Annotated in this window: 58 protein-coding genes and 1 tRNA gene (1 of these 59 running past the window's edge); 29 read left to right on the forward strand and 30 right to left on the reverse strand. The window is 33.6% G+C overall.

The features are described 5' to 3' along the window. Nucleotides 1-124 precede the first annotated feature (124 nt). From ACSSV5_RS06615 to ACSSV5_RS06640, 6 genes are all read right to left on the reverse strand, one after another. Nucleotides 125-388 carry a GIY-YIG nuclease family protein gene (locus ACSSV5_RS06615; RefSeq protein WP_454245260.1) on the reverse strand — a complete coding sequence of 88 codons (264 nt, stop codon included), beginning with the start codon at nucleotides 386-388 and terminating at the stop codon, nucleotides 125-127. 61 nt (nucleotides 389-449) lie between these two features. Beyond that, nucleotides 450-534 (reverse strand) — tRNA-Ser (locus ACSSV5_RS06620). 78 nt (nucleotides 535-612) lie between these two features. Continuing rightward, the gene (locus ACSSV5_RS06625) at nucleotides 613-1,131 is read right to left on the reverse strand and encodes a DUF4252 domain-containing protein (RefSeq protein ID WP_454245261.1); all 519 of its coding nucleotides are present in this window, start codon (nucleotides 1,129-1,131) and stop codon (nucleotides 613-615) included. A 10-nt stretch (nucleotides 1,132-1,141) separates the two neighbouring features. After that, complete coding sequence (locus ACSSV5_RS06630; protein WP_454245262.1) at nucleotides 1,142-1,654, reverse strand: DUF4252 domain-containing protein; 513 nt, start codon at nucleotides 1,652-1,654, stop codon at nucleotides 1,142-1,144. Nucleotides 1,655-1,670: 16 nt separating this feature from the next. Continuing rightward, nucleotides 1,671-2,120 carry a hypothetical protein gene (locus ACSSV5_RS06635; RefSeq protein WP_211066601.1) on the reverse strand — a complete coding sequence of 150 codons (450 nt, stop codon included), beginning with the start codon at nucleotides 2,118-2,120 and terminating at the stop codon, nucleotides 1,671-1,673. After that, a complete protein-coding gene (locus tag ACSSV5_RS06640; protein ID WP_454245263.1) occupies nucleotides 2,104-2,616 on the reverse strand; it encodes an RNA polymerase sigma factor in 513 nt (170 codons plus the stop codon). Before ACSSV5_RS06640 ends, ACSSV5_RS06635 begins: the two co-directional genes overlap by 17 nt. A gap of 325 nt (nucleotides 2,617-2,941) precedes the next feature. Between ACSSV5_RS06640 and ACSSV5_RS06645 the strand changes: the two genes are divergently transcribed. From ACSSV5_RS06645 to ACSSV5_RS06670, 6 genes are read left to right on the forward strand one after another with little or no spacing between them, the layout of a single operon-like run. After that, nucleotides 2,942-3,709, forward strand: a complete 768-nt coding sequence (locus tag ACSSV5_RS06645; protein ID WP_454245264.1) for a ParA family protein — start codon at nucleotides 2,942-2,944, stop codon at nucleotides 3,707-3,709. 5 nt (nucleotides 3,710-3,714) lie between these two features. After that, on the forward strand, nucleotides 3,715-4,605 hold the full coding sequence (locus ACSSV5_RS06650; RefSeq protein ID WP_454245265.1) for a ParB/RepB/Spo0J family partition protein: 891 nt from the start codon (nucleotides 3,715-3,717) through the stop codon (nucleotides 4,603-4,605). An 8-nt stretch (nucleotides 4,606-4,613) separates the two neighbouring features. Continuing rightward, nucleotides 4,614-5,198, forward strand: coding sequence for a DUF5683 domain-containing protein (locus ACSSV5_RS06655; RefSeq protein WP_454245266.1), 585 nt, complete (start codon nucleotides 4,614-4,616; stop codon nucleotides 5,196-5,198). Next, nucleotides 5,198-5,908 (forward strand): 4-hydroxy-tetrahydrodipicolinate reductase, encoded by a 711-nt coding sequence (gene dapB / locus ACSSV5_RS06660; RefSeq protein WP_454245267.1) that lies wholly within the window; start codon nucleotides 5,198-5,200, stop codon nucleotides 5,906-5,908. Before ACSSV5_RS06655 ends, dapB begins: the two co-directional genes overlap by 1 nt. A 19-nt stretch (nucleotides 5,909-5,927) precedes the next feature. Further along, a complete protein-coding gene (gene lepB, locus ACSSV5_RS06665; RefSeq protein WP_454245268.1) occupies nucleotides 5,928-7,496 on the forward strand; it encodes a signal peptidase I in 1,569 nt (522 codons plus the stop codon). Beyond that, the gene (locus ACSSV5_RS06670) at nucleotides 7,497-8,111 is read left to right on the forward strand and encodes a WbqC family protein (protein ID WP_454245269.1); all 615 of its coding nucleotides are present in this window, start codon (nucleotides 7,497-7,499) and stop codon (nucleotides 8,109-8,111) included. It begins immediately after the preceding gene. A gap of 102 nt (nucleotides 8,112-8,213) precedes the next feature. On the opposite strand, the gene ACSSV5_RS06675 is transcribed toward ACSSV5_RS06670, so the two are convergent. The 3 genes from ACSSV5_RS06675 to ACSSV5_RS06685 form a co-directional block, all read right to left on the reverse strand. Then, the gene (locus ACSSV5_RS06675; protein WP_454245270.1) at nucleotides 8,214-8,393 is read right to left on the reverse strand and encodes a hypothetical protein; all 180 of its coding nucleotides are present in this window, start codon (nucleotides 8,391-8,393) and stop codon (nucleotides 8,214-8,216) included. Nucleotides 8,394-8,590: 197 nt separating this feature from the next. Beyond that, the gene (locus ACSSV5_RS06680; protein WP_454245271.1) at nucleotides 8,591-12,124 is read right to left on the reverse strand and encodes a methylmalonyl-CoA mutase family protein; all 3,534 of its coding nucleotides are present in this window, start codon (nucleotides 12,122-12,124) and stop codon (nucleotides 8,591-8,593) included. A 198-nt stretch (nucleotides 12,125-12,322) separates the two neighbouring features. Next, on the reverse strand, nucleotides 12,323-13,969 hold the full coding sequence (locus tag ACSSV5_RS06685) for an ArnT family glycosyltransferase (RefSeq protein ID WP_454245272.1): 1,647 nt from the start codon (nucleotides 13,967-13,969) through the stop codon (nucleotides 12,323-12,325). A gap of 640 nt (nucleotides 13,970-14,609) precedes the next feature. On the opposite strand from ACSSV5_RS06685, the gene ACSSV5_RS06690 reads away from it, so the two are divergent. The 5 genes from ACSSV5_RS06690 (at nucleotide 14,610) to ACSSV5_RS06710 (ending at nucleotide 20,150) form a co-directional block, all read left to right on the forward strand. Continuing rightward, nucleotides 14,610-14,807, forward strand: coding sequence for a hypothetical protein (locus tag ACSSV5_RS06690; RefSeq protein WP_211066610.1), 198 nt, complete (start codon nucleotides 14,610-14,612; stop codon nucleotides 14,805-14,807). A gap of 124 nt (nucleotides 14,808-14,931) precedes the next feature. Continuing rightward, nucleotides 14,932-15,468, forward strand: a complete 537-nt coding sequence (locus tag ACSSV5_RS06695) for an NADPH-dependent FMN reductase (protein ID WP_211066611.1) — start codon at nucleotides 14,932-14,934, stop codon at nucleotides 15,466-15,468. 3 nt (nucleotides 15,469-15,471) lie between these two features. Continuing rightward, nucleotides 15,472-16,770, forward strand: coding sequence for an anthranilate synthase component I family protein (locus tag ACSSV5_RS06700; RefSeq protein ID WP_454245273.1), 1,299 nt, complete (start codon nucleotides 15,472-15,474; stop codon nucleotides 16,768-16,770). Nucleotides 16,771-16,851: 81 nt separating this feature from the next. Then, a complete protein-coding gene (tilS, locus tag ACSSV5_RS06705) occupies nucleotides 16,852-18,168 on the forward strand; it encodes a tRNA lysidine(34) synthetase TilS (protein WP_454245274.1) in 1,317 nt (438 codons plus the stop codon). Next, complete coding sequence (locus ACSSV5_RS06710; protein ID WP_454245275.1) at nucleotides 18,141-20,150, forward strand: cytochrome c biogenesis protein CcdA; 2,010 nt, start codon at nucleotides 18,141-18,143, stop codon at nucleotides 20,148-20,150. Before tilS ends, ACSSV5_RS06710 begins: the two co-directional genes overlap by 28 nt. A gap of 222 nt (nucleotides 20,151-20,372) precedes the next feature. On the opposite strand, the gene ACSSV5_RS06715 is transcribed toward ACSSV5_RS06710, so the two are convergent. The 19 genes from ACSSV5_RS06715 to ACSSV5_RS06805 all read right to left on the reverse strand — a co-directional run bounded on the left by ACSSV5_RS06715 (nucleotide 20,373) and on the right by ACSSV5_RS06805 (nucleotide 40,535). Beyond that, the gene (locus ACSSV5_RS06715) at nucleotides 20,373-21,302 is read right to left on the reverse strand and encodes a hypothetical protein (RefSeq protein ID WP_211066615.1); all 930 of its coding nucleotides are present in this window, start codon (nucleotides 21,300-21,302) and stop codon (nucleotides 20,373-20,375) included. A gap of 104 nt (nucleotides 21,303-21,406) precedes the next feature. Next, nucleotides 21,407-22,225, reverse strand: coding sequence for a hypothetical protein (locus ACSSV5_RS06720; RefSeq protein ID WP_211066616.1), 819 nt, complete (start codon nucleotides 22,223-22,225; stop codon nucleotides 21,407-21,409). Between the two features lie 125 nt (nucleotides 22,226-22,350). Then, the gene (locus tag ACSSV5_RS06725; protein WP_454245276.1) at nucleotides 22,351-23,976 is read right to left on the reverse strand and encodes an ELWxxDGT repeat protein; all 1,626 of its coding nucleotides are present in this window, start codon (nucleotides 23,974-23,976) and stop codon (nucleotides 22,351-22,353) included. An 11-nt stretch (nucleotides 23,977-23,987) separates the two neighbouring features. After that, complete coding sequence (locus tag ACSSV5_RS06730; RefSeq protein ID WP_454245277.1) at nucleotides 23,988-24,479, reverse strand: DUF3592 domain-containing protein; 492 nt, start codon at nucleotides 24,477-24,479, stop codon at nucleotides 23,988-23,990. A gap of 26 nt (nucleotides 24,480-24,505) precedes the next feature. Then, on the reverse strand, nucleotides 24,506-27,565 hold the full coding sequence (locus tag ACSSV5_RS06735) for a hypothetical protein (protein ID WP_454245278.1): 3,060 nt from the start codon (nucleotides 27,563-27,565) through the stop codon (nucleotides 24,506-24,508). Nucleotides 27,566-27,576: 11 nt separating this feature from the next. Continuing rightward, nucleotides 27,577-28,119 (reverse strand): hypothetical protein, encoded by a 543-nt coding sequence (locus ACSSV5_RS06740; RefSeq protein WP_454245279.1) that lies wholly within the window; start codon nucleotides 28,117-28,119, stop codon nucleotides 27,577-27,579. A gap of 97 nt (nucleotides 28,120-28,216) precedes the next feature. Beyond that, a complete protein-coding gene (locus tag ACSSV5_RS06745) occupies nucleotides 28,217-28,804 on the reverse strand; it encodes a hypothetical protein (RefSeq protein ID WP_454245280.1) in 588 nt (195 codons plus the stop codon). Nucleotides 28,805-28,815: 11 nt separating this feature from the next. Then, nucleotides 28,816-29,181 (reverse strand): DUF4870 domain-containing protein, encoded by a 366-nt coding sequence (locus ACSSV5_RS06750; protein ID WP_211066623.1) that lies wholly within the window; start codon nucleotides 29,179-29,181, stop codon nucleotides 28,816-28,818. A gap of 27 nt (nucleotides 29,182-29,208) precedes the next feature. Next, the gene (locus ACSSV5_RS06755; RefSeq protein ID WP_454245281.1) at nucleotides 29,209-29,811 is read right to left on the reverse strand and encodes a hypothetical protein; all 603 of its coding nucleotides are present in this window, start codon (nucleotides 29,809-29,811) and stop codon (nucleotides 29,209-29,211) included. A gap of 6 nt (nucleotides 29,812-29,817) precedes the next feature. Further along, nucleotides 29,818-30,342, reverse strand: a complete 525-nt coding sequence (locus tag ACSSV5_RS06760) for a hypothetical protein (RefSeq protein WP_454245282.1) — start codon at nucleotides 30,340-30,342, stop codon at nucleotides 29,818-29,820. Between the two features lie 75 nt (nucleotides 30,343-30,417). Next, nucleotides 30,418-31,155 carry a hypothetical protein gene (locus ACSSV5_RS06765; RefSeq protein ID WP_454245283.1) on the reverse strand — a complete coding sequence of 246 codons (738 nt, stop codon included), beginning with the start codon at nucleotides 31,153-31,155 and terminating at the stop codon, nucleotides 30,418-30,420. Next, the gene (locus tag ACSSV5_RS06770; RefSeq protein WP_454245284.1) at nucleotides 31,156-31,731 is read right to left on the reverse strand and encodes a hypothetical protein; all 576 of its coding nucleotides are present in this window, start codon (nucleotides 31,729-31,731) and stop codon (nucleotides 31,156-31,158) included. It lies immediately after the preceding gene. A gap of 42 nt (nucleotides 31,732-31,773) precedes the next feature. Beyond that, nucleotides 31,774-32,454, reverse strand: a complete 681-nt coding sequence (locus ACSSV5_RS06775; RefSeq protein WP_454245285.1) for a YkgJ family cysteine cluster protein — start codon at nucleotides 32,452-32,454, stop codon at nucleotides 31,774-31,776. A 10-nt stretch (nucleotides 32,455-32,464) separates the two neighbouring features. Further along, on the reverse strand, nucleotides 32,465-32,824 hold the full coding sequence (locus tag ACSSV5_RS06780) for a twin-arginine translocation signal domain-containing protein (protein ID WP_454245286.1): 360 nt from the start codon (nucleotides 32,822-32,824) through the stop codon (nucleotides 32,465-32,467). 18 nt (nucleotides 32,825-32,842) lie between these two features. Then, the gene (locus ACSSV5_RS06785; protein WP_454245287.1) at nucleotides 32,843-33,337 is read right to left on the reverse strand and encodes a hypothetical protein; all 495 of its coding nucleotides are present in this window, start codon (nucleotides 33,335-33,337) and stop codon (nucleotides 32,843-32,845) included. A gap of 84 nt (nucleotides 33,338-33,421) precedes the next feature. After that, nucleotides 33,422-34,237: a DUF4412 domain-containing protein gene (locus tag ACSSV5_RS06790; RefSeq protein ID WP_454245288.1), complete on the reverse strand. Its 816-nt coding sequence runs from the start codon at nucleotides 34,235-34,237 to the stop codon at nucleotides 33,422-33,424. Between the two features lie 147 nt (nucleotides 34,238-34,384). After that, nucleotides 34,385-38,266 (reverse strand): hybrid sensor histidine kinase/response regulator transcription factor, encoded by a 3,882-nt coding sequence (locus tag ACSSV5_RS06795; RefSeq protein ID WP_454245289.1) that lies wholly within the window; start codon nucleotides 38,264-38,266, stop codon nucleotides 34,385-34,387. Between the two features lie 965 nt (nucleotides 38,267-39,231). Further along, the gene (locus tag ACSSV5_RS06800; protein ID WP_454245290.1) at nucleotides 39,232-39,831 is read right to left on the reverse strand and encodes a trimeric intracellular cation channel family protein; all 600 of its coding nucleotides are present in this window, start codon (nucleotides 39,829-39,831) and stop codon (nucleotides 39,232-39,234) included. Then, complete coding sequence (locus ACSSV5_RS06805; protein ID WP_454245291.1) at nucleotides 39,831-40,535, reverse strand: RDD family protein; 705 nt, start codon at nucleotides 40,533-40,535, stop codon at nucleotides 39,831-39,833. The genes ACSSV5_RS06800 and ACSSV5_RS06805 overlap by 1 nt, the downstream gene beginning before the upstream one ends. 37 nt (nucleotides 40,536-40,572) lie before the next feature. Here ACSSV5_RS06805 and ACSSV5_RS06810 point away from each other — a divergent pair, with 37 nt between their 5' ends. The 6 genes from ACSSV5_RS06810 (at nucleotide 40,573) to ACSSV5_RS06835 (ending at nucleotide 46,744) form a co-directional block, all read left to right on the forward strand. Further along, nucleotides 40,573-41,541: a stage II sporulation protein M gene (locus ACSSV5_RS06810; protein WP_211066637.1), complete on the forward strand. Its 969-nt coding sequence runs from the start codon at nucleotides 40,573-40,575 to the stop codon at nucleotides 41,539-41,541. After that, complete coding sequence (locus ACSSV5_RS06815) at nucleotides 41,528-42,424, forward strand: hypothetical protein (RefSeq protein ID WP_211066638.1); 897 nt, start codon at nucleotides 41,528-41,530, stop codon at nucleotides 42,422-42,424. Before ACSSV5_RS06810 ends, ACSSV5_RS06815 begins: the two co-directional genes overlap by 14 nt. Before the next feature lie 5 nt (nucleotides 42,425-42,429). Then, nucleotides 42,430-43,173, forward strand: a complete 744-nt coding sequence (locus tag ACSSV5_RS06820) for a hypothetical protein (RefSeq protein WP_454245292.1) — start codon at nucleotides 42,430-42,432, stop codon at nucleotides 43,171-43,173. Further along, on the forward strand, nucleotides 43,160-44,353 hold the full coding sequence (locus tag ACSSV5_RS06825; RefSeq protein WP_211066640.1) for a DUF4350 domain-containing protein: 1,194 nt from the start codon (nucleotides 43,160-43,162) through the stop codon (nucleotides 44,351-44,353). The genes ACSSV5_RS06820 and ACSSV5_RS06825 overlap by 14 nt, the downstream gene beginning before the upstream one ends. A 133-nt stretch (nucleotides 44,354-44,486) precedes the next feature. Continuing rightward, nucleotides 44,487-45,413: an AAA family ATPase gene (locus ACSSV5_RS06830; protein WP_454245332.1), complete on the forward strand. Its 927-nt coding sequence runs from the start codon at nucleotides 44,487-44,489 to the stop codon at nucleotides 45,411-45,413. Further along, nucleotides 45,413-46,744 (forward strand): DUF58 domain-containing protein, encoded by a 1,332-nt coding sequence (locus ACSSV5_RS06835; protein WP_454245293.1) that lies wholly within the window; start codon nucleotides 45,413-45,415, stop codon nucleotides 46,742-46,744. Before ACSSV5_RS06830 ends, ACSSV5_RS06835 begins: the two co-directional genes overlap by 1 nt. 109 nt (nucleotides 46,745-46,853) lie before the next feature. On the opposite strand, the gene ACSSV5_RS06840 is transcribed toward ACSSV5_RS06835, so the two are convergent. Continuing rightward, nucleotides 46,854-47,099, reverse strand: coding sequence for a hypothetical protein (locus tag ACSSV5_RS06840; protein ID WP_211066643.1), 246 nt, complete (start codon nucleotides 47,097-47,099; stop codon nucleotides 46,854-46,856). 115 nt (nucleotides 47,100-47,214) lie between these two features. Beyond that, nucleotides 47,215-47,349: a hypothetical protein gene (locus ACSSV5_RS06845; protein ID WP_256437252.1), complete on the reverse strand. Its 135-nt coding sequence runs from the start codon at nucleotides 47,347-47,349 to the stop codon at nucleotides 47,215-47,217. A 298-nt stretch (nucleotides 47,350-47,647) separates the two neighbouring features. Between ACSSV5_RS06845 and ACSSV5_RS06850 the strand changes: the two genes are divergently transcribed. The 12 genes from ACSSV5_RS06850 to lpdA form a co-directional block, all read left to right on the forward strand. Beyond that, the gene (locus ACSSV5_RS06850; protein WP_454245294.1) at nucleotides 47,648-47,974 is read left to right on the forward strand and encodes a nucleotide pyrophosphohydrolase; all 327 of its coding nucleotides are present in this window, start codon (nucleotides 47,648-47,650) and stop codon (nucleotides 47,972-47,974) included. Next, complete coding sequence (locus tag ACSSV5_RS06855; RefSeq protein WP_454245295.1) at nucleotides 47,975-48,238, forward strand: hypothetical protein; 264 nt, start codon at nucleotides 47,975-47,977, stop codon at nucleotides 48,236-48,238. 4 nt (nucleotides 48,239-48,242) lie between these two features. After that, nucleotides 48,243-49,445: a 3-phosphoshikimate 1-carboxyvinyltransferase gene (locus tag ACSSV5_RS06860; protein WP_454245296.1), complete on the forward strand. Its 1,203-nt coding sequence runs from the start codon at nucleotides 48,243-48,245 to the stop codon at nucleotides 49,443-49,445. A 64-nt stretch (nucleotides 49,446-49,509) separates the two neighbouring features. Further along, nucleotides 49,510-49,866, forward strand: a complete 357-nt coding sequence (locus tag ACSSV5_RS06865) for a hypothetical protein (protein WP_454245297.1) — start codon at nucleotides 49,510-49,512, stop codon at nucleotides 49,864-49,866. 100 nt (nucleotides 49,867-49,966) lie between these two features. Then, on the forward strand, nucleotides 49,967-51,145 hold the full coding sequence (locus ACSSV5_RS06870; RefSeq protein ID WP_454245298.1) for an AIR synthase related protein: 1,179 nt from the start codon (nucleotides 49,967-49,969) through the stop codon (nucleotides 51,143-51,145). A gap of 110 nt (nucleotides 51,146-51,255) precedes the next feature. Next, nucleotides 51,256-52,203 carry a DUF3078 domain-containing protein gene (locus tag ACSSV5_RS06875; protein ID WP_247653650.1) on the forward strand — a complete coding sequence of 316 codons (948 nt, stop codon included), beginning with the start codon at nucleotides 51,256-51,258 and terminating at the stop codon, nucleotides 52,201-52,203. Nucleotides 52,204-52,267: 64 nt separating this feature from the next. Beyond that, on the forward strand, nucleotides 52,268-53,344 hold the full coding sequence (prfA, locus tag ACSSV5_RS06880) for a peptide chain release factor 1 (protein ID WP_454245299.1): 1,077 nt from the start codon (nucleotides 52,268-52,270) through the stop codon (nucleotides 53,342-53,344). A gap of 8 nt (nucleotides 53,345-53,352) precedes the next feature. Further along, the gene (gene pyrF, locus ACSSV5_RS06885; RefSeq protein ID WP_454245300.1) at nucleotides 53,353-54,165 is read left to right on the forward strand and encodes an orotidine-5'-phosphate decarboxylase; all 813 of its coding nucleotides are present in this window, start codon (nucleotides 53,353-53,355) and stop codon (nucleotides 54,163-54,165) included. A 28-nt stretch (nucleotides 54,166-54,193) separates the two neighbouring features. After that, on the forward strand, nucleotides 54,194-54,397 hold the full coding sequence (locus ACSSV5_RS06890) for a GDCCVxC domain-containing (seleno)protein (protein WP_211066652.1): 204 nt from the start codon (nucleotides 54,194-54,196) through the stop codon (nucleotides 54,395-54,397). 86 nt (nucleotides 54,398-54,483) lie between these two features. Continuing rightward, nucleotides 54,484-55,542 (forward strand): flavin-containing monooxygenase, encoded by a 1,059-nt coding sequence (locus tag ACSSV5_RS06895; RefSeq protein WP_454245301.1) that lies wholly within the window; start codon nucleotides 54,484-54,486, stop codon nucleotides 55,540-55,542. Between the two features lie 232 nt (nucleotides 55,543-55,774). Beyond that, nucleotides 55,775-56,884 (forward strand): alkene reductase, encoded by a 1,110-nt coding sequence (locus tag ACSSV5_RS06900; RefSeq protein WP_454245302.1) that lies wholly within the window; start codon nucleotides 55,775-55,777, stop codon nucleotides 56,882-56,884. A 92-nt stretch (nucleotides 56,885-56,976) separates the two neighbouring features. Beyond that, a protein-coding gene (gene lpdA, locus ACSSV5_RS06905; RefSeq protein ID WP_454245303.1) for a dihydrolipoyl dehydrogenase crosses the window boundary here: on the forward strand, nucleotides 56,977-57,671 show its 5' end (the start). It continues 712 nt past the right edge of the window; 695 of the gene's 1,407 nt are visible here — the first part of the coding sequence; its start codon is at nucleotides 56,977-56,979; its stop codon lies off the right edge, out of view.

Consider the following 57,671-nt stretch of genomic DNA (forward strand, 5'->3'; position numbering starts at 1 on the left):
TGTAAACATAACATTTCATCACTTAAATTTTTCAAAATAAAACCCTGACGAAGCATAGCTTGTCAGGGTTTATTTTATTGCGGAGAAAGAGGGATGCTGACGCTACGGTCAGCATACTGACAAGCTATGCTTCGTCAGTGTTCGAGTATTTTTGTATAAATTTAGATTTACGTTCTCTTGATAAGTTTTTTAATTTTTTCTCAAGCTTAAATGCTTCTGCCTTATTAGGTTTTTCTGTAAACCAAACAAGCTTCCAAGGTTTATATTTTTTGGTAAAGTTTTCTAAACCCAAATTATGTCTTCTCAATCGGGCTTTAACATCATTGGTTGCACCAACATAATACATGTCGTGATTTTCTGAATGTAAAATGTAAACATAACATTTCATCACTTAAATTTTTCAAAATAAAACCCTGACGAAGCATAGCTTGTCAGGGTTTATTTTATTGCGGAGAAAGAGGGATTCGAACCCCCGGTACCTTGCGGTACAACGGTTTTCAAGACCGCCGCATTCGACCACTCTGCCATTTCTCCATCTTTTTGCAAAGCGAGTGCAAAGATAATAAGCTTTCTATTTCTACAAAATAAAAATGAAAGAATTATCTAAGTATTTTAAATGTCAATCATTTGGGCTAAATCGTCAAAATTCATTTTATCTGAAAGCTGCATCATTTTATAAAAATTTGACGGGTTTAAGTCATCGCCAAGCAATCTTAAAACGATAAAACCTTTGCTATTATCGTTAGCATAAATAACTATCTCTTGAACTTTGTCTTCTAAATCGTCTGCATACATCTTCATCTGTCGACCTTTGTCATTAACTGACATCAATTGTTGACTACTAAACTCTTTTGATAAAATTGTTGTGAGCTGTGTGCGTTTTTCTACATAATAGTCTTCTTTCGTGTTGTCTTTTTTAAAGGCGAGAAGATTAACCTTTCTGACATCTTTGAAGAGTGATTGCTGTTCTTCAGACAGGTCTTCAAAATTGTCTATGAATGTTTTGAGCGAAAAGTCTAAACTGATAAAGTTTTCGTCGTCTTTATGGTCAACCATATAGGTTTGCAGAGAATTGGTTTGACAAGATATCAAAACCAAGAGACTGAGGCATAATGTGATTATAGTTTTCATAATTGAGATTTTATTTTTTGTTTAAAGAATCAGCACCAGGCACTTTTAGGTCTTTGGCTAATTTTGAAACTTGACGCAAATCAATTAAACCATTGATGATAATAACGACAGTTTCACCATTGTCATCAATTCCATTGACGTGCATAAATAATTGTTTGACTTCGTCATCAGTATTACCAGGTTTAAAGTGAAAAGTTACATGTTTCCCGTCTTCATTGACACGCATCAATTCTTCAAGATTATTATTCTTAATATATGACTTTGCATCACCGTTAAGTTCATTACTCATTTTTGAGTCGTTAGTCTTTAAAACTTTGATATTTTCAAGATTATTGATAAGCTTGACATACTCTTGGGTCTCTTTATCTTTACTGTCTAAATCAAGTCTGCTCATTAATTTAAACATATTTTTATTGATAATCACTGAGCTTACACTCGGGTTATTTTCGAATCGTTCAAAGTCTTGTGCTTGGACAAAACTTGCAAATAAAACAGCTGATATGGTAATTAAAATTGTTTTCATCGTTTTTGTATTTAAATTAAGGTTTAAGTTTATCAATGTATTTTGTTTTGATTTCTTCTAAAGTTGAAAGATTTTGAATGTCTTTGGTGTTGGAATTGATATGACTTCCTATCAGTTCAAAAACTTTTATGGTTTCTTGCAAGGCCAATTCTGGGTCGTCATAAGTGCCTAAATCTTTAGTGCTATTTCGGTGATTATAAAACCAAGCTCCAGCAAGACAGACTAACAATATAGCGACGTATTTGTAAAATGGTTTAAAAGACTTTTTCGCTTTTGGTTTAAAAGATTGTTGAGGTTTTGCTGTCTTGCTGTTTTCAAAATAGCTAAACATATTTTGATAGACCTGCCATTCAGGTTTAACCTTGTTGTTTATAAAATATTGAGCAAGTAGTTGTTCTTCTTCAATATGTGTTTTGCCTTCAAGGTATTTGTCTATCAATTGGCTGATGTCATGCTCTGTTTTCATTTTTTTGTTGTTTTGAAAGTCGTTCTACTAAATTTTTTCTCGCTCTCGACAAAGTAACACGCACTGCCGTTGGTTTCATATCCATTATTTCGCAAATTTTATCATAATCGTATCCTTCTATTTGACGCAAATGCAAAACCATACTTTGTGCTTTGGGCAAGGTTTTCATCATAGCTTCTACTCTATTCCAATCTTGTTTAGCTTCTAATTGTTGATGCGGATCTGCCGAGCTATTTTCATAATTGGTATGCACCAATCTCAAGTTATTATTAGCTTTGAGTTTTAACTGGTCTAAACAATGATTTTTGGTAATAGTCATTGCATAGGCTTCTATATTTTTAATATTTTCAAGTCCGTTTTTTTGGTTCCACAATTTAATCATCACTTCTTGCGTAGCGTCTTCTGCTGCATCAGATGAAGTTAACAAGCGTTTAGACAACCTGAAAATCTTTTGTTGTATTGGAATGACTAAACGATTAAATTCTGAAACTTTCATATTTATTGGTTACACTTTCTCGACGAGTTGATATTAATTTTGTTACAATAATTATTAAAAATATGGTATTTTTTTAATTAATTGATAAGCCTAAACAGATTTGCTCTCAAATTAGGTATTATCAAAAAAATACAGCTGATAACCCAACTCGAAGCTCATTAATATTATAACAATACTTTTAGAAATTGAGTTAAAATTGTAAATTTAGCGTAACAATTTGTAAAAGTTTAGACCTATTGTGGTGTTGAAAAATATGAAAATAAGTTATCGCAAAGGATTTTTATGTGATATAATAAATTGTATTTTTACGCATTATTTTTAGCACATGGGAAAAATTATAGCTATAGCTAATCAGAAAGGCGGTGTTGGTAAAACAACTACAGCAGTAAACTTGGCTGCAGCACTTGGCGTTTTAGAAAAGAAAGTCTTGTTGATTGATGCCGATCCACAAGCCAATGCGACTTCTGGTTTGGGCATTAATGTTGACGAGGTTGAAAACAGCAGTTATCAACTTCTAGAACACACGCAGGAAGCTAAAAACTTAGTCGTTTCTACAGATTCGCCAAACTTAGATTTGATTCCAGCACATATTGATTTAGTCGCCATTGAAATAGAATTGGTAGATCAAGATAATCGTGAGCAAATGCTAAAAATGGCAATTGATGATTTGCGTTCTCTCTATGATTACATTATTATAGATTGTGCACCATCGTTAGGCTTGCTGACTTTGAACGCGTTGACGGCTTCTGATTCCGTGCTAATTCCGATACAATGCGAATATTTTGCTCTTGAAGGTTTGGGTAAATTGTTGAATACCATAAAAAGTGTTCAAAAATTGCACAATCCTAATTTAGATATTGAAGGCTTATTGCTTACCATGTATGATGCACGTTTAAGATTGTCTAACCAAGTGATTGATGAAGTAAAAAAGCATTTTGCTGATATGGTGTTTGACACTATCATACAACGTAATGTGCGGTTGAGCGAAGCCCCGAGTTACGGTGAAAGCATTATAAAATATGACGCTGCAAGTCGTGGTGCTAATAACTACTTGAGCCTTGCCGAAGAATTATTAAAACAAAATCAAACTTAAATTTTATGGCCAAAGCCAAAAAAAAACAAGCTTTAGGACGTGGACTTTCAGCCTTACTGAATGATCCAGAACAGGATATTAAATCTGTTGAAGATGAAAATGCTGATAAAGTTGTTGGCAGTATAGTTGAATTAGAACTTGCTCATATTGAAGTAAATCCGTTTCAGCCACGTAGTAGTTTCAATGAAGAACATTTAGAAGAATTAGCTTCTTCTATTCGTGAACTTGGTGTGATACAACCCATTACCGCCAGGAAAATAGACCGCAACCAATACCAGTTGGTGTCTGGTGAGCGTCGTTTTAGAGCATCTAAACTTGCTGGACTTCAAACTATTCCGGCTTATATCAGAATTGCCAACGATCAAGAAGCTCTGGAAATGGCCTTGGTTGAAAATATACAACGCCAAGATTTAGACCCGATTGAAATTGCTTTGTCTTACCAAAGATTGATTGATGAAATCGATTTAACTCAAGAGCAAATGAGTTCACGTGTAGGAAAAAAACGCTCAACTATTACCAATTATCTAAGATTGCTCAAACTTGACCCTATAATTCAAACCGGAATGCGTGATGGATTTGTCACTATGGGTCATGGCAGAGCTTTAGTGAATATTGATGATTCCAAAACACAAATCAAAATTTATCAAAAAATATTGAAAGACAAACTTTCAGTGAGAGCAACCGAAGATTTGGTAAGACAACACAATCAAAAAGGCGAAACAACACAAAAAACAGACGTCCAACCAAAATCTTTTAGTGTTGAAAAAAAACATATTTCAAAATTTTTTGGAACTAAAGTTGACATAAAAGTGAACCAAAAAGGCAATGGCAGAATCATTATTCCGTTTGCATCTGAAGAAGATTTGAATCGTATTCACGAGTTATTGAATAAATAATTTAAACCTTGAAAAACACAATTTTCATAGCTATCGTCATTTGCTTTGTAGGAAATATTTTTGCTCAAAATGATAGTATTCCTGTCAACGAAGAGCTACAATTTGACAAAGCCGTTGATAGCAAAAGTTTTGAAGCCGATCCATTTGATGCTAATGCTCCAGCAAAAGCCGCATTTTATTCTGCGGTATTGCCTGGTTTAGGTCAAGCTTATAACAAAAGCTATTGGAAAATTCCTTTAGTTTACCTCGCAATTGGAACGCCTATGTATTTTTATTTTGATAATAATTCAAAATACAACCGTTACCGCGATGCCTATAAAAGTCGATTGGCTGGTTTTGAAAACGACGAGTATATTGGAATTTTAAGCGATGATGATTTAGTAGAAGCCCAGAAATTATTCAGAGAAAACAGAGATTTATCATTATTATTAACCATCGCAGCTTACATTCTCAATATTATTGATGCTAATGTAGAAGCCCATTTAAACCAATTTAATATCTCTGATGATTTATCTTTGCGACCACATCAAGTTCAAAACTTTTCAACGGGTCAACAGGCCTTTGGTTTATCGTTAAATTTAAAATTAAACTGATGAAAATAGCACTTTTAGGATACGGAAAAATGGGACAAAGCATTGCTGAAATAGCCAAAGAGCAAAATCATAACATCGTTTATAAAACCAATAATAAACCTGATTTCGAACAAGTCAAAAAAGCCGATGTAGCCATTGAATTTAGCATTCCTGAAGCTGCTTTTTACAATATTTCAGAATGTATCAAACACCAAATTCCTGTGATTTCTGGCACTACAGGTTGGTTAGACAAGTTTGATACCGCTAAAAAATTAGCTGAACAACATCAGTCTAAATTTTTATATGCATCTAATTTTAGTATTGGTGTAAATTTGTTTTTTAAACTCAATACCATGTTAGCTGAAATTATGAAAACCCAACAAGATTACAAGGTAGATATTTCTGAAATTCATCACCTTGAAAAAAAAGATGCTCCAAGTGGTACGGCTATCAGTTTAGCTAAACAAATCATAGAGCATTCTGATTATAAAACATGGTCGCATCCACCTAAATCAAATAACAACTTAGATATTCCTATCGAAGCTTATAGAGAAAAAGGAATTTTTGGTACGCACATAATCAGTTACAAATCTAAAATTGACGATATTGAAATCAAACACACCGCACACAGCAGAAAAGGATTTGCTCTCGGAGCCGTTTTAGCCGCAGAATGGCTTGTGAATCACAATAAATACGGTTGCTTTGATATGAGCGACGTTCTTAATATTTAAAAATCTTACATTAAATCCTATGAATTTATTTGACATTTTAATTCTAATCTTGATAATTCAAGTCATCCATTTTTTAGGGACTTGGAAGTTGTATAAACGTGCAGGTCGCTCAGCTTGGCAAGCCATAATTCCTGTTTATAATGCTTATATTTTAATGAAAATTATCAATAGACCGTGGTGGTGGATATTTTTATTATTCATCCCCATTGTTCAACTATTGATGTTTCCTGTGATTTGGATTGAAACCGCAAAAAGTTTTGGTTATAATGACACAAAAGATGGGATTTTGGCAGTCGTAACTTTAGGATTGTACATCTACTATATCAATTACTTTACCACTAGCGAATATGAAGGAAATCGAGAGCTAAAAGCCAAAACCAAAGCTGGTGAAACCCTCGGTTCTATTGTTTTTGCCGTGGTTGCAGCAACGATAGTTCACACGTATTTTATACAACCTTTTACCATTCCGACGTCTTCACTTGAAAAATCCTTACTTGTTGGCGATTTTTTGTTTGTAAGTAAGTTTCATTACGGTGCAAGAACACCTGGAACAGCCTTGGCTTTTCCGATGGTTCACGACACTATTCCTGGGCTTAAAATCAAATCTTATGCCAATAAACCACAGCTGCCGATGTTTCGTTTGCCTGGATTTGAAAATGTAAGTCGCAATGATATTGTCGTTTTTAATTGGCCCATAGATACCGTACCGTATTTTGGATATTCTGGACCAAAAAACTATTTAAAACCCATCGATAAAAAATCAAATTACGTTAAGCGAGCTGTTGGTGTTGCTGGTGATTCTTTAGAAATTAAAAATGGAAAAGTTTACACCAACGGGCAACCGCTTCAACTTCCTGAACGAGCTGATCTTCAGTATTCCTATATCATCAAAGGTGATAATTTTAACCTAAATACTTTACAAAACCGTTATGATATTACAGACGGTTTTGGATTTATCAATAGAGAGCAAGGCATTTTTAAAGCCATTGCTATTCCCAACTCAAAAATTGAACGCTTTAAAAAATTACCAAATGTGCAATCGGCAGTTAAAGACATTTGGAGTAAAACAGATACAAAACCTTCAAAAAAAGTATTTCCAAATCAAGCTAAACGCGATTGGAATCGTGATAATTTTGGCCCAATTTATATTCCTGAAGCTGGTCAAACAGTTGATATCGATACCAATAGCGTGGACTTTTACAAACGTATCATAGAAGTTTATGAAGGTCGTGAAATGGGTGAAACACAAAATATAAGCATCAAAGGCAACCAAGTTTTACTCAATGAAGAACCGATAACAAGCTATACATTTAAACAAAACTATTATTGGATGATGGGTGATAATCGCCATAACAGTGAAGACAGCCGATTTTGGGGTTATGTTCCTGAAAACCATATTGTAGGAAAACCTGTTTTTATTTGGTTGAGTTTAGACCCAAACAAATCGGGCTTAAGCAAAATTCGTTGGGACAGAATGTTTACCACAGTTTCAGGTGAAGGCAAACGCGTGTCTTATTTACCTTATTTTCTTATCGGTTTGGTTTTAATTATAGGATTTAGTTATTTTAGAAAAAAACGAAAATCTTAAATGTCACATGCCATTTTTTGTTTACCGTATTTTGGACCTATAAGTTTTTATAAATCACTTGTAGAGTATAAAGAAATTTATATTGAAGCAGCTGAAAATTATCAAAAACAGTCTTACAGAAATCGCCAAAATATTTATGGTGCTAACGGTAAATTAATGTTGAATATTCCTGTAAAACACAGCGGTTCAAAACAACGTTTAAAATACCGAGAAAGTCAGATTGAAAATGATTTTTATTGGCAAGATTTGCATTTTAAATCCTTAGAAACTGCTTATCGTACATCGCCGTATTTTGAATTTTTTGAAGATGATATCGAGCCACTTTTTAAAGAAAAATTCAATTCTTTGTTTGACTTTAATTTGAAATGTTTTAAAACTACTTTAGATTTATTAGACTTAGATATCAAGATTGAAATGACATCTGAATATTTAGAAAAGTATAACGACATTGATGATCAAAGAGAACTTATCAAGGCCAAGTCAAAAACAGATTATAACATCAAACCATATCATCAAGTCTTTGAAGATAAATATGGTTTTATCTCTAATCTTAGCATTTTAGATTTGCTTTTTAACTTGGGTCCTGAGAGTGTGAATTATCTAAAAAATTTATAGTTGTATTTCAGTCATCACCAAATAATGATCTTAATAATCGACTTTATAATTTTTAAAATTTAAAGAGTTTAAACTTTCGCTGATTAAAAAACCAAAAAAATCTTATAGGTTAATGCCATTATTTTTATAAAATTGTAAATCGTCTGCATGACAAACTCTATGGTAATCATCTTGATAATTTTCAATATCAACTTTTAGCTTTTCTAAATACTGAGTTGATAAATCAAATTTATGATAATCAGAAGAATTCTTATAATTTTTTAGAATTGGTTCAAATATCATTAGTTAATTAACGTGAGTTCGATTAATTTAAGGCTATAAATCAGATGATTACATCTTTTTGTTAGCAAATTTTGTCATTTCGAACGAAGAATGAGGAGAAATCTCATCCTACTGAGATGTCTCGTCGCTCATGCTTCGCTCTATCGACATGACAAATGATTAAATATCTGTATTTTATATAAATTTAAGGAGGCTTATCACATATTCCGCCTATATTGTCCACCAACTTCAAACAAAGCATCGGTTATTTGTCCTAAAGAACAGTATTTAGTAACTTCCATCAAACTGTCAAACATATTGTCATTTTTGATAGCGGTCTTCTTCAAATTGTCCAACAAATCTTCTGCCCTATCTTGATAGGTTTTATGCAGATTTTTCAAGTTGTTAATTTGATATTCTTTTTCATCTTCCGTTGCACGAATGACTTCTCTTGGCTTAACCGTTGGCGAACCTTTGCTACTCAAGAACGTATTGACGCCAATGATAGGAAATTTACCGTTATGCTTAAGCGTTTCATAATACAAACTTTCTTCTTGAATTTTACTGCGTTGATACATCGTTTCCATGGCACCTAAAACGCCACCGCGTTCAGTCAATCTATCAAATTCAAGCAATACGGCTTCTTCTACCAAGTCTGTTAATTCTTCAATGATAAACGAACCTTGAATCGGGTTTTCATTTTTGGCTAAACCTAATTCTTTATTGATAATCAATTGAATCGCCATCGCACGTCTTACTGACTCTTCGGTTGGTGTGGTTATAGCTTCATCATAGGCATTGGTGTGCAATGAATTGCAATTATCATAAATGGCATAAAGAGCTTGAAGTGTGGTTCTGATATCATTAAAATCTATTTCCTGAGCGTGCAGTGAACGACCAGAAGTTTGGATGTGGTATTTCAACATCTGTGCTCGTGGATTGGCTTTGTATTTTTCTTTCATCGCTTTAGCCCATATTCTACGTGCAACACGACCTATAACTGCGTATTCTGGATCAATACCATTGGAAAAAAAGAACGATAAATTCGGTCCAAATTTATTGATATCCATTCCACGACTCAAGTAATATTCCACATAGGTAAATCCGTTAGACAAGGTTAAAGCCAATTGAGTAATCGGATTGGCACCAGCTTCAGCTATGTGATAACCCGAAATTGAAACCGAATAGAAATTTCTAACTTTATTTCTGATAAACGATTCTTGCACATCACCCATTAAACGCAAAGCAAATTCGGTTGAAAAAATACAAGTGTTTTGAGCTTGGTCTTCTTTAAGTATATCAGCTTGAACCGTTCCGCGAACCACAGAAATAGTGTCTTGTTTTATCTTTTCATACACATCTTTCGGCAATACCATATCGCCAGTAACGCCAAGTAGCATCAAACCTAAACCGTCGTTGCCTTCTGGCAAAAGCCCATTTTGCTTCTTATCAAAGGGAAGAAACGCTTTACCATTTTTGCAAATATATCTTGGAATCGAAGTCTTCTTATCCTTGTAAATTGTCTCGATTTTGGCTTCAACTTCTTTTTCTAAACCATTCTCTTTGATATATTTTTCACACTGTTGGTCAATAGCTGCATTCATAAAAAAGCCAAGTAGCATTGGTGCTGGACCGTTAATCGTCATACTTACTGAAGTCATCGGGTCAGCCAAATCAAATCCTGAATAGAGTTTTTTGGCATCGTCTAAACAACAAATCGACACGCCAGCATTGCCTATTTTCCCATAAATATCTGGTCTGTAATCTGGGTCGCTACCGTAAAGTGTTACCGAATCAAATGCTGTTGAAAGGCGTTTTGCAGGCAAGCCGTGACTGACATAGTGAAATCTTCTATTGGTACGTTCTGGTCCGCCTTCGCCAGCAAACATTCGGGTTGGGTCTTCGCCTGTTCGTTTAAATGGATATAAACCTGCGGTGTAAGGAAATTGCCCTGGCACGTTTTCTTGTAGCATCCATTTGAGCAAATCGCCCCAAGCTTGATATTTTGGCAAGGCAACTTTTGGTATTTTTAGGTGAGATAAAGATTCGGTATGGGTTTCGATTTTAATTTCTTTGTCTCTGACTTTAAAACTATAAACCTCATCGTTATATCGTTGTTGAACTTTATCCCAATTTAAAATTTTTTCCCAATGATAAGGATTTAAGTCCATTTTCACTTTATCAAATTCGCTTTTTAAAAGCTTGATAAACTCTTTATTTTCTTTGGTGATATAAGATTGTAAATCGTCTTCATCAATACCATTTGAATCCAATTTTAAAGATGAAGCCTCAGCTGTTGAAACCAAAGTAGTGTATATACCAAAAAGCCGTTGAGCAACTTTCACTTGGTTTTCAACATCGTCGTCATAAGCACGATTGTTTTCAGCAATTTCAGATAAATATCTTGTTCGTTTTGGTGGAATGATATAGATTTTTTCAGACATTTCATCTGAAATTTCAAAATTGCTTGTTAGCTGAGATGAAGTTTTTTCTTCCATACAATCCATGATTTTTTTGTATAGAATATTCATACCAGGATCGTTGAATTGAGATGCAATGGTGCCGTAAACGGGAAGTGAATCTAAATCCGCATCCCAAAGGTTGTGATTGCGTTGGTATTGTTTTTTGACGTCTCGTAGAGCATCTTTTGCTCCGCGTTTGTCAAATTTGTTAATCGCAACCAAATCTGCAAAATCTAGCATATCTATTTTTTCAAGTTGTGTGGCAGCACCAAATTCTGGCGTCATCACATAAAGCGAAACATCGCAATGATCGAGAATTTCGGTATCACTTTGCCCAATACCAGAAGTTTCGAGAATAATCATATCAAATTGAGCCGCTTTAAGCACTTCAACAGCATCTTGAACATATTTAGACAATGCTAAGTTGGATTGCCTTGTTGCTAAAGACCGCATATAAACACGAGGTGAATTGATAGCATTCATCCGAATTCTGTCGCCGAGTAAAGCACCACCTGTTTTACGTTTAGATGGGTCAACAGAAATGATGCCTAAAGTTTTATCATCAAAATCCACTAAAAACCGACGAACCAATTCATCGACCAAAGAAGATTTTCCAGAACCGCCTGTTCCAGTGATGCCCAAAATAGGGACTGAAGCCCCATCTAAATCTTCCCTCGAGGGAAAGACTTTTTTATAATCTTTCTGGTTATTTTCGGCTAATGATATTAGCCTTGAAATGGTAGTCACTTCTTTTTTCTTTAAAGAATTTAAAACTTGGTTTGAAGACATTTTTTTCAACTGAGAAGCGTCATAATTAGCAGGTAAGGCTTTCTCTCCTTTAGGGAGATCAAGTGGGGTTTCAGAAGCTTTCACCAAATCATTAATCATCCCCTGCAAACCCATTTCCCGACCGTCGTCTGGTGAATAAATTCGAGTAATGCCGTAGTCCATAAGTTCTTTGATTTCTTCCTCAAGAATGACACCGCCACCACCACCAAAAATCTTGATATGGGATGCTCCTTTCTCTTGAAGTAAATCATACATGTATTTAAAATACTCGTTGTGACCGCCTTGATAGGATGTCATAGCTATAGCATTGGCATCTTCTTGAATGGCACAATTCACTACTTCATCAACACTTCTATCGTGGCCAAGATGAATCACTTCTACACCTGTGGATTGAATAATGCGACGCATAATGTTGATTGCAGCATCGTGACCATCAAACAATGAAGCAGCTGTAACGATTCTTACATTATGTTTAGGTTTGTAAATTTTAGTCTGTTGCATAGTCAATTATAGATTTTATCAAAAAACGTTTGTAAATTTAAGAATTTACAAATAATATGCGTCTTATATAAGCTAAAAGTAAGATTCTTTTAAAAATAAATCACCTGAATTTATATAGGCAATTCATTTCAGGCTTATAAGGGAGTCAAATAGTGGTTTTTTACTAAAATTATGGATTTGTGATTTCAAATAAAATCATCAATAATATATACACCACCGATCTACTTTTTTTATTTGCATATCATCTAAATATTTCTGAATATCAGAACTGATATCTTTTGAACATTTAACAACCAAGAGTCCTTTGTTATATTCTAAAAAATCAATCAGCTTTTTAAAATCATTATCATTTTCTAAATTCCAATAATAGTTTTGATAATTTGTATCTTTTTCAAACCTAACTTCTCTTTTGGTGTCGTATCTATCAAGATGTATTTGTATAGTTTTTTCGTGCAAATAAAATGGCATTGATGAAAGTCTCTTGTCAAAAACGGCAACTTTGTGCTTTCCTGTTTTGTTTTCTAAATCCCTTATTTCTTTAGCCAAAGACTTTGTGCTATTGATTAAGTTTGGATTTTGATTACCTACAACTCTAAAGGTAACCAATATCATCATAATAAACAAGAAACTTAAACTCATCAATTTTGAATATTGAGATTTAATTAGGTTTAAATTTGAATAGATTATGGTCGCCACAAAAAACAGGAGTAAAAAAATAAAATAAAGAGATTTGATTTTTAATAAACTCAAAAAATAAGCCACAGTAAAACCTACAAAAAGAATTACAAATAATACCTTATAGGTTTTGATAAAATACTTAATAAATTTATTTTTTGAATGGTAAATCAAATAACTTGATAGTATTGCTAAATATATAAATATGGGCAAAATATATAACACCCGTTTTGAGCTAAACAATGAAAAACAAAGTAAAACAACACCCAAATTGATCAATAAAAATTTTACTTTAGGATTAATTGAAAAGTTCTTTTTAAAATAATCTATAACTTGAAAGATTAAAAATATTACCCAAGGAAAACCTAAAGCAGGAATCAAAACCAAAAAATACCAAAACGGCTTGTCTCGATTAAACGTTTCAGCATTTAAAGCTCTTTCAATGGTATGTTTTTTGAAAAAATAGTCCCATAATTCTGGGGTTTCTTTTACAACTAATGCAAACCAGGATACAGAAATTCCCAAAAAAATCAAAACAGATAAAAAAAGGTGATAATTAAACTTGAATTTTTTCTTAAAAATAATAAAATAAGTTATTACAAACACCACAAATGGCAACAACACAACAGGACCTTTAGTCAAAAAACCTAAACCCAAAGCCACTGCAGAAAGATAGAGACCGTATATTTTATGCTTCTGTTTATACAACAGCCAAAAATAAATACCGATTATTTCAAATGTTGTTAAAAAAGCATCTGTAGTAAGATTATTGGTTGATATTAAAATAATTGGAAAAGAAAAATAAATAATGGCTGAAAAAAATGAAATCTTAATATTGTCAAACAAAACTTGAGCAATTTTGTACACAAAAAATATTTGTAACACCAATGCAATTTGAAGAAAAAACCTTGCTCCAAATTCATTTATACCAAATATTTTGTAACCAAGTGCAACTAAATAATAGGTTAATGGTGGCTTGTGATAATGTCGTATTTCCAACAACTTTGGATGTATATAATCATGATTTATAAGCATTTCTCTACCAATTTCGGCATATCGAGCTTCACTGCTTTCTGTAAGACCATACGAGCCCAAAGCCAACAATGACATCAAGAAAATTAAACTAAGTAAAACATATATTTTGTTAGGTGAAGATATTTTTAGTGCCATAATCTAATAAGCAGTAGTATTAAAAAAGGAGTTTCAAAATTATTATTATGTGTATAATTTAGTGGTTGCTAAATCATAAAACGAATTAAAAAAACATTTCTTATTTATTTTGCCAAAACTTTTTTTTAACACAAACCATCACACTTTGATTTAACAACTTAATATATTTATTTGATTATCAATGTATTAAAACATATAAAATAAGAATTAAGTATAATTTTATTTCTTTAAATAGATTTATTTTAACGTGAGTTATATTTATTTAAAGCTGTAAATCAGATGATTACATATTTTTGTATGCAAATTTTGTCATTTCGAACGAAGAATGAGGAGAAATCTCATCCTAATGAGATGTCTCGTCGCTCATGCTTTGCTCTTTCGACATGACAAATGATTAAATATCTGTATTTTATATGAAAATATTTTATTGGAATTTATAACGAACTCACGTTATTTTAATTTTTTTTTTCAAAAAGAATTTACCAATAAACTCTTAGACAACTATCTACCATATTTTTAATTTTAATTGTGCTTTTTTTTAATTGAATTAACATTTTTTTTTGAAATATTTACTTAAATTAGACAACCAAAAAAATAAAATTTATGGCATAAAACTACTTAACCTTAAAATTTAAACATCATGGCAAGAGCAATGTTTGAATATACAAAGGAAGTTTTGAGAAAAGTTTCTTTTGATGCCAAATTGTTTTGTAGAGAAGTAGAAAAAGCCGTCAAAAGACTTTTACCTCATGAAATTGAAGAACTTAGAATTTTTATCAATTCCCTGATTTTTCAAAACCCTGAACTCAATCGATGTCAGGTTTATCTGAATCCTTAATTTTTCATTTTATCAACCGCCTTTTGGGGCGGTTTTTTTTATTATTACTCATCCTTCAAAGTTTTAATATAAGTATTTTTTATGTCTTTAGCATAACTTACTTTTGCTTTAAAATTAGTAAACTATGAAAAATATATTGGCTTTTGCAGGGTCAAACAGCTCAACATCAATCAATTTTAAATTGGTTTCTTATGTCGCTTCTCAAATCAGTGATCACAAGGTCGAATTAATCGATTTAAAAGATTTCGATATTCCCATGTATAGTGCAGATGTAGAAGAAAAACAAGGCTTTCCTAAATCTATTAAAAAACTCAACAAACACATTCAAAATGCTGATGCTTTGTTGATTTCAGTCAATGAACACAACGGTGGTTTATCGGCTTTTTTTAAAAATTGTATAGATTGGTTATCAAGACATGATAGAGATTTTTTAAAAAACAAAAAGGTATTCATCATCAGCACTTCTTCTGGTCGAGGTGGAGCAAAAATGGCTAATGATTACACCGTTGATATCTTGCCACGTTTTGGTGCTGAAGTTGTATCAAATTTTGCTCTAACTTCATTTAATCACAGTTTTTCTGAAGAAGAAGGCATTACAGATAAAGCACAAAATGAAGAATTTAAAAAAGCTTTAAATACTTTTATTAAAGAAATTGATTAGTCTTTGAGAACTTCACATAAATTTTCACCACGAGATATTGAAGCTTTTAAAAATCAGCTTTTTCATTGGTCGGCTCAATTTGAAGATATTGTTTGGCTTAACTCCAATAAAGATGTAATTGCTGACTACGATGCCATTTTAGCCGTAGAAGCTTTTACGGCAATTAAAACTGATTATACTCAGGCTTTAGACGCTTTAGAAGAATATCAACAACAAACCCAAGATTGGATTTTTGGTTATTTGAGTTATGATATCAAAAATGGTATAGAAGATTTAAAATCTAAAAATGATGATGGTTTAGAGTTTCCAGATTTGTATTTTTTTCAACCGCAGAAATTGTTTTTAATTAAGGATAATTGCGTTGAATGTCTGTATTTGAATATGCTTGCTGATGAAATAGAAGACGACCTTAAATCTATTGAAAATCAAGATGTTTTATCAAGTAACAATGCATTCCAAAACACCAACCTAATCCCGAAAATTTCAAAAACAACCTATCTTTCAAAAGTAGAAGAGGTGTTAAAACACATTCAACGTGGAGATATTTACGAGATGAATTTTTGCCAAGAGTTTTTTGCAGAAAACCATCAATTGAATCCACAGAATTGTTTTCAAAACTTAAACGACATTTCACAACCTCCTTTTGCTTGTTTTTTTAAACATGAACATCAGTTTGCTTTAGGTGCAAGTCCAGAGCGGTTTTTGAAAAAATCTAATCAACAGCTCGTTTCTCAGCCCATAAAAGGAACGGCGAAGCGACATAAAGACTCCGAAATAGACAAAAACTACAAACTCAAACTCCAAAAAGACCCAAAAGAGATTGCTGAAAATGTGATGATTGTGGATTTGGTACGCAATGATTTGTCTAAAATTGCTAAAAAAAATAGCGTAAAAGTTGATGACCTTTGCAAAATTTACAGTTTCAAGCAAGTTCATCAAATGATTTCCACAATTTCAGCTGAACTCAAACCTGAAATCGGTTTAAAAGATATTTTGAAAGCCACATTTCCGATGGGCAGTATGACAGGAGCACCAAAAGTCTCAGCTATGCAAATTATAGAAAATTTAGAATCGACCAAACGTGGTTTATACAGTGGTTGCATTGGCTACATTACTCCCGAATTTGATTTTGATTTTAATGTGGTCATCCGGAGTATTTTACACAATTCTTTAAAAAAATATACCAGCTTGATGGTTGGTAGTGCCATAACACATCAATCTATTCCTGAAAATGAATATGAGGAATGTTTGGTTAAAGCTAAAGCTTTGATGGAAGTGTTAAAAAACGGGCAAGTATCTTAGAATTTTTTTCACGCTAAGACGCCAAGACGCTAAGGATTTTGGTTAGTTTTGTATTTTAAGTCCATAACCACTTTTAATTCAATGCAAAGTTCATTTCAAAAACAAATTCAATACCTTGTTCCTGAAGCAGAAAACAAAAGGTTTTTAATTGCTGCGAGTGGTGGTTTAGACTCGACGGTTTTGATTCACTTGTGTCATGTTTTAGGTTTGAAGTTTGGCATTTGTCATGTCAATTTTAAACTGCGTAGAAAAGAAAGTGATGCAGACCAAAAGTTTTTAGAAAATTTAGCTCAAACATTAAGCCGACCCATTTTTGTTTTAGAAAAAAATGCGAAAGATTACGCCAAGTCTCATCAACTTTCTACACAAGAAGCTGCTAGAGAAATTCGATATCGATGGTTTGAAGATTGTTTAGAAAAAGAAAATTATGATATTGTTATGACCGCACATCACGCCGATGATGATTTAGAAACCTATTTGATCAACTCCTTTCGTGGCACGGGAATTAAAGGTTTAACGGGAATTTCTAAAAAGCGAAATAATATAATAAGACCTCTGCTTGAGTTTACAAGACAAGATATTTTAAATTATGCTCATTCAAAAAACCTAAAATGGCGAGAAGACCAAAGCAATGCGTCTGACAACTATCTTCGCAATGTGATTCGGCACCATTTGATTCCTTTTTTTGAAAAACATGATGATAATTTACATGCCCGTTTTAAAACCACACAAAGCAATATTAAACGTCAACATGAATTGCTTGATGATTATTTGAATATTGCTTTTAAACAAATAGTTAAACAAACAGAAGACTCGTATCAATTTGACATCAAAGCTTTAGAAACCTTTTCAAATCCTAAAAACTTATTGATTGAATTATTAAAAGATTTTGGGTTCACAGATTGGGATAGCATTTACAATTTAACAACAGCTCAAGTCGGTAAATTTGTCAAGTCACCGAGCCATAAATTGGTTAAAGAACGTGGATTTTTAGAACTTTTTGTTTTAAATAAAGTTGATAAAGACCCCATTACAATTAATTTAGAAAATCTTCCTAAAACCATAGCATTTTCAAAAGGAAAACTGCGATTTGAAATCACTGACAATTTTGATAAAGCCAACCCAAATATTGCTTTTATTTCTAAAGATTTACTTAAAACTGAACTTTTGCTTCGTCCATATAAAATAGGTGACTATTTTTGTCCGTTAGGCATGCAAGGAAAGCGAAAATTAAGCGACTTTCTGAAAGATGAAAAACTAAGCACTAAAGAAAAGGCTCAAATTTGGGTGCTTTGCCACAATCAAGGCATCATTTGGGTAGTTAATCAAAGAATTGACGACCGCTATAAAATTACTGATAAGACAACACAATGTTTAAAAATAACCTATTTCAAATAAGCTTTTTATTATTCAGCTTTATTTTATTGAGTTTTAATACAACTGCCCAAATCAATTTTGGCTCTCAAAATCAAGTTTTAGAACCCATTGAATGGAAAGCCAATGTCACAAAATCTGACAGCCTTTTTACTTTGGCATTTATCGCTGAATTAGAAGAAGGCTGGCACTTGCCGTCAATGAGAGCTTTAGGTGAAGATGTCATTGGTCCAATTCCAACCGAATTTATCTTTAAAAATCAAAAGCACTATCAGTTGGTTGGTACAACCTATGAACCCGAAGGTATAGAAGCTTATGATGAAACTTTTGAAACCGATTTAAAATATTTTGAAGAGAAAGTTGCTTTTACCCAAAAGGTTGAAATAACTTCGTTTGACCAACCTATTGAAGTAGATGTTATGTATTCGGTTTGTGATGATAAGCGTTGCTTGCCACCAGAAACACATACCTTCAGGTTACAAATTAATCCTGATGGTTCATTTCAGGCTTTAGGTCAAAATTTAGAAGTTGATGAAACAGATGTCAACTTGACTAATTCCTTAAAGTTAGATATAAAAAACCCAGAATTGATCAGCTCAACCAATGAAGAACAATCGTATATGATGCTGTTTTTTCTTGGTTTTATTGGTGGGCTTTTGGCTTTGCTTACGCCTTGTGTATTTCCTATGATTCCGCTCACGGTTTCATTTTTCACCAAAGGTGCACGAACACCGAAGATTGGTAAAATCAATGCCATACTTTATGGATTATTCATTTTTGGAATATATCTTTTACTAAGCTTGCCTTTTCATTTATTAGACAGTGTCAATCCAGAGATTTTAAACAACATTTCTACCAACACAGTTTTAAACATCATCTTTTTTATCATTTTTATGGCTTTTGCTTTTTCGTTTTTTGGTTATTACGAAATCACATTACCACAATCTTGGAGTAATCGTATGGATCAAAAAGCCATGAGTTTTGGTGGTATTGTAGGCATATTTTTTATGGCATTGACTTTAGCTATTGTCTCTTTTTCTTGTACTGGACCAATTCTTGGTTCGTTGCTTGGTGGCTCCTTAACTGCTGATGGTGGTGCTATTCAATTGAGCTTTGGTATGGGCGGTTTTGGTTTGGCTCTTGCTTTACCCTTTGCTTTATTTGCTTTGTTTCCTAACTGGTTAAAGGCGATGCCACAAAGTGGTGGTTGGCTGAATACCGTTAAAGTCGTTTTAGGCTTTTTGGAAGTTGGTCTGGCATTCAAATTTCTATCCAACGCCGATTTGGTTGAAAACTGGGGTTTGCTGAAACGTGAAATATTTATTGCCATTTGGATCATTGTTGGTATTGCTATGGTGCTTTATCTCTTAGGTAAAATCAAATTTCCGCACGATGCTAAAACCATCAAACTGAGTAAAGGTAGAATTTTTACATCGCTGATTATTATAGCGTTTGTGATTTATCTCGTCCCAGGATTAACTCAGTCGTCTTATGCTAATCTGAAACTCTTAAGTGGTTTTCCACCACCATTAAATTATAGCTTGTACGACAAAGACAGTTCGGGTCCATTAGGTTTAACCGCCTATAAAGATTTTGACAAAGGACTCGCTGCTGCCAAAGCTTCAGGAAAACCTATATTGATAGATTTTACAGGAATGGCCTGTGTAAATTGTCGTAAAATGGAAGAGCAAGTATGGAGCGAACCCCAAGTTTTGGAGACATTACAAAACGATGTGATTTTGATTTCGCTTTATGTGGACAAACGCACTGAATTGCCAAAAGATGAGCAGTTTAACTATAAAAAGCAAAACGGAACCATTAAAACCATTAAAACCATTGGCGACAAATGGGCGACGTTTCAAACGGTGAATTTTAAAAATAATTCTCAGCCCTATTATGTATTAATGGACAGCGATTTGAATTTACTCAATCAACCCACTGGCTATGAGCCTGATGCAGATGTGTTTTTGGAGTGGTTGGAAAATGGGATTCAGGCTGAAAATTAAATAATAGACAAATTGATAAAAAGAAATTGTGCTTGAAATATTTTTTTTATCATAATTTGGTTTTGTGATATTTTGTATATTTATTTATATACAAATTTTTAAAAATTTATCTTACCCCACAAACTTTTTGCTTGACCCCTTTTTTCCAACCATTGGCACTTGCAGACCGTTGCCAGAATTATGGTTCTCCAGTTAAAACAACTTTAAACCTTTTGATTAGTATTAAAAGTATCGCCCTATCCATTGACATTTTGGAATGCCGCTGACTGAGGTAACAGACACTTTATCTGGAAATGATGCCACCCCATTTATATTTGATTTATAAATATGTTCAATCTTGTATTCAATAAAATTAAAGCCTGCTTTTAGGTTTAAATTATATTGGTAGGTGATTTGTGCATTACCGGTGTCGAGCATCCGTGTTTGGGTACAATGGGTGTTATATTGAAAATCTGAAGCCACATAAATGAGCTTAAAAAACGAACCTAAAACTGGATTGATATAAAACGGATCATCAACCCATGCTATTAAGTCTTCATCTGAAACGGCATAAATAGTGCCTACAAAACGGTCTTTATCGGTCCAAAGTGATATGATCCCCGACTCACGTGACAAGATATCGTCCTTTTCTTCAACAATGGCTCCATCCTTATCGCATTGCGAAGATATAGCGTCCTGAATTTTTGAGGATTCGATAGATGTATTTTCAAGCACTTTGGGAAAATCAAAATTGATGTCTCCCGATTTAGACATGGTTCCAATTTTCACGGGCGTACTCATCCCCATAGGAATCACCGTAACATTAACGTTCAAACTGCCAAATGGGTAATTCTCTATTTTTGGTTCGGAACTTGCAGGTTTAACCTTTTTCTTCACCTTTATATTTTCTTCCTCTTTTATATTTTCTTCCTCTTTTTTTGCTTTTTTCTCATATTCTGCCAAGTCATTTATTATTCGTTGCACCTCTTTTTCCAGCTCTTTATACTCAGGCGTATTCATAATACTATCTTGCATTTTTTTTGCTTTTTCTATCTCTTTATTTGCTTTTTCTAATGCTTGTTCTATCATTTTTTGCTGTTCTGGCGTTTGCGAAAAGCCCACATAGGAAGTAACAAGCAAAAGAATAACAATAATTTTTAGATTTTTTTTCATAGGTATATATTTATTGATTATTAAAAAGTCTGATGTAATTAGCATATTTTCAATGGTGTTAGTGATTATTTTTTAAGTCATGTTTATGTCATTATATATCGTCATTATAATCCAATGCTTATTCGTGTATCGATTGGTAATGACACACTTTTTAAAGGCGTATAGGTGAATTTTAAATTTAACGGGGTAGAAAGTAGCTTCTCGGGTATCTCGAAATTTAATTTACCTTCTTCCATGTAGATATACCCCAAATTTTTAATCATGTTCCCGGAGTTGTCCACCATGTCTATTTCTTTTACTGCTACCCCTATGTCTGAGTTTTGCAGGGAATAGCCAATATTTCTTTCATTATTTCCATCAGAAGAACGCGATCCATTTTTAACGATAGTAATAGGCTTGCCTTGCCAGTTGGCAACTTCATTCTCTGGTGTGAAATTTTGAATAATTGTGCTTTGATCTGGGGCTGATGCATCTTCAGCGAAGTATGCAATAACTGCTTTTATATGCAACTCTTTAGCTTTTTCGGCTGGCAATACTGAACTGGAAAGCAGTAGTTTAAAACCAATAGCATCATTTAAAGCCCGCGTGTTTGCAAGATCAATTATGTTTTTGTTACTTACATAAAAATCGCTATACCCAGTTTCTTGCTGTTGTTTTTCATACTCAGAAATGGTCTTTTGATGTGCTTTTAAAATATCAGTTCCTAAATCATCTTCAAATAGGAGCATTTTCGTTTGAGTAGTATCAAGACTAATAAATTTGTTTTGCTCTTCAATCCAGAATTCTAATTTAAGACCTGTATTCGGGAAGGTTTCTCCGGGAATTTCTTTTTCGATTTCCAGTTTTACAGGAATTACGTTTTGAGCTATAGCAAAATGCCCCATGCTATACAATGCCAATACTATAATTATTTTTATTTTCATCTGTTTATATTTATTGTTTAAAGAGGTCAGATGGAACACCCTGAATAACTATTCTCTTGTGTGCTAATGCAATTCTCATGGGTGTTTCATTTTATAAAATTTTATTGATCACTGTTTTTGTGGTTTTAGTTTTTAATGAATTTGAGGGTTTGTTTTTCGTTATTTTCAGAAATAATATTTAAAAAATAGAGCCCTTTGGATAGGTTTGAAACATCTAACGATGTGGCTGACGCATTGCTGTTTTGCAGTAAAACTTGTTGTCCTAATTGGTTAATTACTTGCAGTTGATGATTCGCAGATAAGGGAGTCTTAAAAAACAACGTATTGGTAATGGGATTCGGATAGATTGAATTATTAAATATTGCTTTATCTACAACGCCTAAAGTGGCATCAAAAGACCATAATTCAAATCCTTCAGAAGTTGACTCTTTTGTAAAAAGTAATTTATTATTTAAAAAGCTGACGACGCTTATTAATGGTAAATCTGATTCTGATATATCAAACAAAGATATTGTACCTGAAGCTGTTCCGTTACTTTCCCATAGCGATCTTCCAGTTCCATCATCTCCTGTGAAATAAAATTTATTTAATTCAGGAATAGGATATGTGGAATATATTGAACCATCATATCCAGGGTGAATATCTATGACAAATTGTGTGCCTGATTCAGTTCCATCTGTCTTCCATAATTCGGTTCCTGGAAATTTACTCACTTGAAAAATCAACTCGTTATTTAATTCAAAGAAGTAACTAGGAGAGCTAGAAGTAGTCCCAGGTATTATATCTTTAAGCATTTGTGTTCCCGAATATGTACCATCAGTAGTCCATAATTCAGTACCGTAAACCGTAGAATAAGCATTAAAATATAACTTATTATTAAATACTTTTGAATTAATGACAGAAACATTGCCAACAGGTAAATTGTCATAATATATTAGTGTTCCTGCAACTGTTCCATCAGATTTCCATAAAGATTGTTCCCCTGAATAGTTATAAGCGGTAAAACATATTTCAGAATTAATAATTCCAAAATTTCCTATTCTGTATGAAGGTGTGTTGTAAAGTGATTTTACTTTTACTGTTCCAGAACTGGTTCCATCTGTTTTCCATAAATAAAATCCTGAACCATCATCAGCGGTAAAAAATATTTCATTGCCGTTTGGCCCAACCATAAGATTAGAAGTATTAGAAGAATAATACGAAAATGGCATAAAACTTTTAACTAAAACGGTACCATTTTCTGTTCCATCAGTTTTCCAAAGTTCACTTAAATTATTAGATGCAGAGTTAGCAACAAAATACAATTCATTCATAAAAACAACTCCCGAACCAACACCACCTATTGAGTTTCCTGATCCAGGATTAATATCTTTTACCCGTTGAGTTCCTTGTTCTGTTCCATCTGTCCTCCAAAGTTCTGAACCAGTTACACCATCATCCGCACCAAAATATACAATACCATTCATTTCTTTAAAACCTCCAGGATTACTGCCATATAATAATCCCAGACTTATTTCTTTAACTAGAGCTGTTCCGTTTAATGTTCCATCTGTTTTCCATAATTCTTTATTGTTGTTAGCGTCTTGAGCAGAAAACAGGAGTTCGTTATTATATTTAAAAAATCCTGAAGGATTACTGCTTCCTGATCCAGGATAAATATCTTTAAGTAAAGTTGCTTGGGAAAAGCTTAACTCGAAAATTAAAAAAAATAGAACATGTATGCCTGTTTTTGAGTCTAATGTTGTTTTCATAATCATGGTTTTTAATTAAATAATTGAAATAGTTTTTCTGTGATTTCTGTATAAAGATTTTGGTTAAAAAAAGCGATGTAGCCATAAATAAAACTTACCGATGTTATTACAACTGCTAAGACAATACCGTCTTTTCGTCCCGGTTCTAAAACTGCCATTTTTGGTTTATTTGGATTGTAAAAAACCTCAACCTGTTGTCCTGGCGAATACTTGCTTCTAAACTCTCTAATGTGTTTTAACCTGTACTGTTTTGAATTTGAAAAAAATATTCGTTGGTTTTTATAAAAAGTACCTTGTACCTGATATCCGTATTCAAAAATCATTTTTTTTGCATTATTATAACTTTTAATGCTTTCTATAGTTCCTTTTGCTTTGGGCCATAGTTTCGATTGATTTGCCAAATACCAGGCGTATATCGAGTTAATTAAAACCGATACCATAGCTACCAATAAAATGAGACCTAATATTTGCCTTTGGTCAAGTTCTGAAATGTATGTTGTCATTCTTTTTTATAATTTTTTTTTAATAATTAACTACAACCTGTTCCAGGCAGCCCATTGCCACCCATTAAGGATATCATTAAATCAAGACCACCCATAACTTCACCGACTCTCCCTAAGGCAAAAAACATGATTTCTTTTTGCACATTGCAAGCAAGCTCTTTTAATGCATTACGAATTTTGTCGTCCATACCAGTGTTATCCATAACAATTATTACTTCTGTTACAATGGCATAAAGTTTTACAAGCGTTTTGCTATAGGTGGCCACAATACCAAGTGCTAAATTGGTTACCCCCATTACAGAAAATGCAGCCATATATAAGTCCATAACATGATAGAGTTTTTTTAGCTGTAGTTCAGTACTCGTGGAGCCACCACCTGTTCCATCCCACAACACGCCATACAGTTCGCCTTGGGCATTTATTTGCCAAAAAGCCTTGTTGATGCCTGCTGAATCAAATAGTTTATAGTTACCATCGCCGCGATTTATCCGCTCAAACCAATAATAGTAGTCTGGATTATTACGGTCTAAATTGCTAAACCAGCGATCAGCAATAGCCTTCGTCCTTTCAATAAGTACTTTATCGTTTAAATCACTCAGCGTGCTATTATGAAAAAGAGACGCTTCACGAATAGCGAGTTGTGCTGTTTTTATCAGGTTAGTTTTGAAAGCATTCTCATGACCATTGGAAAAACTCACATAGTGGGACGTTGGTAAAAAATCAAATGACTGTGATGTCTTTTTATCTTCAATATGGATTTGTTGTTTGCAAATCCCTATTCGTATTCCCGATGCAAATGTGAAGGTGCTATGGGTAACACCATCTTCAATGGGCGCCATTAATGGGACTATGTTTGCATGATATTGAAACCCACCTTTTTCAAATTCGGTTTTTGCTTTCGTTAAATCATCTTCTAAAAGGGCTTCTCCCCAACCGCGCGTAGATAATCGATACTGTAACAAATCAACCAACGAGGTTGCCAGCGTTGGCCCTTCACCTTCAAAATAAAACGTTGTGCCGCCAAGAATGAGACTTTTGACATCTAAAAAATGGGATTTGGTGGGTTTCTTGTTAGTTTGTGTAACCGGATCCCAGCCAGCCAAGACACGCTTTGTATGTGTATTCCCTATTTTTACATCGAGATACATTCCGATAATTCCTTGGTTTAGGTCTTCAGGATTGGGGGACGAAAGGAATTCAAAATCAGAACTAGCGTGAAGCCTTTCCTTATCCATCGTTAATACCAATTCATGCTGTATTTCATCATTTGCATAATAGGTAAATGTATAAGGTGGAATGTCCATGGCATTCACATATTCCACAACCTTTTCTATTACCAAATTTTGGTCTTTGGCGTTATATACAGAACCATTGGTTATGGCAGCCATGTGCTCAAAAGTACTTTTATCATGTGAAGAATCCGTATTGTACACATCAAGAATAATGGTTGAAGGCCCATGTTGATAGGCTGCTAAATCCTGTTCATTGTAAGTATCATCATTATCTCCATCGGTAGCATATAAAACTAAATCAAAACTGGTTTTTGAGGCTTTAAGCAACCATGTGTAAAGTTGAGATGGTGTTGCCCATTTTTTAATAACGGCAGATGGAAATTGTGTTTGAATTTGTTCTTCAACTGATGCCACAAACCTATCCATGTTCTCTCCGTAATACTCCTTTGGCATGCTGAAAGATTCATCATATAAAATCAGAATTTTAGGAGTTTGCCTGTTCGACTCCATCAAGGCTTGAATAGGCTGTTTGTTATCTTTGAACTGAAAATCGCTAACCTGTAAACCTTCAACGATTTTTCCTTCGGAATCCGTTGGGGTTACTTGAAGTTTTACCAAAGGGTTGTTTATTGGGATTGCTTTTACTGCAAGTTGATTGACTGTCTTAATTAATTCTGAATTTGGGGCATTTAAAATAATTGGTGTCTTTGGATTATCATTTTCATCGGGGAGAATTATTTTATCCCCTTCCAACGTAATAGGGTCTGCAATGAAAGACTGCTTTTCCATGGTTTCAAGATCGGCGTTAAAATCTTGATATGCCAATGTTGGAGTAAAAATGCGTAAATTACCAATAGGTGTCACAGCACTTTGTTCCAAACTTAATCCATTGAGGCAAGCAAAATGTATCTGGTTCCCTATTAAATCTCTTGATTTCCAGGCGCCTGAGATGAGTTCAATTTCTTTATCAGGGTGTATGGCTTCTCTATAAGTTATCTTAATTTCAAGAGTTTCTTCGTTTAACTTAACAGGATCAGCTTCAGAAATTCCTCCCTTGTTTTTAAGCTCTCCAAACGGAATGTTGGCATCAAACAAATGGGCGTATTTTGTGACGCCATCTATTTGAAACGCCACGGTTGGCGTGCGGTAATTATCCCATCTAAAATCAAAACCAGACTTATTTAGCGTCTCTTTATTGGGAATTAAACCCCATAATTGTTCGGCTAATGCATTCGTCTTTTTAAAATCCTGGTCGAAAACCGGAATTTTATTATCTTCATTATTCTCAACTTGCAACTCTTTCTTCCATTGTTTCCATTGTTTTTTGGAAACCTCTACATTAAATTTCCGTTGTACAGGGCGTAAAAAAAATGACATGGCTTCTTCTGGCGTAATTGTAGTGCGCTCAAAAACCACTTTGGAGGAAATGCCGGCCTCAGAAAACATTTGATTCAATAATTCTGCTTTTTCCCTGGGTGTCGCCATCCCATAACGCAACACGCCTTTCATTCCCCATTTAAATTGTCTTCCAATATATCCAATGGATTTATTTGAGGCTGGCATTAAATAAATCTCATCTCTCACAAAATTAAACATGGCTTCCGCATCTTTGGAAGCTACTAAAGCTTTCATGCGCCCTTCCAAATAATCGGGACAGGTTTGCAACGCCAAAAGCATTTCTTCCCACACTTTATACGGTACTTTCCCGGAACCTATAAACATCTTTTTATCAGACTCACAGCCCAAAAAAGATAACGGAAGGTTTGTTGCCAAATAAATCAAGGCTATTTGCTGCATAAACTCCCTTCGGGAATTGGGACTTGTTGTATGCGGTTGCTTTTTGGTCGGCTGCATTTACAAAGTGTTTATTTAAGATTTTTCAGTGCATTGATATCAAAAGCCTCCCAAAGCTCATCTGGGTTCATTTCACTTAACAAATAAATATAAAATCTGCTTTTATATAAAAATTCAAGTTTTGTATGACTTCCTATATATTGTGTTGCAAAAGTTGCGATGCCGTTACGTTCTTTTTTAATGTATTTGATATCGGCAGTATCCTCAAAATTTTTATTATTTAGTGTATTTAAAAAATAGATTGCTCTTTTTTTGCTTTCTCCAGTAGCATCGGTAACTTCCAAGGAGATTTTTCGGCCACCAAAATGCCCTAATATGGATTGACCTGTAATTACCGGATCTTTATCTAATTTTAAATCATAAAGCTGCTTTGGAAACGCTGCTTTTAATTGCTCATTGGAAAGTGGTGTTAATTTTTGAATGGTCTTTATAGATGATTCGCTACTGGTTGTTTGAGGGTTTGCATCAACTATATTACTATCTTCTTCTTTTTTATTGTTCTTACATGCAAACAAAAGGGTTGCCAAAAAAGTGATGTAGATTATTTTTTTCATCTGTTTAACTTTATTTGTTTTTCAATAGTCCGATGGAATGCTCTTTTAAATATTTTGTTTCTTTTGAAAAATTTGTTAAAGAGCATTTCATACTAGTTTACTTTTTAAAATTCTGTAACGCATTGATATCAAAAGCCTCCCAAAGCTCGTCTGGATCCATTTTGATACGATTATCGTCATTGCGTAAAGAAATGTAGAACCGATTGTTGTACAAAAACCAAATCCCACTTCTACCATTTTTTTTAAAATATTCGGCATGGGTTTTAATACCACTGTGCTCTGTATTTACAACTTTAAAATTGTTGGTTTCCTCTGGTACTTTATTGTAGGTATAACTATTGATAAAATTTGCTGCCAATTGGTTTTTATTCCCAGCTGCATCTGTTATGGAAAGTGATATTTCATGATTGCCAAAACTCCCCACAACTTGTTGACCAATAACCATTATTTTTTCATCTACTGGCACACCTTTCAAATGCTTTGGAAACGCATTTTTTAATTCGTCTTCTGATAATGGTGTTATTTTAGAAAGTTTTGCTGCCACCTTTTGTCCTTCTGAAATTTGTTGTGTATAATTCCCCTTATCTTTAAGTGCTGGTAATACGTCCGTTAAAATCTGTTTAGGTTTTTTATCACAAGAAATAAGCACCGTTACAAAAACCATTAATAAAATAAATTTTTTCATGGGTGAAAGGTTTATATGTTTTTAAACCATTCTATATATTTCTTTCCTAAAATTGGCACGGGTTTTTCCTTGGCGTTAATGGCGTTTATTAACCCTATAATCCACATATAAAGCAATACAAAAAAGCCCACAAGGTCTATGATCCATCCCAGTATGGGAACCATTCCGATAACTCCCAGTGCAAAACCTGTTAATGCCAATCCAAGAGATTGCTTGATATGATAGCTTGCAAAGGCGTTTTTTTTATCATTGTTCATTACAAAGGCAATAATTAAACCTATAAATGTTATGTAAGCAATGAGGGCTATTGTTTTGCCTTCTTTTACAATAGCTTCGTTGGATGATGCCTGTACGGTGTTGTTTTCTGTTGTTTCCATAGTTGTTTTATTTATTAATTCGTGTTATTATGTTCTAAAATCATAAACATTGAAGCTATCCAATATAATTTTACCTTGCATTGGAAATAATTCTTTCTTGAGAGTTGAGCCAAGAGAAAAGCCCATGCCATTAAAGGTTACAACAAGTCTGTTTTCAGACAATTCGTCAAGAGAAACAGTGCCTTGATATAGTGCCTTGGTATCACTTTGAAGATATTTGCCACTGGGAACTATAACTTCTAACCTGCTATGTGTTTTTACCTTATAGGCTTCTCCTATTTTTAATGCAGAGGATTGTTGGGAAATGGCAATTGGTATATGTTTCAATAAATCCGGAGCGTACATATTAACCAATATCATTTGCTTGTTTACGTCATTTATTCTAAACTGAATACCATTGTCCAGAAAGACCACATCGGTAGTTGTTTTTTGGTCAAAGTTGTCCATTTTGAATGGTTTACCATCAATTTGTGCTTCAACAAGTCCTGTAACCACTTTCTTTTTTTTATCTTTTTTTGTAATAGTGGTCATATCATTGGTTTTCACTTCCTTGCTTTGTGTGCTTTTGGCATCATTTTTACATGCTACCATTAGAAGGGTCAAAAAAATAAAGCTGATTATTTTTTGCATCATGTTTTAATTTTTAAATTTTTTCATTACATCTATATCAAATGTATTCCAAAGTTCATCGGGACTCATACCTTCCCCTCTCAATACAACGTACCATCTATTATGGTAAACAAAAGCTATATCACATCTTTCACTATTTATTCTGTAGTTGCTAATGGTTTTAATACCATTACGTTCTTTATTTTCGTGCTTGGTATCTTCATCGTCAAATTGCTTTATGTTGTAAGCCATCAAAAAGGTTTTTTGTAATCCATTGTGTTTTTCTGAACAGTCGATGATTTGTAGTTCAATTTTTCCGTCTCCGTATGTTCCATTTGCCATTTGGTTTTCGCTAAAAAACTTATCATCCAAGGGTAGTCCACCTATTGATTTTGGGAATGCTTCCTTAAAATCGGCTTTGGTATAAGGCGTTTTTTTAAAATCTTTTTGTACTACGTTTTGAGTATCTTGTTGCGATTCATCTTGTGCTTTTGTTTCATGTTTACAGGCTATAAAACAAAAAATAAATGCTATAGTAATGATTCTTTTCATCTGTTAAAATTTATTTGTTCACTATTTTTAAAATTTGCTAATTGACTTTTTATCTTTTAATTTTTATAAAGTATTCTATTTAACAACCACCCACTGAATATTGTCAGGAATACGGTCTATCCTACTTATTTCGGTTTTAGAAGGTGTTATTTTTCCGTTTGCATCGGTAAAAACTTCAGCAATGTTATATTTGATTATATTCCATCCTTTTTGCAATTCTAAATTTATGATGGTTTTATTATTATAAGTTTCACCAGTTGAAACAGACGTTTGCCATAAACACTCTGCTTTAGCCGATGCTGGTTCTTCCACAAAAAACCATTGCAAATAATAGCCTTTAGCACTATTTTTTTCTCCATAAGAATACAACCAATTGGCTATTTCTGGATTGCTAACGGCATACATTACGGATTCGTCCCATTCTGCATTTTTGGCTTTAACTTCAAGATCTGGCATTCCCACAACCAATGCTTCCCCATTTTCATATTCAACCATTAAACCCGAGCATTCAAAAGTTGTAGCCACTGTTTTAAATTCAATTTCCCAACCTTCTGGTGCTTTTGCTTTTGCGTTTTCAGCTTTTAGTTTGATAGTTTTCAGATAATTTTCATCCAAAGGAATACTGAAATTACCCTCTTCATCAATAGTTCCAATTTCCATGGTCTCTTTTGAAATCATATCATAAAAAGCAATTAGCTTTTCTCCTCCTGTATAATTTGAAATGCTTCCTGAAATAGCCTCTTGTGCCTGGCACGTCATACTAAATAATACACTTATTGCTACTACTATGGTATGGTTTATTTGTGTTTTCATTTAATATGTATTAAGTTTTTGCAAATCTTCTTTTTTAAAGTAAGTCCATAGCACATCGGGTTTTTCAACACCCTCAAGGCTTAACCTGAATCGTTGGTTGTAAATAAATGAGATGCTATAACGATTAATGTTGTGTTGCAGAAAGGCGATGGTTTTGTATCCGTTGCGTTCTTTTCTAAGGTACTCAGTTCCTTCAGGACCTTTTGCTGTTGTTTTATACGCGTCTTCAAAATTTTTGAGAATAGCAGACCCCTTTCTATTTTCATCTTCCAAAGTGTAGGTCAAACTATGGTCGTAATCATTTCCTTTGATATAGGTGCCCGAGGCAATACCGTTCGTTTTTAGTAACTTATCACCTATGTTAATCAATTTATAATCCCCGATTTGTTTTGGAAAGAAGTTGCCCGCTTGTTCTTTGGTAAGCGTCTCTTTTTTTTGATTGTTAGCTGTTTGCTTGGGCAATTCAACCTGATGCGATTGGTTTGAATCCTTATGTTCTTGTTTTGTCTCATCTTTACACGATGAAAGACACAACAAGAGACTGAATAGGAATAGAATAGTTTTTTTTATTTTCATTTGTTCAATTATAATGGTCTCATTCTTTAAAAAAATTAAATCTTAAGTAACAGATAAAATATCCCACTTTCCTTCAACCCAGGATTGAATTGCCACTAAATGGAACTTTAATTTTTGCTCCACTTTTGTTGGTGTTTCTATGTTTTTTGAAGCACAGTACTTTTCTATAATTGGATCCGGATCCAAAACCCAATCGGTGTAGCCAATCGCTTTTTTAGTGCCTTTAAAAGGCGCTGCTTCATCCTTTTTACAGGATTCATCGTTCAAAGCTGAGATAGCCATTTGTTGAATTAGTTTTAAATAACTTTTTTCAGCTTTTAAAAATGAACTTACTTTTTGTGTTTTTAAGTAATCTCTAACCTTTGATGCACCACCATACACACCTTTTGACTTTGGATGTGGTTCAAGTTCTGTAAAGCGCTCATTGCCATTGTCCATGCGCAGTCTTCCCAAAGGGTACAACCGACAAACCAGTGGCCTGTCTTTATGAACAGTACAACCTTCTTTTCCTAAAAACTGGCAGGCGCCAGAAACCTTGTTTTGCTTTAAAAACTGACCATCAAGATGTTTTTTCCTGAATTGGGTTGTTGAAATTCCCAAACAACTCGATAAGCGTAACAATTCATAAGGATTGATTTGAATCAATTTGTTGTGACAACAGTTGTTACAGGCATAGCACTGATAGGAAAAAGCAGATTCACGGGTTCTGGTAATTGGATTCATAAGCAAACTTTTATTCGACTTTTTGAGCCATTTCTGAAAGTTGTTTCATAAAATTTCTGTCTGTAATGCTCGTTTCTATAGTTTTCCAGTTGCGTTGGTCAAAACTAGCTTCCATTTTTATGGTGAGCGATTCCATTTTACCACTTTTCAATTTTTCCAAATTATTCTCTGAAAATGAATACATATTATCTTTAAGTGGAATGCCACCGACATACTTAATTTTTGCAAACAATTTACCATTGCCCTGCCCGGTTGCCACAGGAAACCCAAAGGCACTGTTCAGCGTTAAGGCTGCCGCTGCCATTGATACGTTGACCAAAAAGTCTCGTCTATTTGGTTTTTCATTTTTTGATTTCTTTTTTGTTTCCATTTTTTATTTGAATTAATTTTACTGAACAGAAAATTTAATGGTAGCGGGTGCAATTCCTGATTTTACAGATTGTTTTGGTGACGGCACCGTCTCTAAAATAATTTCATAGTTTCCTTTCGGTAAAAAACCTTCGGTAGAAGTATCTTGTGTACTTAATTTTTCTAAAGCAGGGATAAAATCAAAGCCCTCTGCAGGCACAAACATATCGCCTGGTAACCATGGCCATCCACCTCTTGTTGTTTGAGAAATTGTTTTACCATTATATTTTACGGTGGTTTTCATATCAAACAGAACAATATTTCTGTCGTTAATACCATCGGCTCTAAAATTAAACTTGATGCTGTAGGAGCCTTGTTTAAAAGCTTTGAATAAATCTACAGCTGCCAACTCTTTAAAACTAGTGGTTCTGGAAAAGCCTTCTACACCTAATCTGCCCTCAAGGCTTTGGGAAAAGGAAAGTGTTGTACTTAGCATTGCACCAATAAGGAATACTTTAATTGTTTGTGTTTTCATGATTTTTGTTTTTTTGGTTTACTATTTTATAATTCATAAATGATTTAAACAATTACTTTTGTTTGGGATCAATTTTTTTTTTAATTACATAAACTTATAATCTGACTTTTTAATGGTTTTTGACACTTCTTCTAAACCAATACATTCCATCGTCATATTTTCCTTTTTCTTTTTTAAGCCTTTCATGTCCATATAAATCATGAGTAGTTTTTCATCTTTATCAAAATAGTCATTTACTTGCCTAGGAATTTTGGTTTGCTGGTTTTTGTAGATATCGTCAAAGCTCACTTCGGCCTCATTGGTAAAATACATATCCATTTCAAAGTCTTTATTAGTAGCTTTAACACCTTTGCAATGGTAACCATTGATGGTTTTATCTGGAAGTGATGTAAATACGAATTCTTTAGACTGGTCTTTTGTTTCTTCCAAATCCAAATCATCTGGCATTTGTGTTACCATACCAACATTATTCCCTTGGGATTGCATAAACATAACGATTACCTTATTGCCGTTATCCATGATGGTAAACATGTTTTCCATGGTGGCTGACGTAAAACCAAAATAGGGTGCATCGGGTTTTAAATAGTAATCAAAGACTATTTCACCTTCTTTTTTTGTGCTCATTTTTAAAGAATATTTCCAAGTGAAATCATACGAGTTTGCAACCAATCCAGGATTTGCTTTTTCTTTGCGACCGGAGTTAGCAAAAGGATTTATGTCAAAAGCTTTATCCATGGTTTTAGCGGTTTTTTTGGCAGCTTTGTCAGCTGTCTTATCAACAACAACATCTTCTACTGTTTGTTCTACACGGTTTTTTAGTTTTTTTAGGAATTGAGCTTCAACTGTTTGGGTTAGGAGAAGATAAAGTGTTAATGTGACAAATAAATGAGTTGTTTTCATATCAAATGTTTTTTACTTTAAGCTATTTAAATTGCATTATGCAAAGCTTAAGCAAAACTATATTTGATACTTAGAAGTTTGTACAAGATATGTAACAAAATATGAAACCATTGTAACATTATGCAAAAAAGCGAAGAAAAATGCTACTTATTTAATGTACTCCAATGGCGTTTGCCCATACATTTCCTTAAAACATTTTATAAAATAAGACGGTGTATTAAACCCTACCATATAGGCAACTTCATTTACAGTATAGTTTGATGATTTTAAAATTTGAATAGCTTGTTTTAATCTTTGAGACCGAATAAAAGCAGTGGTGTTCAGTCCTGTAAAAGCCAACAGTTTTCTGTGCAATTGCATTCTGCTCATGCCTACCTGTTTACTGAAAAATTCGGCATTAAAATCGGGGTTTGACACATATTGGTCTAATATATTTTGAACTTTTTTTAAGAACATCTCATCTGCAGGTGTTGTTGCCATATCTTTAGGCTTAAAAACAATATCCTTTTTATAACGTTCACGAAGCTTTCTTCTACCTTCAATAATATTATTGACCTTGATTTGGAGCGTTTTTGGATTAAAAGGCTTGGTTATATAATCATCTGCTCCTGTATTTAATCCTTCTATTTCATTTATATCACCTGTTTTTCCTGTAAGAAGAATAATGGGGATGTGAGATGTTTTTTCGTCATGTTTTAAAATTTCGCAAAGTTCTAAACCATTTTTTAAAGGCATCATAACATCTGAAACGATAATATCCGGAATGGTTTTAAAAGCCTTTTCTATTCCTTCTATCCCATTTTTAGCTTCAATAACTTTAAAATCATCAATTAACAATGATTTAACAAACTGTCTGATGTCTTGATTGTTATCAACAACCAAGGCTATTGGTTTTGAACTATTTTGCGGTAAATTATTTGTTGGCAGTGTAATATCATCATTTTTAAGGTTCGCAAGATCTATTTCATCCGGTAAAAAAGATTCTTTTGAAATGGGCAATTTAATGACAAACTTGATTTTTTGATGGTCTGCATAAGATGCCTCTATCGTTCCATGGGATAAATTAGTAAGTTCCTTAACCAGAGAAAGACCAATACCAGAGCCTTCTGAGTTTTCATTTATTTGATAAAAACGATTGAATATTTTAGAAATTTCTTTTTCTATAATGGCATCTATATCATTTATAAAAACCATCTTAACCTCTTTTTTGTAAACATGCTCTACATTAAAAGAAATGACACCGCCTTTGGACGTGTATTTTATGGCATTGGAAAATAAATTATTTACAAGTCGTTCCACAACATCCGAATCGAACCACGCATTTTTAATTTCCGGCACATGGACCGATAGTTTTAAATTGTTTTGTTCTGCTAAAAACTGAAACGATTGGGAAATAACCTTTAAATATAAACCCAAATCATTTTGTTTGACTTTTAATCTCATTGCTCCAGATTCCAACTTTGACAGCTCCAATAACTGATCGACTAAACTTAAAAGTTGTGTGGTGTTGTGCTCTACTAATTGCAGGTCCTTTTTTGAATCTGACTGTAAATTATTATTTAACAATTGTTTTTTAATTGGCGCAGAGATTAATGTTAAAGGTGTTCTAAATTCGTGAGCTATATTGGTATATAGTTTTGTTTTATACTCATCTAAGCGCTTTAATCTTTCTGACTTTTCTCTTTCTTCTTTTAAGTTGAGTGTCATTTCCCATCGCCATTTAAAATAATAATAGGCTAGCAATAAGGAACATATAATTAAAACAGCATAGACAGAAAGCATCCAATTATTTAAATACCATGGTTTATTGATTATAAAATAAAAACTAGCAGGCTTTTCATTCCAAAGACCATCATAATTACTGGATTTAACCAAAAACGTGTAATTGCCTGGTGATAGATTGGTGTATCGCACTCGTTTTACACCATTGGACAGAATCCAATTTTCATCATGATTTTCCAGTTTATACAAATAATTGTTTTTTTTAGGTAATGAAAACTGTAAACTAGAAAATGTAAAAGACACGGTATTCTCATTATACTGCAATTGTATGCTATCAACCATTTGAAGTTGATGGTTAAAAACCTCAAATCCTGTAATGACCGTTTTGGGTATTACATCGCTTTTTTTTATTAAAGAAGGGTTAAACCAATAATAGCCTTCTAGTCCACCAAAATATAAATCATTGTTAGCAGATTTATAATAGGCCCCTGTATTGAACTCTGTAGCCAGGCCATCATAATTATCATAATTTACAATTTGAGGCTTAACATCAAGGGTTGGTGCCGGCTTAAACATGGTAATCCCTCTATTGGAGCTTAGCCATAAATTGTTTTCGGAATCTGGCAAGATACCGTAAATAACATTGTTTGGTAAACCATCATTAACGGTGTAATTATAAAATGCTTTGTTTTTTAAATCATATACACATAATCCTTTACCATTGGTGCCAACCCACAAAAGCCCCTTTTTATCATAATAAAGTGATTTAACTTTTTTTGCCACATCTTCTCCGTGTAAATTAAAATCCTTCTTAAAATCAATGAACGTTTTTGTTTTAGTATCTAATAAAAGAACCCCATTATCCTCTGTGCCAACCCAAAGCTTATCCGCTTCTCCCTGAATGGTTACCCTTATATTATTGCTTATTAATCCGTTTGATTTATTGAACTGTTTTAAAACGCCTTTATGCTTGTTAAATAAAATTAACCCATGGTCTCTAGTTGATAACCAGATATTGTTGGATTCATCTTTAAAAATATCCCAAATGGTCTCAACGTTTAATTTGACTGGGGTATTATTGTTGTAATGTGATATTTTCCCGTTGGTATGCATTATGTTTAAGCCTCCTCCTTGGGTTCCTATCCATAATTCATTATCGTCATCTATAAATAAACTAACAACTCTATTAGAACTTAAGCCTCCTTTGGTTTCAACATAAGTTTTCCATGTATGTGTTTTAGGAGTGTATCTTGAAAGGCCTTTACCGCTCGTGCCAATCCAAACATTATTGTTTTTATCTATTTGTATCGCTCTAACCAGATCTATACTTATTTCTTCAGGCGTTTGATAATTATTGATGACATTGAACTTTTCAAGGTATTCATCATAAAAACTCACACCGGCTCCATCTGTTCCAAACCAGAGTGTTCCTGTATAATCCTCAAAAATACAGAGGATATCGTTATAATGAATTGCTCTTGGATTATGCTTCTTTGTTTCAAAATGATTTATTTCAGAAGTATTTAAGTCAATTTTATAAAGACCACGACCATAGGTGCCAATCCATAATCTGTTTTTTTTATCTAAGTGCATAGATAAAACATATAAATCGTTTGGTAAAGTGGAGAGATTCGGTGAAAACGCCTTTACGCTTTTAAAAGTGGATGATTCCGGATGTTTGATCCACATCCCATTGCCATACGAACCTAACCAAACAGTTCCTAAATCATCAAATAAAAGATTGCTGTAATTTACATTTGATTGATTATTGCTGTCCGGAAAATAAGTGTCTATGGTATCGTTTTCATTGTTTACACACATAACCTTTCCTTGACCCACTAACCAAATGCTTCCTTTTTTATCTTCTGAAATTGCGAATATTGTACCTATGCTATCTTTAGGAACAACCAAGGTTACATCTTTTGTTGTAACATCTTTTTTAAACAAACCTGACGCATACGTGCCAAACCAGTAATTGCGTTTACTGTCTTGGTACAATACACTTACATCTTGTATGTTTGAAAACGGAATAAAACTATTGGTCGCCTTATCGTAAATACGTGGCTTATTGGAAGCAGGTATGGTAATTATGTTGCCCTCACGGTCTACATAAACCTTGCCCAAATGACTGTATGTTGGTTTGGTGACATCTAAAAAAGACTGACTATATATTTCAAATTTATTGCCATCATACTTATTTAGTCCATCTTGGGTAGCAATCCATAAATAACCCGTACTGTCTTGCGCTACCGATACAACGCTATTTTGAGAAAGACCGTCGTTAACGGATAGTTGTCTAAAAGACACTTGAGATTGCCCAAACGTTTCAATAGCACATAAAACAGGTATAATAAAACAGATTATTTTCATAATAAAAATTACACTTTTTTAATCGTTTTTTTTAATAACTGCTGTTAAAAATACACTTTATAAGAAAAAAAAATAGTATTGCTATATTATAAAATTCTTCAATAACTTGTATGATTATCATAGAAAAGAATTGTTTAAATAAACTACCTCAAATTATTTAGAACATTTTTGGTTGATTATTAATTGAATTAAGATCATTACATAAAAATAGCAACCTTTCACTTTTTCTTTAATTTCAGTTTACTTTTGTCTTTTAAGCTAAAGATTTTAATTATTCACGTCATTTTAATCTTTATTTTAGTGATTTTTACTTTCATTTCTTTTAAATTTGAGTATTGGATGTAATTATCTATGGGGTTCTGAATAAATTGTAAGAGATGATCTCCAAAAAGTTTTGAATATACATCTTTGCAATCCTTTTATACCTTAACACTCAACCTAAGAACCATTTTTAATTCCTTCAAAAGTGTGATCTACATTAAATATTGTCTTGCCTACACATTTATTGAACTTTTTCTCCCAGTGGGTTAGGGACGTATTTTTCTTTCTCTTTTAAGGATATAAATTTTTAGTCACTTTTATTATTATTTTATCTGAATGATACCATTTTTCGGCTTATAAAGGAATGTTTTTTGGTTAGTCAATTGGCTTGATTACTTCTTCTAAATTAATTAATTTTGTTGATGCTATCTATGGTGGTTACTACAGCCTTGTTCGTCGGTCTCACTACTATTTGTAGCTTTATCTATATTTAATCCACAAAAATAATAAAAAGAAATACTATATTTGTTGTACCAAATTGAATGAATAATGTCATTAATATAATGATAAAACAAGCCTGCAACAGGCGGATATTTGAAGGATTTCATATATACGTGAGACATTTAAAATAACAATCTGCCTCAATAAACCCTCGGCAATGAAATCTTAAACACCACAGCCGAAATTCTAACAGCAATCACCACAACACCAGAAATGATAAAAATCAAATCTTGTGATAGATTAAAATAAGTTAAGGCGAAATAAGCAAAACCACCAAGAATACAAGCTGTAGCGTATATTTCTTTATGAAAAATGACGGGAATATCATTGCATAAAATATCTCTAATCACTCCACCAAAACAAGCACTCATTGTGCCAAAAGCCACGCAAATAACAGGTGGCAACCCTGCTGAAATAGCTTTTTCTATACCAACAACCGTATAAAGTCCAATTCCAAAAGTGTCAAATAAAAACAAAGATTTGCGTAGATAATTGAGCTTGTTTCTTAACAAAATCGCGAATATTGTAGTGATTAAAATCACGTAAACATAAGTCATATTGTTCAACCAACTGACATTAGCTTTAATCAAAACATCGCGTAAAGTTCCTCCACCGACAGAAGTTACAAAAGCTATAATCAAAATTCCAAAGACATCAAGTCCTTTGCGCATAGCCGCCAAAACACCTGAAATAGAAAAAGCAATTACGCCGAGAATATCTAATACAAAAATAAAATCCATTAGCGTTGCGTATAATAATTATAATCTTGTAAAACAATTTTAACAAATTCAATTGGCTCTTCCTTAGGCTGAACTTCCATTTTACTCATCAATTGCTGGTATAATCTGTTGATAAGGTGATATTCTCTTTGGCTTTTAGCTTTCATATATATGGCTTTGGTTTGCCGCATATCTTCATCGCTAAAAATGGTTACTTGTGGATATTTGGGTTGGTAATTTTCAGGCAAGTCCATTATTATGGTTTGCGTAAAATCGACTCGATTTCTTTCTGAAATAACCGTAGTTTTGGCTGCTATATCACCTAAACGCTGACCTTTACCACCAAACAAGATAAACAAACTGGCCACTGAACCCATAGTCATAGAAATGTCAATCAACCTCAAACACCATCGTATCAGATAATGACCTGCTTTAGGCTTTGAACCATCAACACAAACCACTCTGATTTTCATAGCAGCCTTGCCTATACTTTGGCCATTCATTGTCAATTCCATTACTAAATGATAGACCAATAACGGCAATGACACTACCATTCCAATTGCAAAGCTTGACGCTCCTAACAAAGGAAAAACAAAACTGACTAAAAATAAATAAGCCAAAAGGACAAGGATGTCTATAAAATAAGCTGCTGCTCGTTCAAAGTAATTGGCTATATTCTGTTCAATAATGACATTTTGAGCCGTTTGAATTTGAAAATTATTCATTAAAAATTATTAGATTTGAAGTTTATTTTTAAAAACTATGCGCGAGGTAGCTTTTGTAAAGCAAAATAAAAACAAATGGTTCAAATTTGAAAGCTATTTGAGAGATAATGCTCAATATTCTCCCGATGAGCTTTCTGATTTATACATCGAAATTACCGATGACTTAAGCTATGCCCAAACCTTTTATCCTAACAGCAATACTACCAAATATTTGAATCAAATCTCGGTAAAAGCACATCAAAAAATCTACAAAACTCAAAAAACATCGGGAAATAAAATTGTAAAATTTTACACCAAAGAATTTCCATTGATGTTTTACAATTATAGATATCAATTGTTGTTAGCGTTTTTAGTGTTTTTGTTTTTTGGCTTAATCGGTGCTTATTCTGCGGCGACAGACCAAGATTTTGTAAGATTGATTTTAGGTGATGCTTATGTCAATATGACTTTAGAAAACATCAACAACAACGACCCGATGGCGGTTTATAAAAAGGCCAACGAAACCGATATGTTTATTGGTATTACTATTAACAATGTCAGAGTTGGTTTTCTCTCATACATTTTTGGATTTTTATTTGGTATTGGTGCTTTATTTATAGGTATGCAAAATGCGGTGATGCTGGGTTCGTTTCAATATTTTTTTGCTGACAAAGGTTTGTTGTGGGAATCTGCAAGAACGATTTGGATTCACGGCACTATTGAGATTTCGGTGATTATCGTCTGTATTTGTGCAGGTTTAGTCGCTGGCAATGGCATTATGTTTCCTAAAACCTATACCCGATTAGAGTCGTTTGCTCGCAGTGCTAAAGCTGGACTCAAAATTGTTTTAAGCACCGTGCCGTTTTTTATTATTGCGGGATTTTTAGAAGGTTTTGTAACTCGACATACCGAAATGCCCGATGCTTTGGCTATATTTATCATTAGTGGTTCAATGGCTTTAATTTTATTTTATTACGTATTTTTACCCTTTAAACTTCATAAAAACCAACAACATGGAAAACAATGATTTAACTCAACCACAATTTGTCTTTAGAAAAGAACGTGACTTAGGCGAAATTATAAGTGATACCTTTAGTTTCTTTACGCAGAATTATAAAAGTATTCTAAACATATTTTTAAAGTTTGTCGGTCCGTTTATACTACTTACCATTTTGGTAACGACATATTACCAATATAAAATGGGCGATTTATTTAGTAACATAACAACTTTTTCAGAACCTGATTCAGCAGTTTCAACTATTTTAGAAGACTCTTGGATAATCATTCTTTTATTTGCTGTATCTATCGCAACTAATATCGTTTTGTATGGTACTATTTTACACATTATAAAATCTTATATGAACAATAATGGTGAAATTTTAGAACAAGACGTTTCTCAAGGTTTAAAAGATGATTTTTGGAAATTACTAGGCTATCTTGCATTAACCACCATTGTTGGAATTATCGGTTTTATGCTTTGCTTTTTACCAGGTATTTATCTTATAGTCGTTCTTGCACCTGGTATTGCACTTTTAATAATGGAAAACGAATCGGTTTCTGAGTCATTCACCAAGTGTTTTACTTTAATTAAAAACAATTGGTGGATTACTTTCGCTACTTTTCTGGTTTTTGGTATTCTCATTGCTATTTTAGGTTTTGTTTTTCAATTACCAGCATTTATTTTCAGTATGGTAGAGGGTTTCACTGCATTTGATCAAGCTTCTGATCCAACTGCGATTACTGGACTTTATCAAAATTGGGTGTATTTGCTCTTTACTGCTATAGGAAGTATTGGTCAGTCATTTCTTAGTATTTTTACGGTCATTATGATTGCTTTGGTGTATTTTAACCTTTCTGAAAAACAAGAATTTAAAGGCACTTACGAACAAATTGATCAAATCGGAAATTAAATAGTATGAGCAAATCATTGCTGTTTTTATTGACTCTATTTAGTCTTTATTTTGGCTTTAGTTTTAATTCGGTTGATAATTCAAGTCATCTTTTTTCAAACTTTGTTTCTCAAGACAAAGATATTTTTGACCAAGAGACATTAGACAAGCTAAAAACCGACGACGACTACAATTACAGCATTGAATCTCAAACCAATTGGTGGTCTGAATTTAAAGAATGGTTTAGCACGCAATGGAGAAACTTGTTTGGAGACAGTTTGGATTCAAGTTTTTGGTTTTTTATTTTCAAAGTTTTGCCCTATTTAATTCTTGCGACGGCTTTGGTGCTTTTAGTTTGGTTCATTGCGCGGTCTAATATCGATAACCAAATTATGCGTCAACATAAAAATTCTAAAGTAACCTTAACTGAGGAAGAGGAATTGTTGATGACACGAAATCTTGAAAAAATGGCTGATGAAGCCATTGAAAACAAACAATACCGTTTGGCGATTCGTTATCTATATCTCAATTCCATCAAACGATTAGACTTAAAAGGCATCATAAAATACACTAACGATAAAACTAACTTTGAATATCTCAGAGAAATTGAATTTAATGAACTCTCCAAAATTTTTAAACACTTGACTATAGCTTATGAGCAAACTTGGTATGGACAAATGCAGTTTGACGAGGTTTATTTTCAAAATCTTCAACAGCAATATGAAGCATTTCACAATCTTTTAGACCAAAAACAATATGCTCAAGCCTAAAAACTATATTCTTATTTTGGTTTTAGTACTGTTTGGTTCTTTAGTGTTTTTAGAATCCACAGCCAAAAAACCTTTGGATTGGTCTGATAGTTATTGGAAAAACCACTCAAAACCTTTTGGTGCTGAGATTTTTCATAAAATTTTTACAGAACAACTTGAGCAAAGCGAAGAAACCAATCAATCGGTTTACGAAACCTTGACGGAGAGTTACAAAGCAGGCAATTATCTCTTTTTTAATGGCAATTTAGGTTTTGGTGAATACGATACTAAAGAATTGTTGTGCTGGATTGAAAACGGGAATACAGTTTTAATGTCCGCAGAATATTTTCCAAAGACAATTTTGGATACTTTAAATTTAAACAAAAAGAAATTTGTATTTGACAACCAGTTTTCCTATCAACCTAGTGTCGTTTTAGACACCACAAATCAAGATGAAATTTACGATTTTAAAAGAAACCTAAACGTAGAATATTTTACCAATACCGATACTTTAGACCATCAAGTTTTAGGCTATTCTAAAGTAGTCAACAACGACAGCACGATGACTAAATATCTGCCAAATTTCATAAAGGCTAAATTTGGGCAAGGCGAACTTTACTTGCATCTTTTTCCAAAAGCGTTTACCAATTATTTTTTAGTCAGTGCAGATAACGCTAATTATACCGAGCAAGTTTTATCAAGCTTAAATTATGACAAATCAATAATTGTAGATGAATATTACAAAGCTCAACGTGTGGTTCAACAGCCTCATTTATTGCAATATCTCGTCAGTAACAAACATTTGCGTTGGGCGTATTATTTGCTTATACTATTAGCTGTAATTTATATTTTTTTTGAAGGCAAACGCAAACAAAAACCCATTAAGGTCGTTCAACCTTACGAGAACAAAACCTATGCGTTTACCCAAACCATCGCTGAGATGTATTATCGCAAAAAAGACCACAAAAGCATTGCCACTAAGCTAATCGAACATTTCTTTGACTTTGTCAGATCTCAATATAATATCTCAACAGCAAACTTGAATGATGAATTTGTTGTTCAATTAGCTTCAAAATCTGGTAAATCGCAACAAGATATCAAATCATTATTAAAATATATTAAAAATATTGAAAGTAAAAATAGAATTACCAAAGAACAATTGCTTAAATTAGAAAAACAGATATCAAATCTTAAAAACTAAGTCTATGGAAAATCAAAATATAAAACCGTCTGAACAACCTGATGAAAACTCAAAATCATTAGAAGACAACAAAACTGCAGAAAAAACTTCATCTGAAGATACGGCAACACCATCTTTAAATGAATATCAACAAATGGCTGAAGATTTAAAAGCTCAACTTGCTAAAGTCATTGTAGGTCAAGACGATTTTATTGAGTTGCTTTTGGTGAGTCTTTTAACCAACGGTCACGTTTTAATAGAAGGCGTGCCAGGAATTGCTAAAACACTGACCGCTAAGCTTTTCGCAAAAAGCATCAACGCCGATTTTAGTCGTATTCAGTTCACGCCCGATTTGATGCCAAGTGATGTGCTCGGAACTTCTGTATTTAATGCCGAAAAAGCCGAATTTGAATTTAAAGCTGGACCAATTTTTTCCAATTTAGTGTTAATTGATGAAATCAATCGTGCACCGGCCAAAACCCAATCGGCTCTGTTTGAAGTGATGGAAGAAAAACAAGTTACAATCGATGGTCATCAATACGATATGGAAGCACCATTTATGGTATTAGCCACCCAAAATCCTATTGAACAAGAAGGCACTTACGCCCTACCCGAAGCCCAACTCGATCGGTTTATTTTTAAAATTAAACTCAGTTATCCCAACCTTGAAGAGGAAGTTAAAATTATAGACAAGCATCACCAAAACAAAGCACAAAATTTTCTCAATCAAATAGAAACCGTAATTAACAAAGACAGCGTTAGCCAATTCAAAGCAGACATTCACAAGATCAAAATTGAGTCTAAAATTATGTCTTATATTGCTGAAATTGTTCACAACACACGTCAGCACCCACATTTGTTGTTAGGGGCATCGCCAAGAGCTTCTGTTGCAATTATGATGACGGCTAAAGCCTTTGCTATTTTAAACGGCCGTGATTTTGTTACACCAGACGATGTCAAACGCAGTTTAAAACCTGTGCTTAATCACAGAATTGTCCTGTCACCCGAACGTGAAATGGAAGGCATGACCACCGAAGATGTGGTTGATATGATTGTAAAATCTATTGAAATACCAAGATAGTGTTTAAACTGCTCAAACCTTTATATTTTACACGACGCTTTTTTTTAGCCTTAATCAGTATAGCTTTGCTATTCTTTTTATCGTATTGGTTCACTGTGCTTTTTACCTTAGCATCATTGCTATTTTATGCCTTAGTGGTTTTGGTTATCATTGATATTGCAGCATTATTTCGCATCAAAGGTTTTTTTGCAGAACGGTTTTTACCCAGTAAATTTTCAAACAGTGATAATAATGTAGTGATGCTTAATTTTGAAAATGGTTACAATTTTAAAATTCAATTACAAATCATTGATGAAATTCCTGTTCAATTTCAAAAACGAGATTTTTTAAAAACCTTAAAGCTTGATGCCAAACACCAAAAATCTTATGATTATCAACTCAAACCTACACAACGTGGCGAATATTATTTTGGCAATTTGAACTGTTATGTGTCTTCGCCACTTAAGCTGACTAAACGACGATACAAGTTTCAAAACGAGCAAATGGTCAAGGTGTATCCGTCGTTTATTCAAATGAAAAAATACGATTTCTTGGCTTTAGACCGTCAATCCAGAGATTTTGGAATGAAAAAAATCAGACGTATCGGTCACAGCATGGAATTTGAGCAAATCAAAGAATACGTCAAAGGCGATGATATTAGAGACATCAATTGGAAATCTACTGCTAAACACAACCAGCTGATGGTCAATCAGTTTCAGGATGAAAAATCACAACCCATTTATAATGTCATTGACAAAGGTCGTGTGATGAAAATGCCTTTTGAACAACTCAGCTTATTAGATTATGCCATTAATTCGGCTTTAGCTTTTTCTAATATCGCTTTGAAAAAAAATGACAAAGTTGGGATGCTGACTTTTTCAAACAGCATTGACAATTTTAGAAAAGCCCAATCCAGACTGTCGCAAATCAATGTGTTGTCAGAAGCTTTATACAACATTAAAACCGATTATAAAGTCAGTGATTTTGGTTTGCTTTACGCCCATCTTAAACGAAAAGTTACCCAACGCAGTTTGTTGTTTTTGTTTACCAATTTTGAGCATATTTCTTCACTTGAACGCCAATTGCCTTATCTAAAAGCGATTTCGAGACAGCATGTTTTGGTGGTCATCTTTTTTGAAAACACAGAATTGGATCAACTCATCCATACTGAAACCGAAGACTTACAAAGTATTTATCAAAAAACCATCGCTACAGATTTTGCTTACAATAAACGATTAATGGCTAAGGAACTTGAAAAAAATGGAATTCAAGCCATTTTGACCAAACCAAAAAATTTAAGCATTAATACCATAAATAAATATTTGGAGATAAAAGCTAAAGGCTTGTTGTGATTTTTGAGAGTAAAACGAAAAATCTCGAAATTTGTCAGGAGTATCGAAATTAGGCTTTATGATGAAAACATAACTGTTAGCTAATCAGCCCACAAACTATCAATAATATTTAGTGTATTCCTCCTTCACTTATAGGAATATTAAAAACCGTATAGAACATTTCTTGCATTCTCTTAAAAGGCAAGTATTGTCTGGTATGAAAATATCCTATTAAACTTTCAATATTATTCCCATAGCTTACGGGTGCATTTGCTTGTGATGGATAGTCGCTTTTTGTTTCACAACCGCAAGGACAAACTTTTTTATAAACCTTGTGTTCTGTGACTTTTATTTTTATTTCAGTTATCTCAACCATCTTCAAAGTATTGCCTTTTCTTCCTGTTTGCCCACCTGGCTTACGCTCTGTCTTTGTTCTTAGGCTTTTCCTCTTTGGTCTATTTTCATCCTTTGAGGGTGGTATGGAGCTATTATTACTGTTTTATTGGAGTTTCATATTTGGCCAGTCGTGCTTTAAGTTGACTATTTTCTAATTCTAAAGCAATTAGCTTTTTAGAAAGTTCTTCTACCTTCTGCAAAAGTGATTCTATAAGCTTATCCTTTTCCAACTTTTTTTCTTACAAATATAGGGTGGTATGTTCGTAACAAACAAATTATTAACCAATTAGTTATCAATCCAAAAAGTTAAAAATGTTGATAAAGGTCTGATTTTTAAAATCAAGCTCTAATGAGTGGCTTATTTGAATTTTTTAAAAAAAAATTGAAATAAGCACAAAGAAAATATATGCTCAGTTTGCATTATCCAAAATTTATAGTCTTATTTTTGACACTGATTAGTTACAAAGATTTTTATAAAAACATAGTCAATAAAGAAACAGATAAAATAGTTTTGCTAAAAAATTAAATATGAGCATAAAAACAGCCCAACAACAAGTCGATGAATGGATCAACCAACACGGTGTCAGATATTTTAATGAACTCACCAACATGGCTCAACTCACAGAAGAAGTGGGCGAAGTCGCCAGAATTATTGCACGTCGTTATGGCGAGCAAAGCGAAAAAGAAAGCGATAAACAAAAAGATTTAGGTGAAGAGCTTGCCGATGTTATGTTTGTTGTGTTATGTTTGGCCAATCAAACTGGAATCGATTTGCAAACCGCTTTTGACAAAAAAATGGAAGTCAAAACAAAAAGAGACCACAATAGACACCAAAATAACCCAAAACTACAATAAATGTTTACCAAAGTAATTTGCCATAAAGGTTTTTGGAAATCTGTGATATTTCTTTCCATTATGTTTATCCTTATTTACAACTTAGTAGATTGGGGTATGGTTTTTAATTTTAACCTTCAAGACTTCGTTGAAGAACGATTGAAATCTGATAACTTACTTAAATTTATTTTCGCCAATATTCTCAGCGGTTTTGTTTACGGTTTTATCATTAGCTATTTTAAATTCAGAAGTAAACTCAAAAAATCAAATTCAACTCAAGGTTAAATTGATGAAAACTCTGCTTCAAAAAACCCTATCGGGAGATTATTCCTTAAATATTTGTGGGTCTAAAAGCGAAAGCAACAGATTGCTCATTATTCAAGCTTTATTCAAAAAACTAAACATTGACAACCTTTCCACATCTGACGATACTATGGTTTTAAAAGCCGCTTTGGCTTCTCAAAAAGACATCATCGATATTCATCATGCAGGCACAGCAATGCGTTTTTTAACGGCTTATTATGCGTGTTTTACAAATAAATCCGTCACGCTTACAGGAAGCAAACGCATGCAAAACAGACCTATAAAAATTTTGGTTGACGCCTTGAGACAAATAGGAGCAAAAATTGATTATATCAACAAAGAAGGATTTCCACCGTTGAAAATTCAAGCTTCTAACATTACAAGTAACAAAATTGAAATTCAAGCCAATACAAGCAGTCAATACATCAGTGCATTAATGCTCGTTGCACCTAAACTCAAAAATGGATTAAAAATAAATTTTACATCAAAAATCACTTCTCTACCCTATTTGAAAATGACCTACAAAATGATGCAAAATTTAGGGTTTGAAATAAATTTCGATCATCAATCTATTGAAATCAATCCCAAAACTGATATCGATACGCAAAAAATTAGTGTTGAGTCAGACTGGAGTTCAGCATCTTATTATTATAGTTTGGTAGCACTTTCGCCCTCTTTAAAATTAAAATTAAGTATCTATAAAAATAAAAGTTTGCAAGGCGACTCAAAAATTTCGGAATTATATAAAGAATTAGGCGTCCAAACCACTTTTGAAAAAGATGCTATTATTTTAGAAAACTCTCAAAACAATGCTATCAATTATTACAACAAAAACCTAAATCACACACCAGATTTAGCTCAAACTATTGCAGTGACTTGCTTAGGCTTAAAAATCTCATGTAATTTGACTGGTTTGCACACTCTAAAAATCAAAGAAACCGACCGGTTGGTTGCCCTGAAAAATGAATTAGAAAAATTTGATGCAACGGTTGAAATAGATCATGAAAGTCTGAAAATGACACCGCCTGATGAAATTTTATCCCACCAAACGGTTAAAACCTATAACGACCACAGAATGGCAATGGCATTTGCTCCTTTAATCACAAAAACCGAGCTTAAAATTGAAAATCCTAAAGTCGTATCTAAATCATATCCAGATTTTTGGAAAGATTTTGAATCTTTATATTAGAATTTTTATTAAAAATTTTTAAAAGTTAAAATTTTAACTTAATATTGCATCAAAACAAACTATTATGAAACAAAAAATTTTATCACTCGCTATGCTTGCCTTTTTTGCTATAAGCATCACAAGTTGCAAGCCAGAAAAAAAAGAAAACGCTAAAGAGCAATTAGAAGAAACTGCCGAAGACGTTGAAGACGCCGCTGAAGAAACTGCTGAAGACGTTGAAGACGCTGCAGAAGAAACCGCAGACGAAGTTGAAGACGCTGCAGAAGAAACTTCAGAAAGCGTCAAAGAAGCTACTGATAAAGCAGTAGAAGATGTTAAAGATGCTGCTAACAACACAGTTGAAGGCACTAAAAAAGCAGCTAAAGATGTCAAAAAAGCGGCTGAAGATGCAGCTGATGATGTTAAAGAAACAGTGAAATAAATTTTCTAACACTTTTTATAAAAACCGCATCACAAATGTTGTGATGCGGTTTTTTTTATGAATAAAATTTAATCCCAAAAGTATTCTTATTTTTGTAAACATGGATACAAATCATCAAAATAGATATGCCAGACGAGGCGTATCACACCAAAAAGAAGATGTTCACAATGCTATCAAACATATTGACAAAGGTTTATACCCAAAAGCGTTTTGTAAAATTATTCCAGATTACTTAACAGGTAGCGACAAGCATTGCATTGTAATGCATGCCGATGGTGCAGGTACAAAATCTGCATTAGCCTATATGTATTGGAAAGAAACAGGCGACCTTTCAGTTTGGAAGGGTATTGCCCAAGATGCCATCATCATGAACATTGATGACCTGCTGTGCGTTGGAGCAACTGACAATATTTTGTTATCTTCAACCATTGGAAGAAATAAAAATTTAATCCCTGGAGAAGTTATTGCCGAAATCATAAACGGCACTGAACAAATTGCAGATGACTTAAAAAAACACGACATCAATATCATTACAACTGGTGGAGAAACCGCCGATGTAGGCGATTTGGTCAGAACCATTATTGTTGACTCTACTGTTACTGCCCGAATCAAGCGTGAAGATGTAATCAATAATGCCAATATTCAAGCAGGCGATTGCATCATAGGTTTAGCATCTTCTGGCCAAGCAAGTTACGAAAATGAATACAATTCAGGTATGGGAAGCAATGGATTAACTTCAGCAAGACACGATGTCTTACATAAATATTTGGCTGAAAAATATCCCGAGAGTTTTGATAGTCACGTTCCTGAAGATTTAGTTTACACAGGAAGTCAAAAACTTACAGATTCTCACAAAGATTTAAACCTTGATATTGGCAAGCTCATCCTCTCTCCTACGCGAACTTATGCCCCAATTGTAAAATCTATTTTTAAAGAATTGCCACGACAAGACATTCATGGCATGGTGCATTGTAGCGGTGGTGCTCAGACTAAAATATTACACTTTGTAGAAAATCTAAAAATCATCAAAGATAATATGTTTGATATTCCACCGTTATTCAAACTCATACAAAACGAAAGTCAAACCGACTGGCGTGAAATGTATCAAGTATTTAATATGGGGCATCGCTTTGAAATTTATACTCATCCAAACAATGCTCAAAATATCATTAATATTTCAAAATCTTATGATGTAGATGCAAAAATTATTGGTCGTGTAGAGCCATCACAAAACACCGAATTAAGCATTTCCTCTCAGGTTGGAAACTTTATATATTAAATTATTATCTTTATTTTAAGATGAAGCTAAAAATTTATCTGATCCTTATTATTTGCATTTGGAGTATTCACCTTGGATATTCTCAAATCCCTTCAACTAAAATTCCTAAGGTGTTTTTAAAGACTTTTGGTCCACAAAAAATGCACAGCTTCGATAAACTCGATATTAATAAAAAAGAACTTGTCAAACGAATTGATATGCCTGTCTTTTGGACAGAAGTCAATAAACTTAGATTACAAGCCAGTGAAGTCTCTTTTGCTAATTGGAATGGTGGTGGTTCCAATTCTGTTTCTGGACTTTTCGGCATTGAACTTGAAAGAAATTACAAAGACAAAAAGTTTAAATGGGATAACCAGTTGATTATCAATCTCGGTGCTAACAAACAAAGCGACCAAGACATTAGAAAAACCGAAGACCATTTAGAAATAAATTCAAAAGCGGGGTTTAGCTTTAAGAAAAACTCTAATTGGTATTATTTGGGAAAACTCAATTTTAATACTCAATTTTTTAACGGCTATAATTTTCCTAATACTTCAGAAATAATCTCCCAGTTTATGGCTCCTGGTTATCTCTTTATGGGGCTTGGTGTTGAGCATAAAATCAATACTCAAAATATTTATATGTATCTTTCTCCAATGACCTTAAAATCGACATTTGTTTTAAATCAAAAACTAGCAAACGACGGTGCATTTGGTGTAGATAAAGCCATACGAGACAACAATGACAACATCATTAAAGAAGGCAAAAAAGTAAGAGTTGAGAGTGGTATTTTAATCAATAATGAATACGAAAAAGAACTTTTTGAGAATGTCATCATAAAACACAAACTCAGCCTTTATACAGACTATATCAATAATTTTGGTAACATAGATGTAGATTGGGAAATTAATTTTAATTTTAAAGTGAATAGTTTCATCAGAGCCAATTTTGGCTCACACCTTAGATATGATGATGATGTAAAGATAAGATTGGAACAAGAAGACGGCAGTTTTGTAGAAGGTGGCTCTAGAGTTCAATGGAAACAGCAACTTGGTATTGGAGTCATCGTAGAACTTTAAATAATGTTATCGCCATCTTTATTTAGGCTTAACTTTCGTAAATTTGCAATCCATTTAAAAAACTATGTTAGACAAACTCAATATACTTAAACAACGCTTTGATGAAGTTAGTGATCTAATCATTCAACCTGACGTCATCAATGATCGAAAGCGTTATGTAGAATTAACCAAAGAATACAAAGATCTTAAAGCAATTAATGACGAACGAGAAAAATATATTGAACTTAAAGACAATGTAGAAGAAGCCAAACAAATTATTGCTGACGGTGATGACGATGAAATGGTAGAAATGGCAAAAATGCAGCTTGAAGAGTCTGAAGAAAAACTTGAAAAACTCGAAGATAAAATCCGTTTTATGCTCATCCCTAAAGACCCCGAAGATGAGAAAAATGCGGTGGTTGAAGTCAGAGCAGGAACAGGTGGCGATGAAGCCAGTATTTTTGCAGGTGATATTTACAAAATGTTGACCAGATATTGTGAATCAAAAGGCTGGAAAGTCAGCACTGTTGATTATAGTGAAGGCACCAACGGTGGCTTCAAAGAAATACAATTTGAAGTCAGCGGTGAAAATGTTTACGGCACTTTAAAATATGAAGCTGGCGTACATCGTGTTCAGCGTGTGCCACAAACCGAAACCCAAGGGCGTGTACACACCAGTGCTGCAACGGTGATGGTGTTTCCTGAAGCTGAGGAATTTGATGTGGAAGTTGACCCCAATGATGTTAGAATTGACTATTTCTGTTCATCAGGCCCAGGTGGTCAGTCGGTGAACACGACCTATTCGGCGGTACGTTTAACTCACGAACCTACTGGTATTGTCGCTCAATGTCAAGATCAAAAATCACAACATAAAAACAAAGAAAAAGCTTTTAGAGTTTTACGCTCAAGACTTTATGAAATGGAACTTGCCAAAAAACAAGCTGAAGATGCAGAAAAACGTGGCAATATGGTAACCAGTGGCGACAGAAGTGCTAAAATCAGAACCTACAATTACCCACAAAGTCGTGTAACTGATCACCGCATCAATCTAACCCTTTACGATTTAGATAATATTATCAATGGTGACATTCAAAAAATCATTGACGAACTCAAATTGGTTGACAATACTGAAAAATTGGCAAGAATGTCTGATTCTATCTAATATTTATTATGGATATTTCAAAACTCATCCAACAAATAAAAATTAAGCAGAGTTTTCTCTGTGTAGGTTTAGATACAGATTTAACCAAAATTCCTGAACATCTCCACCAACAACCCAATCCTATATTTGAGTTTAACCGTCAAATCATAGACGCAACTGCTAAATATGCAGTGGCCTATAAACCTAATATTGCATTTTACGAAGCCTTAGGCCTCAATGGCTGGGAAGCTTTACAACAAACTATTGATTATCTCAACAATCAATATCCTGAAATATTTACCATTGCTGACGCTAAACGTGGCGATATCGGAAATACTTCATCAAAATATGCCCAAGCTTTTTTTGAAGACCTCAACTTTGATGCCATTACCGTTGCTCCTTATATGGGTAAAGATTCTGTTGAACCATTTTTGGCTTATAAAAATAAACACACTATTCTTTTAGCTTTGACTTCGAATGAAGGCACTTTTGATTTTCAAACCCAAACTTTAGACAACAAAGCTCCACTCTATCAAACGGTGATTAAAACGTCTCAAACTTGGAAAAATTCAGAAAACCTGATGTACGTTGTCGGTGCCACAAAAGCTGAATATTTTAAAGAAATCAGACAGATTGTTCCTCATTCATTTTTGTTGGTTCCTGGCGTCGGTGCTCAAGGCGGAAACTTAAAAGAAGTCTGCCAATTCGGTTTGACTAAAGAATGTGGCTTACTGGTCAATTCTTCTCGTGGCATTATTTACGCTTCTCGTGGTAAAGACTTCGCTCAAGCTGCTGAAATCAAAGCGAAAGCTCTCCAAAAAGAAATGGCGGTATATTTATGATTAAAATTAATTTGGAAATTTGTCATTTATGAAAATACAATTAACATCTACCATCACTTGTCCAAAATGTGGACATCAAAAAGAAGAAACTATGCCTGAAAATGCGTGTGAGTTTTTTTATAAATGTGAAAATTGCAACGAAATTTTAAAGCCCAAAGAAAACGACTGTTGTGTGTATTGCAGTTATGGCTCACAACCTTGCCCACCTGTTCAGAAAAATCAATCTTGTTGATAGCTTTTTAGTATTAAAAAACATAAAATTTACTAAAGTTTTCGTAATCAACTTGCAATCATCATCTTTGCAAAAGAAATGATGTTATGGTTTATGATTTTATTATAGTTGGTGCGGCACAAGCGGGTTTATCTATGGCTTATGAGCTGAAGCAGATGAAAGCCAATTACATAGTTTTAGACAAAGAAGAAGAAATTGGAGCGTCTTGGCTCAACCGTTGGGATTCTTTAAAATTGTTTACGCCAACAGAGTTTAACCATTTACAAGGTCTTGAATTTCCAGCACCTAAAGGTCATTATCCTAATAAATATGAAGTTGCAGAGTATTTTAAAACCTATGCCGATACATTTGAAATCCCTATTCAACTCAAGACTTTAATTACTAAAATTTATAAGAAAGAAGGTATATTTGTTTTAGAATCAAAACACAAAACCTACAACACCCATAATGTAATTATTGCAACAGGACCTTTTCACATTCCTTATACACCACCGTTTTACAAAAAAATAAGCACAGACATTAAGCAATGGCACAGCAATTACTACAAAAATCCCAATCAACTACAAGATGGCGATTGCTTAGTGGTTGGTGCTGGCGATTCGGGTTTTCAAATATTAGATGAAATTTCGCAAACAGGTCGAACCACATATTTCTCAGGACAAACGCGAGTCAAAACATTGCCACAAGAATTCCTAGGAAAAACCTTATGGTGGTGGTTTTGCAAAACAGGTTATCTGAGCATCAACAAATACAATTGGTTAGGAAAAATTATCAGCAAATCAAAACAACCTGTTATCGGCGTTGATGTCAAAGGCATTTTGAACCGAAAAAATGTAATTCCTGTCGGAAAAACTATCGATGCTGAAAGCAAAACTATTATTGCAGAAAATCAATCTATAAAAGGTATCAAAAACATTATTTGGGCTACGGGCTATCGTCCTAATTTCAATTGGATTGAAGATATAGAATTAGACAAAGAAGGCTATCCCGTGCATAAACGCGGGGTAAGCAACACTAAAGGATTGTATTTTATTGGTCTGCCATGGCTTCATACAAGAGGCTCAGCAACTTTAGGAGGCATCAAAAAAGATGCGGAATATCTTGCTAATTACATTTCAAAAGTTTCTGAAAAAGTGGCAAGCTAATTTTTTTTTTTTCAAACCTACTCAACCCGAATTATTCAATAGGAAATTTCCTGTTGAATAATGACAAAAAATGCTCAATTATGAGCATTTTCTTCTATCATTGCGATGTGCTGAGCTAAATATTAAAAGAAGCTATCTCATTAAACAAAACTTTATTGTTTTTTAGCTTTGCTTTAACCCATCATATAATTAGTTATACTTAGTTTCGTGTCGATTTTTAAAATATTATACTATGTCAAATAATCAAGCCTTACTGCAACCCATTAAAATTGGAGATTTAAGCTTAAAAAACCGCGTTATTATGGCACCAATGACTAGAAGTCGAGCCGATAACGATGATGAAGCACCAACAGATTTACACGTTAAATACTACACACAACGTGCTGAAGCAGGATTGATTATAACCGAAGGCTCACATGTTTCTGAACGTGCCAGAGGTTATATCAATGTGGCAAATATTTATAAACAAAAACAAATTGAAGGTTGGAAAAAAGTAACCGAAGCTGTTCACAATGAAGGTGGCAAAATCTTTATTCAATTGTGGCACGTTGGTCGAATTTCTCATCCTGATTTTCATAATGGCGAAAAACCCTTAGCACCAAGTGCTATTAATCCGAATGTTCAAGCTTACACGCCTAAGGGTTTTAAAGATACGGTTACGCCAAAAGCAATGACCACTGAGGAGGTTTTAGATACCATTCAAGAGTTTAAGCTTGCGGCAAAAAATGCAGTAGATGCTGGCTTTGACGGTGTTGAAATTCACGCATCTAATGGTTATTTGTTTCATCAATTTTTTAATCAAACATCTAATAAGCGTAAAGATAGGTTTGGTGGTAGTCGAGAAAATAGAACAAGATTTTTGTTTGAAGTCTTGGATGCAGTTAAAGTCTTTTGGCCTGAAAACAGAATTGGAGTAAGACTCAATCCGTCTTTACACGGTACATTTGGCATGGAAGCCGACGAGGAAACCATTCCAACTTTTGAATATATCGTTAAACGCTTAAACGATTATGATTTGGCATATCTACACCTATCAGAACCTTTTAATGACGTCAGCGACAAACCGTTTTTAGTAAAAAATGTCGCCGAGCATTTTAGACCTTTATACAAAGGAAATCTTATGATCAATGGAGGATTTGACCAAAAAAGCGGTAATGAGATAATTGAAAAAGGCTATGCTGATATGGTAGCGTTTGGCAAGTTGTTTATTTCCAATCCAGATTTACCTACCCGTTTTGCAAAAAATGCGGAGTTGGCAGAATGGGATGAAAATACGTTTTATGGTAGTGGTGAAAAAGGTTATACTGATTATCCAAAATTGGAAGAAGAAAAAAATCTCTAATTTAGTAAACATCAGAAATTTAAAATTATTGGGGATAGTTGTAAGATAAATCGTAATTTTATGCCCCAATTTAAAATACTAAAATACACTTTATGGATTCATTTGATGTTGTTGTTATAGGCTCTGGACCAGGCGGATATGTTGCTGCCATTCGTTGTGCTCAACTCGGTTTAAAAACGGCTATTATAGAAAAATATGCCACAAAAGGAGGAACTTGCCTTAATGTGGGTTGCATTCCTTCAAAAGCTCTACTCGATTCTTCTCATCATTACGAAGATGCTCAAAAACATTTTAAAGACCACGGCATAGAATTAAATGGCGACATCAGTCTCAATTTCAAGAAGATGATTGAACGCAAAGACAAAGTCGTTGATCAAACCACAAAAGGCATTGACTTTTTGATGGATAAAAACGATATCAAAGCCTACGAAGGTGTTGGTGCTTTTAAAGACAAAACCCATATTGTCATCACTCACAACGATGACAAAACCACAGAAATAGAAGCCAAAAATACCATAATTGCTACGGGTAGTAAACCTAATTCTTTACCATTTATAGACATTGATAAAGAACGTATCATCACTTCTACTGAAGCCTTATCGCTTAAAGAAATTCCAAAACATTTGATAGTGATTGGCGGTGGCGTGATTGGTTTAGAACTCGGTCAAGTCTATAATCGCCTTGGTGCTGAAGTCACTGTTATAGAATATATGGACAGAATTGCCCCGACTATGGACAAAGCCTTGAGCAAGGAATTGACAAAAGTGATGAAGAAGCAAAAAGTAAA

It is taken from the genome of Psychroflexus sp. MBR-150 (assembly GCF_053628795.1).

Coding starts and splice junctions, on each gene's coding strand:
- ACSSV5_RS06615 (WP_454245260.1), bottom strand. CDS start 388: ATGAAATGTTATGTTTACATTTTACATTCAGAAAATCACGACATGTAT.
- ACSSV5_RS06625 (WP_454245261.1), bottom strand. CDS start 1,131: ATGAAAACTATAATCACATTATGCCTCAGTCTCTTGGTTTTGATATCT.
- ACSSV5_RS06630 (WP_454245262.1), bottom strand. CDS start 1,654: ATGAAAACAATTTTAATTACCATATCAGCTGTTTTATTTGCAAGTTTT.
- ACSSV5_RS06635 (WP_211066601.1), bottom strand. CDS start 2,120: ATGAAAACAGAGCATGACATCAGCCAATTGATAGACAAATACCTTGAA.
- ACSSV5_RS06640 (WP_454245263.1), bottom strand. CDS start 2,616: ATGAAAGTTTCAGAATTTAATCGTTTAGTCATTCCAATACAACAAAAG.
- ACSSV5_RS06645 (WP_454245264.1), top strand. CDS start 2,942: ATGGGAAAAATTATAGCTATAGCTAATCAGAAAGGCGGTGTTGGTAAA.
- ACSSV5_RS06650 (WP_454245265.1), top strand. CDS start 3,715: ATGGCCAAAGCCAAAAAAAAACAAGCTTTAGGACGTGGACTTTCAGCC.
- dapB (WP_454245267.1), top strand. CDS start 5,198: ATGAAAATAGCACTTTTAGGATACGGAAAAATGGGACAAAGCATTGCT.
- lepB (WP_454245268.1), top strand. CDS start 5,928: ATGAATTTATTTGACATTTTAATTCTAATCTTGATAATTCAAGTCATC.
- ACSSV5_RS06670 (WP_454245269.1), top strand. CDS start 7,497: ATGTCACATGCCATTTTTTGTTTACCGTATTTTGGACCTATAAGTTTT.
- ACSSV5_RS06675 (WP_454245270.1), bottom strand. CDS start 8,393: ATGATATTTGAACCAATTCTAAAAAATTATAAGAATTCTTCTGATTAT.
- ACSSV5_RS06680 (WP_454245271.1), bottom strand. CDS start 12,124: ATGCAACAGACTAAAATTTACAAACCTAAACATAATGTAAGAATCGTT.
- ACSSV5_RS06685 (WP_454245272.1), bottom strand. CDS start 13,969: ATGGCACTAAAAATATCTTCACCTAACAAAATATATGTTTTACTTAGT.
- ACSSV5_RS06690 (WP_211066610.1), top strand. CDS start 14,610: ATGGCAAGAGCAATGTTTGAATATACAAAGGAAGTTTTGAGAAAAGTT.
- ACSSV5_RS06695 (WP_211066611.1), top strand. CDS start 14,932: ATGAAAAATATATTGGCTTTTGCAGGGTCAAACAGCTCAACATCAATC.
- tilS (WP_454245274.1), top strand. CDS start 16,852: ATGCAAAGTTCATTTCAAAAACAAATTCAATACCTTGTTCCTGAAGCA.
- ACSSV5_RS06710 (WP_454245275.1), top strand. CDS start 18,141: ATGTTTAAAAATAACCTATTTCAAATAAGCTTTTTATTATTCAGCTTT.
- ACSSV5_RS06715 (WP_211066615.1), bottom strand. CDS start 21,302: ATGAAAAAAAATCTAAAAATTATTGTTATTCTTTTGCTTGTTACTTCC.
- ACSSV5_RS06720 (WP_211066616.1), bottom strand. CDS start 22,225: ATGAAAATAAAAATAATTATAGTATTGGCATTGTATAGCATGGGGCAT.
- ACSSV5_RS06725 (WP_454245276.1), bottom strand. CDS start 23,976: ATGAAAACAACATTAGACTCAAAAACAGGCATACATGTTCTATTTTTT.
- ACSSV5_RS06730 (WP_454245277.1), bottom strand. CDS start 24,479: ATGACAACATACATTTCAGAACTTGACCAAAGGCAAATATTAGGTCTC.
- ACSSV5_RS06735 (WP_454245278.1), bottom strand. CDS start 27,565: ATGCAGCCGACCAAAAAGCAACCGCATACAACAAGTCCCAATTCCCGA.
- ACSSV5_RS06740 (WP_454245279.1), bottom strand. CDS start 28,119: ATGAAAAAAATAATCTACATCACTTTTTTGGCAACCCTTTTGTTTGCA.
- ACSSV5_RS06745 (WP_454245280.1), bottom strand. CDS start 28,804: ATGAAAAAATTTATTTTATTAATGGTTTTTGTAACGGTGCTTATTTCT.
- ACSSV5_RS06750 (WP_211066623.1), bottom strand. CDS start 29,181: ATGGAAACAACAGAAAACAACACCGTACAGGCATCATCCAACGAAGCT.
- ACSSV5_RS06755 (WP_454245281.1), bottom strand. CDS start 29,811: ATGCAAAAAATAATCAGCTTTATTTTTTTGACCCTTCTAATGGTAGCA.
- ACSSV5_RS06760 (WP_454245282.1), bottom strand. CDS start 30,342: ATGAAAAGAATCATTACTATAGCATTTATTTTTTGTTTTATAGCCTGT.
- ACSSV5_RS06765 (WP_454245283.1), bottom strand. CDS start 31,155: ATGAAAACACAAATAAACCATACCATAGTAGTAGCAATAAGTGTATTA.
- ACSSV5_RS06770 (WP_454245284.1), bottom strand. CDS start 31,731: ATGAAAATAAAAAAAACTATTCTATTCCTATTCAGTCTCTTGTTGTGT.
- ACSSV5_RS06775 (WP_454245285.1), bottom strand. CDS start 32,454: ATGAATCCAATTACCAGAACCCGTGAATCTGCTTTTTCCTATCAGTGC.
- ACSSV5_RS06780 (WP_454245286.1), bottom strand. CDS start 32,824: ATGGAAACAAAAAAGAAATCAAAAAATGAAAAACCAAATAGACGAGAC.
- ACSSV5_RS06785 (WP_454245287.1), bottom strand. CDS start 33,337: ATGAAAACACAAACAATTAAAGTATTCCTTATTGGTGCAATGCTAAGT.
- ACSSV5_RS06790 (WP_454245288.1), bottom strand. CDS start 34,237: ATGAAAACAACTCATTTATTTGTCACATTAACACTTTATCTTCTCCTA.
- ACSSV5_RS06800 (WP_454245290.1), bottom strand. CDS start 39,831: ATGGATTTTATTTTTGTATTAGATATTCTCGGCGTAATTGCTTTTTCT.
- ACSSV5_RS06805 (WP_454245291.1), bottom strand. CDS start 40,535: ATGAATAATTTTCAAATTCAAACGGCTCAAAATGTCATTATTGAACAG.
- ACSSV5_RS06810 (WP_211066637.1), top strand. CDS start 40,573: ATGCGCGAGGTAGCTTTTGTAAAGCAAAATAAAAACAAATGGTTCAAA.
- ACSSV5_RS06815 (WP_211066638.1), top strand. CDS start 41,528: ATGGAAAACAATGATTTAACTCAACCACAATTTGTCTTTAGAAAAGAA.
- ACSSV5_RS06820 (WP_454245292.1), top strand. CDS start 42,430: ATGAGCAAATCATTGCTGTTTTTATTGACTCTATTTAGTCTTTATTTT.
- ACSSV5_RS06825 (WP_211066640.1), top strand. CDS start 43,160: ATGCTCAAGCCTAAAAACTATATTCTTATTTTGGTTTTAGTACTGTTT.
- ACSSV5_RS06830 (WP_454245332.1), top strand. CDS start 44,487: ATGGCTGAAGATTTAAAAGCTCAACTTGCTAAAGTCATTGTAGGTCAA.
- ACSSV5_RS06840 (WP_211066643.1), bottom strand. CDS start 47,099: ATGGTTGAGATAACTGAAATAAAAATAAAAGTCACAGAACACAAGGTT.
- ACSSV5_RS06850 (WP_454245294.1), top strand. CDS start 47,648: ATGAGCATAAAAACAGCCCAACAACAAGTCGATGAATGGATCAACCAA.
- ACSSV5_RS06855 (WP_454245295.1), top strand. CDS start 47,975: ATGTTTACCAAAGTAATTTGCCATAAAGGTTTTTGGAAATCTGTGATA.
- ACSSV5_RS06860 (WP_454245296.1), top strand. CDS start 48,243: ATGAAAACTCTGCTTCAAAAAACCCTATCGGGAGATTATTCCTTAAAT.
- ACSSV5_RS06865 (WP_454245297.1), top strand. CDS start 49,510: ATGAAACAAAAAATTTTATCACTCGCTATGCTTGCCTTTTTTGCTATA.
- ACSSV5_RS06870 (WP_454245298.1), top strand. CDS start 49,967: ATGGATACAAATCATCAAAATAGATATGCCAGACGAGGCGTATCACAC.
- prfA (WP_454245299.1), top strand. CDS start 52,268: ATGTTAGACAAACTCAATATACTTAAACAACGCTTTGATGAAGTTAGT.
- pyrF (WP_454245300.1), top strand. CDS start 53,353: ATGGATATTTCAAAACTCATCCAACAAATAAAAATTAAGCAGAGTTTT.
- ACSSV5_RS06890 (WP_211066652.1), top strand. CDS start 54,194: ATGAAAATACAATTAACATCTACCATCACTTGTCCAAAATGTGGACAT.
- ACSSV5_RS06895 (WP_454245301.1), top strand. CDS start 54,484: ATGGTTTATGATTTTATTATAGTTGGTGCGGCACAAGCGGGTTTATCT.
- ACSSV5_RS06900 (WP_454245302.1), top strand. CDS start 55,775: ATGTCAAATAATCAAGCCTTACTGCAACCCATTAAAATTGGAGATTTA.